The organism is Actinoplanes sp. SE50/110 (genome assembly GCF_900119315.1).
Taxonomy (GTDB): domain Bacteria; phylum Actinomycetota; class Actinomycetes; order Mycobacteriales; family Micromonosporaceae; genus Actinoplanes.
Genome location: NZ_LT827010.1, coordinates 5419246 through 5474452, shown reverse-complemented (window position 1 = coordinate 5474452; position 55207 = coordinate 5419246). Strand labels below are relative to the sequence as shown.

At 71.8% G+C, this 55207-nt stretch carries 59 protein-coding genes and 2 tRNA genes (2 of these 61 running past the window's edge); 32 read left to right on the top strand and 29 right to left on the bottom strand.

The features are described 5' to 3' along the window. Positions 1-36: the 3' end of a hypothetical protein gene (locus ACSP50_RS24615; protein ID WP_014691994.1), read on the top strand. 693 nt of this gene lie to the left of the window's left edge; 36 of the gene's 729 nt are visible here — the last part of the coding sequence; its start codon lies beyond the left edge, outside the window; the stop codon is at positions 34-36. A gap of 675 nt (positions 37-711) precedes the next feature. Here the strand turns inward: ACSP50_RS24615 and ACSP50_RS24610 are convergent. Together ACSP50_RS24610 and ACSP50_RS24605 are read right to left on the bottom strand one after the other, a co-directional pair. Next, complete coding sequence (locus ACSP50_RS24610; RefSeq protein WP_014691993.1) at positions 712-1125, bottom strand: VOC family protein; 414 nt, start codon at positions 1123-1125, stop codon at positions 712-714. A 286-nt stretch (positions 1126-1411) separates the two neighbouring features. Then, a complete protein-coding gene (locus ACSP50_RS24605) occupies positions 1412-1930 on the bottom strand; it encodes an isochorismatase family protein (RefSeq protein WP_043512101.1) in 519 nt (172 codons plus the stop codon). Between the two features lie 204 nt (positions 1931-2134). Here ACSP50_RS24605 and ACSP50_RS24600 point away from each other — a divergent pair, with 204 nt between their 5' ends. Then, positions 2135-2959, top strand: a complete 825-nt coding sequence (locus ACSP50_RS24600; protein ID WP_014691991.1) for an alpha/beta fold hydrolase — start codon at positions 2135-2137, stop codon at positions 2957-2959. 7 nt (positions 2960-2966) lie between these two features. Next, positions 2967-3989, top strand: a complete 1023-nt coding sequence (locus ACSP50_RS24595) for a hypothetical protein (RefSeq protein WP_014691990.1) — start codon at positions 2967-2969, stop codon at positions 3987-3989. A gap of 257 nt (positions 3990-4246) precedes the next feature. On the opposite strand, the gene ACSP50_RS24590 is transcribed toward ACSP50_RS24595, so the two are convergent. Together ACSP50_RS24590 and ACSP50_RS24585 are read right to left on the bottom strand one after the other, a co-directional pair. Continuing rightward, positions 4247-5620: an FAD/NAD(P)-binding protein gene (locus ACSP50_RS24590; RefSeq protein WP_014691989.1), complete on the bottom strand. Its 1374-nt coding sequence runs from the start codon at positions 5618-5620 to the stop codon at positions 4247-4249. A gap of 293 nt (positions 5621-5913) precedes the next feature. Continuing rightward, positions 5914-7149 carry a beta-ketoacyl synthase gene (locus ACSP50_RS24585; RefSeq protein ID WP_014691988.1) on the bottom strand — a complete coding sequence of 412 codons (1236 nt, stop codon included), beginning with the start codon at positions 7147-7149 and terminating at the stop codon, positions 5914-5916. 61 nt (positions 7150-7210) lie between these two features. Between ACSP50_RS24585 and ACSP50_RS24580 the strand changes: the two genes are divergently transcribed. From ACSP50_RS24580 to ACSP50_RS24575, 3 genes are all read left to right on the top strand, one after another. Next, complete coding sequence (locus tag ACSP50_RS24580; protein ID WP_014691987.1) at positions 7211-7795, top strand: TetR/AcrR family transcriptional regulator C-terminal domain-containing protein; 585 nt, start codon at positions 7211-7213, stop codon at positions 7793-7795. Between the two features lie 82 nt (positions 7796-7877). Continuing rightward, positions 7878-8138 carry a hypothetical protein gene (locus ACSP50_RS42240; protein ID WP_043512098.1) on the top strand — a complete coding sequence of 87 codons (261 nt, stop codon included), beginning with the start codon at positions 7878-7880 and terminating at the stop codon, positions 8136-8138. 1446 nt (positions 8139-9584) lie between these two features. Then, positions 9585-10718: a D-alanyl-D-alanine carboxypeptidase family protein gene (locus tag ACSP50_RS24575; RefSeq protein WP_014691986.1), complete on the top strand. Its 1134-nt coding sequence runs from the start codon at positions 9585-9587 to the stop codon at positions 10716-10718. Here the strand turns inward: ACSP50_RS24575 and ACSP50_RS24570 are convergent. After that, the gene (locus ACSP50_RS24570) at positions 10631-11608 is read right to left on the bottom strand and encodes a DMT family transporter (RefSeq protein ID WP_014691985.1); all 978 of its coding nucleotides are present in this window, start codon (positions 11606-11608) and stop codon (positions 10631-10633) included. The genes ACSP50_RS24575 and ACSP50_RS24570 overlap by 88 nt on opposite strands. On the opposite strand from ACSP50_RS24570, the gene ACSP50_RS24565 reads away from it, so the two are divergent. From ACSP50_RS24565 to ACSP50_RS24535, 7 genes are all read left to right on the top strand, one after another. After that, complete coding sequence (locus ACSP50_RS24565; protein ID WP_043512096.1) at positions 11607-12998, top strand: PLP-dependent aminotransferase family protein; 1392 nt, start codon at positions 11607-11609, stop codon at positions 12996-12998. The genes ACSP50_RS24570 and ACSP50_RS24565 overlap by 2 nt on opposite strands. A gap of 50 nt (positions 12999-13048) precedes the next feature. Continuing rightward, positions 13049-13885, top strand: a complete 837-nt coding sequence (locus ACSP50_RS24560; protein ID WP_155123614.1) for a serine/threonine-protein kinase — start codon at positions 13049-13051, stop codon at positions 13883-13885. Next, a complete protein-coding gene (locus ACSP50_RS24555) occupies positions 13845-14417 on the top strand; it encodes a hypothetical protein (protein WP_014691982.1) in 573 nt (190 codons plus the stop codon). The genes ACSP50_RS24560 and ACSP50_RS24555 overlap by 41 nt, the downstream gene beginning before the upstream one ends. A 27-nt stretch (positions 14418-14444) precedes the next feature. Continuing rightward, on the top strand, positions 14445-14936 hold the full coding sequence (locus ACSP50_RS24550) for a DUF1877 family protein (protein WP_014691981.1): 492 nt from the start codon (positions 14445-14447) through the stop codon (positions 14934-14936). A 116-nt stretch (positions 14937-15052) separates the two neighbouring features. Then, a complete protein-coding gene (locus tag ACSP50_RS24545) occupies positions 15053-16012 on the top strand; it encodes a polysaccharide lyase family 1 protein (protein WP_014691980.1) in 960 nt (319 codons plus the stop codon). Positions 16013-16095: 83 nt separating this feature from the next. Beyond that, entirely contained in the window at positions 16096-17082 is a 987-nt protein-coding gene (locus ACSP50_RS24540; RefSeq protein ID WP_014691979.1) for a pectinesterase family protein, read from the top strand. A 129-nt stretch (positions 17083-17211) separates the two neighbouring features. Beyond that, a complete protein-coding gene (locus tag ACSP50_RS24535; protein ID WP_014691978.1) occupies positions 17212-17649 on the top strand; it encodes a tyrosinase family oxidase copper chaperone in 438 nt (145 codons plus the stop codon). 478 nt (positions 17650-18127) lie between these two features. Here the strand turns inward: ACSP50_RS24535 and ACSP50_RS24530 are convergent, their stop codons facing one another. The 3 genes from ACSP50_RS24530 to ACSP50_RS24520 form a co-directional block, all read right to left on the bottom strand. Further along, positions 18128-18949 (bottom strand): tyrosinase family protein, encoded by an 822-nt coding sequence (locus ACSP50_RS24530; protein ID WP_014691977.1) that lies wholly within the window; start codon positions 18947-18949, stop codon positions 18128-18130. A 45-nt stretch (positions 18950-18994) separates the two neighbouring features. Continuing rightward, positions 18995-19471 carry a tyrosinase cofactor gene (locus ACSP50_RS24525; protein WP_014691976.1) on the bottom strand — a complete coding sequence of 159 codons (477 nt, stop codon included), beginning with the start codon at positions 19469-19471 and terminating at the stop codon, positions 18995-18997. Positions 19472-19653: 182 nt separating this feature from the next. Continuing rightward, a complete protein-coding gene (locus ACSP50_RS24520) occupies positions 19654-20049 on the bottom strand; it encodes a hypothetical protein (RefSeq protein WP_014691975.1) in 396 nt (131 codons plus the stop codon). 265 nt (positions 20050-20314) lie between these two features. Here ACSP50_RS24520 and ACSP50_RS24515 point away from each other — a divergent pair, with 265 nt between their 5' ends. After that, complete coding sequence (locus ACSP50_RS24515) at positions 20315-21190, top strand: nucleoside hydrolase (protein WP_014691974.1); 876 nt, start codon at positions 20315-20317, stop codon at positions 21188-21190. Positions 21191-21356: 166 nt separating this feature from the next. On the opposite strand, the gene ACSP50_RS24510 is transcribed toward ACSP50_RS24515, so the two are convergent. The 4 genes from ACSP50_RS24510 to ACSP50_RS45145 are packed head-to-tail and all read right to left on the bottom strand — an operon-like array spanning position 21357 to position 24055. Further along, entirely contained in the window at positions 21357-22169 is an 813-nt protein-coding gene (locus ACSP50_RS24510; protein WP_014691973.1) for an ABC transporter permease, read from the bottom strand. A gap of 34 nt (positions 22170-22203) precedes the next feature. After that, complete coding sequence (locus ACSP50_RS24505; protein ID WP_014691972.1) at positions 22204-23055, bottom strand: ABC-2 family transporter protein; 852 nt, start codon at positions 23053-23055, stop codon at positions 22204-22206. Beyond that, positions 23052-23741 carry an AAA family ATPase gene (locus tag ACSP50_RS24500; protein WP_157432797.1) on the bottom strand — a complete coding sequence of 230 codons (690 nt, stop codon included), beginning with the start codon at positions 23739-23741 and terminating at the stop codon, positions 23052-23054. Before ACSP50_RS24500 ends, ACSP50_RS24505 begins: the two co-directional genes overlap by 4 nt. Continuing rightward, positions 23699-24055 carry an ATP-binding cassette domain-containing protein gene (locus ACSP50_RS45145; RefSeq protein WP_014691970.1) on the bottom strand — a complete coding sequence of 119 codons (357 nt, stop codon included), beginning with the start codon at positions 24053-24055 and terminating at the stop codon, positions 23699-23701. Before ACSP50_RS45145 ends, ACSP50_RS24500 begins: the two co-directional genes overlap by 43 nt. 67 nt (positions 24056-24122) lie before the next feature. Here ACSP50_RS45145 and ACSP50_RS24495 point away from each other — a divergent pair, with 67 nt between their 5' ends. Then, complete coding sequence (locus tag ACSP50_RS24495) at positions 24123-24509, top strand: hypothetical protein (protein WP_043512094.1); 387 nt, start codon at positions 24123-24125, stop codon at positions 24507-24509. Between the two features lie 50 nt (positions 24510-24559). Beyond that, complete coding sequence (locus tag ACSP50_RS24490; protein WP_014691968.1) at positions 24560-25138, top strand: N-acetyltransferase; 579 nt, start codon at positions 24560-24562, stop codon at positions 25136-25138. Here the strand turns inward: ACSP50_RS24490 and ACSP50_RS24485 are convergent. Next, positions 25107-26120 carry a phosphotransferase gene (locus tag ACSP50_RS24485; RefSeq protein ID WP_043512091.1) on the bottom strand — a complete coding sequence of 338 codons (1014 nt, stop codon included), beginning with the start codon at positions 26118-26120 and terminating at the stop codon, positions 25107-25109. The genes ACSP50_RS24490 and ACSP50_RS24485 overlap by 32 nt on opposite strands. Before the next feature lie 126 nt (positions 26121-26246). Then, positions 26247-26672: a hypothetical protein gene (locus tag ACSP50_RS24480; protein ID WP_043512088.1), complete on the bottom strand. Its 426-nt coding sequence runs from the start codon at positions 26670-26672 to the stop codon at positions 26247-26249. A gap of 202 nt (positions 26673-26874) precedes the next feature. Here ACSP50_RS24480 and ACSP50_RS24475 point away from each other — a divergent pair, with 202 nt between their 5' ends. After that, positions 26875-27501: a hypothetical protein gene (locus ACSP50_RS24475; protein ID WP_014691965.1), complete on the top strand. Its 627-nt coding sequence runs from the start codon at positions 26875-26877 to the stop codon at positions 27499-27501. 67 nt (positions 27502-27568) lie between these two features. Continuing rightward, positions 27569-28990, top strand: a complete 1422-nt coding sequence (locus tag ACSP50_RS24470) for a WGR domain-containing protein (RefSeq protein WP_014691964.1) — start codon at positions 27569-27571, stop codon at positions 28988-28990. Between the two features lie 32 nt (positions 28991-29022). On the opposite strand, the gene ACSP50_RS24465 is transcribed toward ACSP50_RS24470, so the two are convergent. The 3 genes from ACSP50_RS24465 to ACSP50_RS24455 all read right to left on the bottom strand — a co-directional run bounded on the left by ACSP50_RS24465 (position 29023) and on the right by ACSP50_RS24455 (position 30246). Beyond that, a tRNA-Tyr gene (locus ACSP50_RS24465) sits at positions 29023-29104 on the bottom strand. Between the two features lie 20 nt (positions 29105-29124). Then, positions 29125-29198: transfer RNA gene (locus ACSP50_RS24460), tRNA-Leu, on the bottom strand. A gap of 409 nt (positions 29199-29607) precedes the next feature. Further along, positions 29608-30246: an AbfB domain-containing protein gene (locus ACSP50_RS24455; protein ID WP_014691963.1), complete on the bottom strand. Its 639-nt coding sequence runs from the start codon at positions 30244-30246 to the stop codon at positions 29608-29610. Positions 30247-30510: 264 nt separating this feature from the next. Here ACSP50_RS24455 and ACSP50_RS24450 point away from each other — a divergent pair, with 264 nt between their 5' ends. Then, positions 30511-31827 (top strand): sorbosone dehydrogenase family protein, encoded by a 1317-nt coding sequence (locus ACSP50_RS24450; RefSeq protein WP_014691962.1) that lies wholly within the window; start codon positions 30511-30513, stop codon positions 31825-31827. Positions 31828-31911: 84 nt separating this feature from the next. Here ACSP50_RS24450 and ACSP50_RS24445 read toward each other — a convergent pair whose 3' ends face one another. The 3 genes from ACSP50_RS24445 to ACSP50_RS24435 all read right to left on the bottom strand — a co-directional run bounded on the left by ACSP50_RS24445 (position 31912) and on the right by ACSP50_RS24435 (position 35852). Next, positions 31912-33312 (bottom strand): cellulase family glycosylhydrolase, encoded by a 1401-nt coding sequence (locus ACSP50_RS24445; protein WP_231956707.1) that lies wholly within the window; start codon positions 33310-33312, stop codon positions 31912-31914. A gap of 202 nt (positions 33313-33514) precedes the next feature. Continuing rightward, positions 33515-34822 carry a radical SAM protein gene (locus tag ACSP50_RS24440; protein WP_014691960.1) on the bottom strand — a complete coding sequence of 436 codons (1308 nt, stop codon included), beginning with the start codon at positions 34820-34822 and terminating at the stop codon, positions 33515-33517. 31 nt (positions 34823-34853) lie between these two features. Beyond that, entirely contained in the window at positions 34854-35852 is a 999-nt protein-coding gene (locus ACSP50_RS24435; RefSeq protein WP_014691959.1) for an IS481 family transposase, read from the bottom strand. Positions 35853-36032: 180 nt separating this feature from the next. On the opposite strand from ACSP50_RS24435, the gene ACSP50_RS24430 reads away from it, so the two are divergent. Continuing rightward, on the top strand, positions 36033-36380 hold the full coding sequence (locus ACSP50_RS24430; protein ID WP_014691958.1) for a MazG-like family protein: 348 nt from the start codon (positions 36033-36035) through the stop codon (positions 36378-36380). A 157-nt stretch (positions 36381-36537) separates the two neighbouring features. On the opposite strand, the gene ACSP50_RS24425 is transcribed toward ACSP50_RS24430, so the two are convergent. From ACSP50_RS24425 to ACSP50_RS24405, 5 genes are all read right to left on the bottom strand, one after another. Further along, complete coding sequence (locus ACSP50_RS24425; RefSeq protein WP_014691957.1) at positions 36538-37506, bottom strand: AraC family transcriptional regulator; 969 nt, start codon at positions 37504-37506, stop codon at positions 36538-36540. Positions 37507-37510: 4 nt separating this feature from the next. Beyond that, positions 37511-38011: a DUF1772 domain-containing protein gene (locus ACSP50_RS24420; RefSeq protein WP_014691956.1), complete on the bottom strand. Its 501-nt coding sequence runs from the start codon at positions 38009-38011 to the stop codon at positions 37511-37513. Beyond that, positions 38008-38817 (bottom strand): NAD(P)H-binding protein, encoded by an 810-nt coding sequence (locus ACSP50_RS24415; RefSeq protein ID WP_014691955.1) that lies wholly within the window; start codon positions 38815-38817, stop codon positions 38008-38010. The genes ACSP50_RS24420 and ACSP50_RS24415 overlap by 4 nt, the downstream gene beginning before the upstream one ends. 92 nt (positions 38818-38909) lie before the next feature. After that, entirely contained in the window at positions 38910-39629 is a 720-nt protein-coding gene (locus tag ACSP50_RS24410) for a hypothetical protein (RefSeq protein ID WP_155123611.1), read from the bottom strand. A gap of 191 nt (positions 39630-39820) precedes the next feature. Next, positions 39821-41212, bottom strand: a complete 1392-nt coding sequence (locus ACSP50_RS24405; protein WP_014691953.1) for an MFS transporter — start codon at positions 41210-41212, stop codon at positions 39821-39823. 182 nt (positions 41213-41394) lie between these two features. On the opposite strand from ACSP50_RS24405, the gene ACSP50_RS24400 reads away from it, so the two are divergent. The 5 genes from ACSP50_RS24400 to ACSP50_RS24380 all read left to right on the top strand — a co-directional run bounded on the left by ACSP50_RS24400 (position 41395) and on the right by ACSP50_RS24380 (position 44424). After that, on the top strand, positions 41395-42201 hold the full coding sequence (locus tag ACSP50_RS24400; protein ID WP_014691952.1) for a hypothetical protein: 807 nt from the start codon (positions 41395-41397) through the stop codon (positions 42199-42201). Next, positions 42198-42605 carry a phage holin family protein gene (locus ACSP50_RS24395; protein ID WP_014691951.1) on the top strand — a complete coding sequence of 136 codons (408 nt, stop codon included), beginning with the start codon at positions 42198-42200 and terminating at the stop codon, positions 42603-42605. Before ACSP50_RS24400 ends, ACSP50_RS24395 begins: the two co-directional genes overlap by 4 nt. Beyond that, positions 42581-43240 carry a DUF3618 domain-containing protein gene (locus tag ACSP50_RS24390; protein ID WP_014691950.1) on the top strand — a complete coding sequence of 220 codons (660 nt, stop codon included), beginning with the start codon at positions 42581-42583 and terminating at the stop codon, positions 43238-43240. Before ACSP50_RS24395 ends, ACSP50_RS24390 begins: the two co-directional genes overlap by 25 nt. 328 nt (positions 43241-43568) lie before the next feature. Continuing rightward, positions 43569-43814, top strand: coding sequence for a YihY/virulence factor BrkB family protein (locus ACSP50_RS44200; protein WP_231956705.1), 246 nt, complete (start codon positions 43569-43571; stop codon positions 43812-43814). A gap of 166 nt (positions 43815-43980) precedes the next feature. Next, complete coding sequence (locus tag ACSP50_RS24380) at positions 43981-44424, top strand: DUF2267 domain-containing protein (protein WP_014691949.1); 444 nt, start codon at positions 43981-43983, stop codon at positions 44422-44424. Between the two features lie 48 nt (positions 44425-44472). On the opposite strand, the gene ACSP50_RS24375 is transcribed toward ACSP50_RS24380, so the two are convergent. Beyond that, a complete protein-coding gene (locus ACSP50_RS24375; protein WP_043512083.1) occupies positions 44473-46575 on the bottom strand; it encodes a right-handed parallel beta-helix repeat-containing protein in 2103 nt (700 codons plus the stop codon). Between the two features lie 141 nt (positions 46576-46716). Here ACSP50_RS24375 and ACSP50_RS24370 point away from each other — a divergent pair, with 141 nt between their 5' ends. Beyond that, on the top strand, positions 46717-49293 hold the full coding sequence (locus tag ACSP50_RS24370) for a LuxR family transcriptional regulator (protein ID WP_014691947.1): 2577 nt from the start codon (positions 46717-46719) through the stop codon (positions 49291-49293). Here ACSP50_RS24370 and ACSP50_RS24365 read toward each other — a convergent pair whose 3' ends face one another. Further along, the gene (locus ACSP50_RS24365) at positions 49294-49824 is read right to left on the bottom strand and encodes a flavin reductase family protein (RefSeq protein WP_014691946.1); all 531 of its coding nucleotides are present in this window, start codon (positions 49822-49824) and stop codon (positions 49294-49296) included. 138 nt (positions 49825-49962) lie between these two features. Between ACSP50_RS24365 and ACSP50_RS24360 the strand changes: the two genes are divergently transcribed. The 6 genes from ACSP50_RS24360 to ACSP50_RS24330 all read left to right on the top strand — a co-directional run bounded on the left by ACSP50_RS24360 (position 49963) and on the right by ACSP50_RS24330 (position 54457). Beyond that, entirely contained in the window at positions 49963-50295 is a 333-nt protein-coding gene (locus ACSP50_RS24360; RefSeq protein ID WP_014691945.1) for a PadR family transcriptional regulator, read from the top strand. After that, on the top strand, positions 50283-52196 hold the full coding sequence (locus tag ACSP50_RS24355) for a hypothetical protein (protein WP_014691944.1): 1914 nt from the start codon (positions 50283-50285) through the stop codon (positions 52194-52196). Before ACSP50_RS24360 ends, ACSP50_RS24355 begins: the two co-directional genes overlap by 13 nt. A 402-nt stretch (positions 52197-52598) precedes the next feature. After that, the gene (locus ACSP50_RS24350; RefSeq protein ID WP_014691943.1) at positions 52599-53072 is read left to right on the top strand and encodes a CHAT domain-containing protein; all 474 of its coding nucleotides are present in this window, start codon (positions 52599-52601) and stop codon (positions 53070-53072) included. A 220-nt stretch (positions 53073-53292) separates the two neighbouring features. Further along, entirely contained in the window at positions 53293-53856 is a 564-nt protein-coding gene (locus ACSP50_RS24340; protein WP_014691941.1) for a hemerythrin domain-containing protein, read from the top strand. 4 nt (positions 53857-53860) lie between these two features. Next, the gene (locus ACSP50_RS24335) at positions 53861-54226 is read left to right on the top strand and encodes a hypothetical protein (RefSeq protein ID WP_014691940.1); all 366 of its coding nucleotides are present in this window, start codon (positions 53861-53863) and stop codon (positions 54224-54226) included. Between the two features lie 30 nt (positions 54227-54256). Continuing rightward, positions 54257-54457, top strand: a complete 201-nt coding sequence (locus tag ACSP50_RS24330) for a hypothetical protein (protein ID WP_014691939.1) — start codon at positions 54257-54259, stop codon at positions 54455-54457. A 52-nt stretch (positions 54458-54509) separates the two neighbouring features. On the opposite strand, the gene ACSP50_RS24325 is transcribed toward ACSP50_RS24330, so the two are convergent. Next, entirely contained in the window at positions 54510-54917 is a 408-nt protein-coding gene (locus tag ACSP50_RS24325; protein ID WP_014691938.1) for a hypothetical protein, read from the bottom strand. Next, positions 54914-55207, bottom strand: the 3' end of a protein-coding gene (locus ACSP50_RS24320) for a heavy metal-binding domain-containing protein (protein WP_014691937.1). 531 nt of this gene lie beyond the right edge of the window; 294 of the gene's 825 nt are visible here — the last part of the coding sequence; its start codon lies off the right edge, out of view — the gene reads right to left on this strand; the stop codon is at positions 54914-54916. Before ACSP50_RS24320 ends, ACSP50_RS24325 begins: the two co-directional genes overlap by 4 nt.

Here is a 55207-nt window from a genome sequence, read left to right as displayed (position 1 = left end):
CGCCAACGCCGCCCCGCCCTGCACGCCCGCCGCTGACCCGCCGCCCCGCGCTGCTGCGGCCGCCGCCCCGCTGACCCGCCGCCCCGTGCCGCTGTGGACGACGCCGGGCGCCGCTGACCCGCCGCCCGGCGCCACCGCGGCCGCCGCCCGGCGCCGCTGACTGCCGCCCGGCGCCGCTGACCCGCCGCCCGGCGCCGCTGACCCGCCGCCCGGCGCCGCTGACCCGCCGCCCGGCGCCGCCGCGGCTGCCGCCCGGCGCCGCTGTGGCCGCTGCTGGCGCGCCCGCCGGCACCCCCTCGCCCGCCCGCGTTGTGCTGCCACGCCCGCCGGGCGTTGCTGCGCCGTGTATGCATGCACGGCGCCTCGCCGTGCTGCGTGTCGGTGGCGCGCCATGCCCGTCACACTTCACAGGGTCGTGCATGCTGCTGGCGCGCGCCGTCCTGCCATGCGCGCACGCTGCTGACTCGCGTGGTCGGCGGCGCTTCCGTGGGTGCACGCCGCCGATCCTCGGGACGGCGGCGCTTCGTCGTGAGTGCACGCCGCTGACTCGCGGGGCCGGTGGCTCAGGCGGTTCAAAAGTCCGATCTGAGTCGTCTTTCGGTCACCTCCGTAGTCGGGGCCGGGTGTCAGTTGGTCTGGGCCGTTCACGCCGTCTGGTGGTCGCCCGGAACGCCGGCACGTCGGGATGCGGACGGCGCGGGAACCCCGTGTTTAGGCGGCCACGCAGAACTCGTTGCCCTCCGGATCGGCCATCGTCACATGGTGGCCGTCGAATGTGGTCACCACGCGCCCGCCGATCGCCCGGAGGTCCTCGACCTTGGCCAGGATGCGTGGCCAGGGGTCGCCGTACCTACCGACGCGGACGTCGATGTGCAGCCGGTTTTTCGCGACCTTCGGCTCGGGCACCTCCAGGAAACAGAGCCTCGGGCCGAGCCCCTCCGGATCGTGCAGCCAGGCGCCGCCGCCCGCGTCCTCCGCGGGCTCCCCGAAGGAGGCCACCCACTCCTCGCGGGTCCGAAACGGGGGCGGGGGCGGCTCGTCCGCATAGCCGAGAGCCGCCTTCCAGAACTCGGCCAACTCCTGCGCCCGCACACAGTCGAACGTCAGATCCACCCGCAGTGCCATGGTCGAACCTCCCTGTCCTCACCGACTCCGTCATCCTGCTCCGGGGGTACGACAAAAACCTGCCGGCGCCGCCCCGACGGTCGCGCGGTCCGACAGCGCCGGTGACCTGGCGGAGCTGTCTCGGCGGTGCGCCCGGGTCGGCACGGGGTCGAGCTGTCGGCAGGTGTCCGGGGTCGGGGGTGAGGCGCGGCGGTGGGCTCCGCCCGTACGCAGGCGTGGTTTTGATCGGTGGCGGTGGCGCGGCGCGTCGCCTGCCGGGACCACGTCGGGGCCGGCGTGTCGGGGGTCATCCGAGCCGGGCGAGGATTTCCGCGGTGGTACGGATCTCGCCGAAGCGGGGAAGCGTGACCGTGAGCGCGTGGTGGTGCTCCGTCTCGGTCATGCCGGACATCGCGTCGGCGGCGAAGATGAGGTCGAAGCCCAGATCGGCGGCGGTCCGGGCAGTGGATTCGACGCCCATCGTGGTGGCGATTCCGGTCAGGATGATCGTGGTGATGCGGCGGTCGCGGAGCGCTTGCTCGAGGCCGGTGCCGGGGAAGGCGCCGATGGTGCGCTTGACGATCTCGAGGTCGCCGGGGCGAGGGGTGAACTCGGGGACGAGGCCGCTGCCGGGCGGCTGTTCGGCGACGCCGGGGCGCTCGACGCGGACCGGGACGACCAGTCCGCCGGCCGCTCGTACCGCGTCGGCCAGGGCGAGCGACCGCGCGACCACGTCGGCGCCGGAGTGCGGGCCCATGTTCTGCGACACGATGCGCGGCATCAGGTCGATGGCGATCAGGGCGGTACTCGGTGCCTCGATTCTCATGCGAGGACAGTGCCACATCGCGGCATCCGCGCCGCGGAAAAGGTCTCGGCGCGCGAAGTGATGGTCCGGTGATCCACCCTGTCCGGGAAGTGTCTTCCGGGAGGGGTGTCAGAGCGGTGACGGTCGCGTGTCAGAGGCGTCGGGGAGATTCGCGGTGTGACGGGGTGACCGTCACTCCGATGATGGCGATGCGGGAGGTGCGCGATGTCCGCGACGGTGGCGAAGTGGTCCGGCATGGTGGCGGTGGACGACACGAGGCTGGCGGTGACCGACACCGGTGGCGCCGGGCGGCCGGTGGTCTATGTGAACGGGCAGTTCTCCACCCAGCCCTACTGGCGGCGGGTGGTGCGCGAGCTGGGCCCGCAGTGGCGGCACATCACCTACGACGAACGCGCCCGCGGGAGGTCGGAGCGGTCCGGGGACTACTCGTTCGCGGCATGGCTGCGGGGCCTCGACGCGGTGATGACCGCGCGCGGGGTGGCGCGGCCGCTGCTGGTGGCCTGGTCCTACGGTGCGGTGGTGGCCGCGCACTGGGCGAGTCTGCACCCGGAGCGGACGTCCGGGCTGGTACTGGTGGACGGCGCTTTTCCGTACGACTGGCTGGACGACGCGGTCGAGCAGCGGATCCGGAAGCTGTTCCGGCGGATCAACCGGTGCGCGCCGGTGCTGCGGCCGTTCGGGCTGTTGCCGCGGATGTCGGCGGAGCAGCAGGCGGAGAGCAACATCGAGCTGGGCCGGCTGTCCCGGGTCGCGGAGCTCGGTCCGGTGCTGGACGGGATCACCGTGCCGGTGCGGTATGTGGTGGCTTCCGGGACTTCACTCGGCAGCAAGGGGGACGAGCAGGAGCAGATCCGCACCAGTCTGGAGCAGGTGCTCGTGCGGAACCCGAACATCGAGGTGAGCGCCAAGGTGCCGAGCAACCACGGCGCGATCCTGCGCAGGAATGCCGCGGAGGTCGCGGCGGCGGTGCGGGAGGTCGCGGCGTCGGCGGGCACGACGGGCCGAGGCGGATCGATGTTTCCACTATGATCCGCCGATGATCCGTACCGCCCGCCTTCTCCTCCGGACCATTCGCGACGGGGCCGTGCCCGCGGTCCCCGAGTTCGACGCCGAGCGTGCCCTGCTCGACAAGGGGTTGTGGGAGACGCGGCGGGACGTGCTGCGCGGGGAGTGGGAGTCGGCGCGGGAGCTGATCGCCGCCGCCGGAGACGACTGGGAGCTGCGCGGTACGCGGATCCTGTCGCTCGGTGAACTCGCCGTGGCCGACGGGCGGTGGCTCGACGCCTGGCGGGAGGCGCACCCGGACGACCCGGCGGCCACGCTGATGCTGTCCGCCCGGATCAGGGAGCAGGCTCGGCAGGCCCGGGGATCGGCGTCGGCGGCGCACACGACGGCGCAGCAGTTCGCCGATTTCCACCGGCTGTCGGAGGAGACGGCCGAGGTCGTGCGGCGGGCGATCGACCTTGCGGCTCCCGGGGACCCGGTGCCGTGGGTGCAACTGCTCGGCACGCTGTATGCCGGTCCGCGGGGCCGGGACGGGGCGATCGACGAGGTGTTCGAGGAGGGCAGGCGGCGCGATCCGGGCAACTTCGATCTGCACCTGCACATGCTCAGCCTGCGGTGCCGGAAGTGGTACGGGTCGCACGAGAGGATGTTCGCGATCGGGCGGGAGGTGGCCGAGACGGCGCCGGACGGGACGAATGTGGTGCTGCTGCCACTGTTCGCGCACTTCGAGTACGCGATGCAGGAGTACGGGTGGGACAAGCGCTCGGCGGCGGTGCTGCGCGACTGCCGGAAGTACTTCCGCCGGACGGAGGTGCGGCAGGAAGTGGACCGGTGCATCGCCAAGTGGCGGGCCGGGACGCCCAGCATCGGGCGGCTCGGGACGTGCCGGCACTGGGTGGCGCTGTATTACACGCTGACCGGACAGAGGAAGGCGGCACGAGCCGCGTTCGCCGAGATCGGAAAGTATGTGGATCCGGCGCATGCGTGGGCGTATTTCCACCCGAACCGGGAGTACGGCTTCTTCCAAGGGTGGCGCTGGGCGAACGGACTCTGAACGCGGGTCGCGCCGGGGCGCACCAGCGGCACGCTTGCTCAGCACACCCATGGCAGCCGACCGCAGCTCGCCGAGCATCCGCCGCCCGCGAGCAGACTTTCGGCAGGCGCTGCGCCGATATCTGGATCAGGCGGATTTCAGCTCGGCGGACGACAGCAGCCGCGCAAGGCGACCGCTGTGTCGCCGTCCCCGCCCAGCTCACCGGGTCACGCCGCGACTTCGACGCCGGCCAAGCACGGCCTGGCTGGACAGCACACCTAGCGGGCGGCCGGCTGCAGAGTCAGGGCGGTGACCAGGCGGTTGATCTGGGCGCGGATCTCCGGGACGGCGGTCGCCTCCCAGGATCGGCCGCGGCGGAGCGGGCCGGCCAGCCACAAGCCGGGGCGGATCCGGCCGATCGCGTCGTACACGCGGCCGTCCGGGTCGGTGTCGACGCCCAAGCCGTGCGGGGCGGTGCGGATGCCGCCGCCCCGGAACAGGGCGGCGAGCAGCGGGTTCGCCGTGGCGGAGCCGGGCAGGCGGCCCGGTCCGGTACAGCTGATCACCGCGGCGAAGTGGCGCGGACCGGCGGTGGTGGTCACGGTCAGGCCGCCGGCCGGATCCGGGCTGATGGCGGTGACCCGGCCGGTGGTGAAACGCAGCCGGTCCCGGCGGCGCAGGTCGGCGATCTTCGCGGCCACCGGCGGGGCCATGCGGTGGCGGTGGATGTCCCAGTAGCGGACCACGTGGCGGAGGAAACGGTCCCGGTCCGCTTCGGTGAAGCTGTCCCAGATCTCGTCGGCGTGATGACGCAACTCGTCGACCACGGCGATCCAGTCGGCGCCGGCGTCAACCGTGGCGCGGACCTGGCGCAGCAACCGGCGCAGGGTGAGATCGGCGGGCAGGTCGAGGCGGACTTGGGCCGGGGCGTTCACCGGGTGGGCCTGGGGGAGCAGGCCGTGCCGGGAGATCGACTCGATCGGGCCGCGGTGGCCGGCGGCGTCCAGGGTGAGCGCCACGTCGACGGCGGTCAGACCGGAACCGATCAGCAGGATCGGTGCGTCGGAGGGCAGCTCCGGGCGCGGGGCCCACGGGTCGGTGATGAATAGCGGATGGGAGTACGCCGCGTCGTCGATCCCCGGGAGCCGGGCCGCGGGCGGATTGCCGACGGCGAGGATGACCTGGTCGGCGCGGACCGGGCCGGTATCGGTCACGATCACGTAGCCGCCGTGCTCCCGGTGCAGCGCGGTCGCGGTGGCGCGGTGGTGACGCAGCCGGCCGGCCGACTCGAGGACCGTTTCGGTGAACCGCTCGGCCAGGTAGTCGCCGTAGACCGAGCGCGGCAGGAACTCGCACGGCTGGGTGGGGCGGCCCCGCGCGGTGCACCAGCGGACCAGGTCCAGCGGGTCGTCGAAGTCGGCGGTCATCGAGCCCGCCCGGGCGTTCAGAATGTGCCACGGCTCGGCCGCGCCGTAGGCGACACCCCGCCCGGCGACCTCGTCCGGGGCGATCAGCACCACGTCCTGGTGGGTGCGGCGGATCAGGGCGCGGGCGAGCAGCGCACCGGTGGCGCCGCCGCCGACGATGGCGACGGTGCGGCCGGTGGCGGCGTCCCGCCTAGCGGGCTTGGTGACTTCGACGAGGCTCGACATTTCACTCTCCCGCAGGTCGACGGCTGAACAAGCAAACCACAAAACCCACCTGTTTTGTAGGGTAAGGCGGTGTCTGTCACGCAGTTTTAGCGGCCGGTTCACAAAACGGGTGGCTCGGGCGCGGCGACCGATTATGAACGCCGCCGCGATCCGGCCGTCAGCTGGACCGTGACGGCCGGGAATCGCATCCGGGGAAGGAAGCCCGGCCCGAAAGCCCCGGCGACGCGAAGAAGCCGGGCCCGCGGATCCCCGGCGGAGACTGAGCGACCGCGGTGTGCTCCCTGCCTGTGGTGTCAGACCGCGGTGAAGAGGACCGACACGTTCTGACCGCCGAAGCCGAAGGAGTTGCAGATGGCGGCCCGCAGGTCGGTCCGGCGCGGCTCGCCGGCGACCACGTCCAGCTTCACCTCGGGCGACTTGTTCTCCAGGTTCAGGGTGGCGGGGATGACGCCGTCCCGGATCGAGAGCAGGGTGATGATGCTCTCGACGGCGCCGGCCGCGCCGACCAGGTGGCCGAAGGCGGACTTGGGGGCGGTGAGGACCACGTCGTCGGTGAGCGCGGCCTGGATCGCCGTGGCCTCGCCGACGTCACCGACCACCGTCGAGGTGGCATGGCAGTTGACGTGGTCGATGTCGGCCGGGGTGAGGTCGGCGGTGCGCAGCGCGTTGCGGATGGCGCGGATCTGACCGCTGCCGGTCGGGTCGGGACCGGTGATGTGGTGGGCGTCCGAGGTGACGCCGTAGCCGGCGAGGCGCCCCAGGACGGTGGCGCCGCGGGCGGCCGCGAAGTCGGCCCGCTCCAGGATCAGCACGCCGGCGCCCTCGCCGAGCACGAAGCCGTCCCGGTCGGTGTCGAACGGGCGGGACGCGCGCTCCGGGTCGTCGTTGCGCCGGGACAGGGTGCGGGCCTGGGCGAACCCGGCGATCGTCAGTGGCGCGATGCACGCCTCGGCACCGCCGGCGATGACCACGTCGGCCTCGCCGGCGCGGATCAGCCGGGCGCCCAGGGCCAGGGCTTCGGCGCCGGACGCGCAGGCGGAAACCGTCGCGTACGCCCCGGCTTTCGCCCCGAACTCGATGCTCACCCAGCCGGCCGGACCGTTCGGCATCATCATCGGGACGACCAAGGGGGAAACCTTGGACGGGCCCTTCTCCTCGATCAGGTCGTCCTGGCCGAGGATGGTGCCGACGCCGCCGATGCCGCTGCCGATCACCGCGGCCAGCCGCTCGCCCTCGACCTCGGGCGCGCCGGCGTGCTGCCACGCCTCGTTGGCGGCGACCAGCGCGGCCTGCTCGCACCGGTCCAGCCGGCGGGCCTGGACGCGGGGCAGCACCCCGGCCGGGTCGACGGCCATCGGGGCGCCGATCAGGGTGGGCAGATCGGCCCAATGCCGATAGTTCTGCACCCGGTCGTCGATGCGGCGCGCGCCGGAGCGGCCCGCCAACATGCCCTCCCAGAGGGTGTCCACGTCCCCGCCCAGCGGCGTGGTGGCCCCCCATCCGGTGATCACGACGTCGATGTCACTCATCGGCTTCCCCTATCCGCTGCGGCGACTTGCCTTCCATAGTTGTATCGCATACAAATTTGGTGTGTCCACCGCAGAACCGGTCCGAGCCCGCGGACGGCAGACCCGCACGGCGATCCTGGAGAGCGCCGCGGAGCTGTTCGCCGGCCGCGGCGACCTGGCCGCGGTGAGCGTCGCGGAGATCGCCACGGCCGCCAAAGCCCACCCGAACCAGATCACCTACTACTTCGGATCCAAGGACGCGCTCTTCGTCCAGGCCGCGTTTCGCCTGCTCCTGCGCGACGCGGTGCGCCTGGAGCCGGTCGGCATGCGCCAGCGCACCCCGGCCTCGTTCCGGATCGCCCTGGCCCGCACGGCCCTGGCCCTGCCCACCGTGCCGCTCGCGGTCCAGGCGATGGCGATCAGCCGGATGCGGTCCGAACTTCATGTGCAGGCACAGCAGAGTTTGACTGTCCTCTTCCGCCAGGCCGAGGGCTACCTGCGGCGCATCCTGCACCGCCGCGACTGGATCACCGACCGCCCGCTCGACATCGAGGCGCGCACCTTCTGGATCGCCGTCTTCGGCGCCCGCCTCGTCTCGGAGAGCGGCTTCGGCGGCCAGTCCGCCGACGTCGACCTCGCCGGCGTCCTCACCGTCCGCCAGCGATGATGGACGCTGGCGGCCTGCTCCCAGGTTGCTGGGGGCGGCGCCACCGCCGGTCCACTACCACCGTGATCATGCCGGCCGGGTCTTGGCGAGCGCCCTGCCGCTGAACGCCTCGGCGGTGGCCGCCGATTACGACTATCCGACATCCGACATCGATGATGTGCCTCTCTTGCAGATCAATGGCGATGGTGTACGGGCCCGCCGCCTCGACAGTGCCGACCTGACGTCCGTCGGGCTTTCACCGTCCACCGGCTCGTCCCCGGTGGAGATCGCTTCGGCTCGGGTGGGCACCTGGTCGCCGACCCGGTCACGGTGTCGTCTCACCACGACAAGCAGCGGTTGCTGACCGCGATGGCCGGTGGGGGCTGCGTTCCGGGAAGGTCGGGGTGCCGGGGCGGGTCGTGCTGAGTGCGGGGGATTTCGCCGACTGCATCGGGCTGTCCATGCTTTCGCCTGGTCGAGGTGGGGCTGTCCGGAATTTGGGCGGGCCGGGAATACTGGTTCCGGCGTCCGGGATGGCCGGGGGCCGAAAAAGGGGGACAAGCTGATGACGCACGGGGCGGAGCCGAACGACGGGACCGGCAGGGAGACGCCGGTGCCGCCGGAGGGCGGCGGCCGCCCGGTGGCCGGGTCGGCGCGGGTTCCCGGACCACGGCCGGCCGACGACGATGTCCACACCGGTCAGTCGCCGCCGGGGCGGGCCGCGGTGCCGGCGGCGGGGCAGTCTGCCGGCCCGGCGCTTCCGCAGAGGCATCAGGGGTTTGCGGGGCAGGCGCAGTCGTACGGGCAGCCGCTTCCGCAACGGCATACGCCCGAGCAGCAGCAGTTCCCCGGGCAGTCGTTCTCGCCGGGGTCGGCGCCGGGGCAGCCGCTTCCACAGCGGCGCGTGCCCCCGGGATCGTCGCAGGGGCAGGCCTTTCCGCAAGGACAGGCGCCCGGCGAGGCGCAGGGACGGGTGTCGGGCGAGGCGCAGGGACGGGTGTCGGGCGAGGCGCACCGGTCAGGGCCGCCGCAGGGGCCGGGGTTCGCGCCGGCCCAGGGATCCGGGTCGGCGCAAGGGCCGGGACGGGCGGCTGTGCCGGGGCCGGCTCCGCAGGGTGCGCCGAATCCGTTGTTCGGGCCCGGGCCGGCGACGCCACCCGGCCGCGCGGCCGCGGCCCGCCCGCCGGCTACCCATTCCGGCGGCGGACGGGCTTCGGTGCCGTCCGGGTTTCCCGGGAGGGCCGCCGTTCCGGCACCGGGGGACGGGACCGCGCCATACGATGCAGCGGCATCCGCGTCCTCGGCTCCGCCGAGTATTCCGACATTTCGCGCACCTGTGACCCATCAGCCGCCCGTACCGCAGCAGCCCTCCGTGCCGCACCAGCCGACGCCGCCGGGGCGGGCGCCGCTGCCCGGCGCCCCGCCGGGTGCCGGCGGCCCATCGGGCGCGGGCGGGACGGGCGGCGGCGGCGGCGGTGGCGGCCGGTCGGACGGTGGCGGTCAAGGCGGCGGGCAGTCGAGCGCCGGCTGGGCGAGCGGCGGCAGCCAGTCGGGCGCAGGTCAAGGCGCAGGTCAAGGCGCAGGTCAAGGCGCAGGTCAAGGCGGGAGCCAGGACCGGAACCGAGCGGGCCTAGGCGCGGGCGGGGGCCTTCACGGCGTACCGGCAAATGGGCGGTCCGACAACCGCGTACCGGCAAATGGGCGGTCCGACAACGACGTACCGCAAGGAAAGGGCCGGCGGAAGCGGCGTCCAGCCGCCCTGCTCATCGCGGTCTTCCTGCTGATCGCGCTGGCCGGTTCCGGTGCCGCCGTGCAGCTCACCCGCGCCCTGCCGGACGCCACCCTGACCACCCGGATCGCCGAGACGATCAAGGTGCCCGGGACGCTCCCGAAGTTTCCGTGGCCGGCGCAGGGATCGGCCGAGCTGATGGTGCAGGGGTTGGGCCGGATCGGTGGCTCGGGCGGGCAGAAGGCCGAGCCGATCGGCAGCGTCGCCAAGGTGATGACCGCTTATGTCATCCTCAAGGACCATCCGCTGGACGGCACCGACGAGGGGCCGGCGCTGACCGTAACCGCTGCTGACGTGGCGGACTACAACGCCCGGATCCCGGGGGGCCAATCGCTGGTCAAGGTGGTGGCCGGGGAGAAACTGAGTGAGCGGGACGCCCTTGAGGCGCTGATGCTGCCGTCGGCGAACAACATCGCGCATCAGCTCGCGGTCTGGGACGGCGGGACCGTGAACGGCTTCCTGGAGAGGATGAACGACGCCGCCAAGGACCTCGGGATGTCCGATACCGATTACACGGATCCGAGCGGGTTCCTGCCCACCACGACCAGCACCGCGGCCGATCAGGTGAAGCTGGCGCAGGCAGTGTTGAAGTTCGATGTGTTCGCCCAGATCGTGGAGTTGCGCAGCGCGCAGATTCCGGTGGTGGGAACGATCCAGAATTACAACGCGCTGCTCGGGGTGGACGGCGTTTTCGGGATCAAGACCGGGTCGACGGATCAGGCCGGTGGGAACCTGGTGTTCGCGGCGCGGCTGCCGGTCGGATCGCGGACGCTGGTGGTGGTCGGCGCGGTCTTCAACCAGCCGGGGGCGAACACGCCGGAGCAGCTCGCGGCGGTCAACCGGGTGGTCCGCAAGCTGCTCGCCCAGGTGCGTCGGACGGTCAAGGAGTATCAGCTGCTCGCGGCGCAGGCGGTCGGCAAGGTGACGACCGCCTGGGGTGCCGAGGCGACGGTGACGCCGGCCGGCCCGCTCAAGGTGCTGGGCTGGCCCGGCCTCGCGATTCCGGTGCGGACCACGGTCACGAAACCGGGGCCGCGGGTCACTGCCGGGCAGCCGGTGGGCCAGGTTCAGGCTTCGGGCGTACGCGTCGATCTCCGGGCCGACGCGGCGACGAGTGACCCCTCGCTGTGGTGGAAGCTCACCCGGAAACCGTGACGGGTCCGCTGGGTGGCGACCACGCAGCCCAGCACGATCACGGCCGCCCCGATCGAGGTGGCGGTCACCGGCTCGCCCAGCAGCAGCGCCGACCAGATCAGGGTCAGCACCGGCTGGGCGAGCTGGATCTGCCCGACCGTGGCGATGCCGCCCCGGGCCAGGCCCGCGTACCAGGCGAAGAAGCCGAGGAACATCGACACCACGGTGAGGTAGCCGAAGGCGACCCAGCCGGCCGGGCCGGTGTGCGGCGGGTGCCGCAGAGCGGTGACCACGGTGATCGGCAGGGTGGCCGGCAGCGCGATCAGCAGCGCCCAGCAGATGGTGCGGGCACCGCCGAGGTCGCGGGCGAGTGCACCGCCTTCGGCATAGCCGAGCCCGCACAGCACGACCGCGGCCAGCAGGTACAGGTCGGCCGGGGTGAGCGCGCCGTGCACCGTGCCGGTGGTGGCCAGGAAGCCGAGGACGGCGATGAGGCCGCCACCGCTGGCCAGCCAGAACACCAGGGGTGGACGTTCCTGGGCGCGCAGCGCCGCGAAGATCGCGGTGAGTGCCGGGAGCACGGTGACCACCACCGCGCCGTGGGCCGAGGTCTGGCTGGTCAGGGCCAGTGAGGTGAACAGCGGGAAGCCGACGACGACGCCGAGCGCGACGACCGGCAGCCGCCGCCACTGGGCCGGGGTGGGTCGGGGCGCCCGGGTGACCGTCAGGTAGGCGACGGCCAGTGCGGCGGCGCCGACCGCGCGGCCGAACGCGACGAACCACGGGTCCAGGTCGTGCACGGCGAGTCGGGTGGACGGCAGCGACATGCTGAACGCCAGCACGCCCAGTGCCCCGAGGGCATACCCGGCTGTTACCGTGCCGCGGGCAGTAGCGCTACTCTCTTCTCTCATGAATGACGGTAACGCAGCGACCCGCGTTATCCAAGATCTTCGGGATCGGGCGGCGGCCGCCGCGCCCGGGACGCGGCTGCCGTCGGTGCGCGAGCTGACCGCCCGGCACGGCGCCTCCCCGGTCACCGTGGCCGAGGCGATCCGGGTCCTGACCGGTCAGGGCGTGCTCGAGACCCGGCCGGGACGGGGCACGTTCGTGGCCGAGCGGCCCCGCGCGCCGCACCCGCCCGACCTGTCCTGGCAGACGGTGGCACTCGGCCCGGCCCGCGCCGGTGAGGACGACATGCGGGCGTTACTGTCCCTGCCGCCGGCCGGCGCGATCCCGCTCACCGGCGGCTACCTGGAGGCCGAGCTGCAGCCGGTCGCCGCGCTGGGCGCCGCCCTGGCCCGGGCCGCCCGCCAGCCGGCCGCCTGGCAGCGCGGGCCGGCCGAGGGCCGCGAGGATCTGCGCGACTGGTTCGCCCGCCGGCTCGGCACCGGACTGCGCGCCCGCGACCTGGTGATCTGCCCGGGCGGCCAGGCCGCCCTGTCGTCGGCGTTGCGGGCACTGGCCGCGCCCGGGGACACGCTGCTGGTCGAGTCACCCACCTACCTCGGGGCGCTCGCGGCGGCCCGGGCCGGCGGGCTGCGGGTGGTGCCGGTCCCGGCCGACGCCGACGGGGTGCAGCCCGGCCAGCTCGCCGCGGCGTTCGCCCGCACCGGCGCCCGGCTCTTCTACTGCCAGCCGCTGTATGCGAACCCGACCGGGGCCACGCTCGGCGGGGACCGGCGGGCCGCGGTGATGGACGCGGTCCGGGACGCCGGGGCGTTCCTGATCGAGGACGACTACGCGCGGGACCTGACGATCGACGGGGACCCGCCGGCGCCGCTGGCCGCCGCCGACCCGGACGGGCACGTGGTCTACCTGCGGTCGCTGACCAAGTCGGCGGCGCCGGGGCTGCGGATCGCGGCGATCGGGGCGCGCGGGCCGGCCGGCGCCCGGCTGCGGGCGGCCCGGCTGCTCGACGACTTCTTCGTGGCGGGCCCGGTGCAGCAGGCGGCACTGGACTTCGTCACCGGCCCGGGGTGGGTGCGCCACCTCCGTACGCTCCGATCGGATCTGGAAAGCCGGCGGGCGGCGCTGGTGCGCGCCCTGGAGCGGCACCTGCCCGAGCTGGCGCCGGCCGTGCTGCCGCGCGGTGGCCTGCACCTGTGGGTTCGTCTGCCGGACGGCTGCGACGACGTCGCGGTCACTGCCGCGGCCGCCGCCGAGGGCGTCGTCGTGTTCCCCGGCCGCCCCTGGTTCCCGGCCGAGGCGCCCGCGCCGCACCTTCGGCTCACCTACGCCGCGGCCCCACCGGACCTGATGGACGCGGCCGTCCGTCGATTGGCCAGGGCGTTTCCGCGATGACACGCCGGTAGGGTGACGGACGGACCGGGACCAGCCCCTACGATGCGCGCGTGCAATCTGATTTCGGCCCCCGGGCCGGCATGCGACTGGGCGATCGGTACCGCCTGCAGGACCGGCTCGGCGCCGGCGGGATGGGCGAGGTGTGGCGCGCCCTGGACGAGTCCCTGAACCGGCTCGTCGCGATCAAGATGATGCTGCCTTCGGCAGCTCAAGACCCGGATTTCGTACGTCGTTTCGCCGCCGAGGCGATGGCCATGGCCAGGGTCAACCACCCGGCCGTGGCGACCGTCCACGACGTGCGGCAGGCGCACGGGCTGACCTTCCTGGTGATGGAGTACGTCGACGGCGAATCGCTGGCCCAGCGGCTGGCCCGCGAGGGGCGGCTCAGCCCGGCGGAGACGATGCGGATCGTCACCCGGGCCGCCGAGGGCCTGCAGGCCGTGCACGACCAGGACATCCTGCACCGCGACATCAAGCCGGCCAACATCATGCTGCGCCGCGACGGCGAAGTGCTGATCACCGACTTCGGGATCGCCCGGCATGCCGGCGCCGCCGGGCTGACCGCGACCGGGGCGGTGCTCGGCACGCCCAGCTACCTGTCGCCGGAGCAGGTGCTCGGGCAGCCGTCCGACCGGCGCAGTGACGTGTACTCACTGGGCCTGGTCGCCTACGAGTGCCTCGCCGGGGAGAAACCGTTCGCCGGCGACAACCCGTACGCGGTGGCACTGCAACGCGTCCGGCACGAGCCCCGGACGATTGGGGGCGGGCGTGCCGGGGCCGGTACTCGCCCTGGTCGAGCGCGCGCTGCAGACCGACCCGGAACGTCGCTTCCCGTCGGCGCTGTCGATGGCCGAGGCGGCCCGGCAGGTGGACACGGCGGCCGCTGACCCGCGTACCGCCAGCCGGCGGTTGTCGAACCGTGCCCTCGTCGCGGCGGCCGTGGCGGTCGTGGTCGTCGTCGCGCTCGGGGCCGCGTTCCTGCCCCGCGGTGGGCACGGGAAACCGGAGCCGGCGGCTGCCGAGCCGGCCGCCGGCGCCCTGCCGGACGGCTTCGCGGCCTGCGGCGCCGGGATCTGCCCGGCCCAGCCGATGTGCTGGAGCGGGCTGACGCAGATCGGGGCCCAGGCGTTGCCGCCGGCGGTGGCGTATTGCCCGGGCACCCACGTGTGGGAGACGTTCGCGGTGCTCCGGCTGCCGGCCGGGCCACCGGTGATGAGCGCGGACGCGCCGTTGATCGAGCAGGCCGACGTGGCGAAGGCCTGCTCGGCGGCGGAACTGGCGGCGCACAGCATCGACCCGGGCAGGACCCGGGGCTGGCGGCGCGACGCCTGGCCGGTGCAGTCGGGCACCGGGTGGCTGCTGCACTGCATGGCGCAGCCGAAGACCGGGTCGTCGGTGGGGGCCGCGTTCCGGGCGTGATGCGGGTGCCTATTTAAGATCATCGGCATGGCATGTCGCGGGGTGTGGTTCGCACTGACCGGGTCGCAGGATCGGGAGCTCGTCGAGGCTCCCGGCGACGCGGAGGTGCGGGCGCTGGTCACCGACCTGGAGGCGGCCTGGGACTGGGATTTCCTGTGCGAGGCGGACAAGGCCTGGGACGCCCTGCACCGGTGCCTGGGGGACGGGACGCTGCGGTTCGGCAAGCATGGCGGGGTACTGGCACTGACCGTGCTGGGCGGCGGGCTGCACCACGACGGGCCGGACTACATCGTGGCGCGGGTGCGGGCCGATCAGGTGCCGGCGGTCGCCGCGGCCCTGGCGGCGGTGGACGAGAGCTGGCTGCGGGAGCGGTACGACGAGATCGACCCGGAGGACTACCAGGGGGTGCTCGACGACGAGGACTTCCGGTACACCTGGCAGTACCTGCAGGACGCGCGGGAGTTCTACCGGCGGGCGGCCGACGCCGGCCGTTCGGTGATCTTCACGGTGGATCAGTGACCCGGTAATTATTGACATTCTTGGATGCGGCGACCTACTTTCGTCCGAGGAAAGCGCTTACCTGGTTGTTGGGGCCCCATCGTTGCCCATTCCGTTCCCCCGACGGAGGAATCCCCATGTCCCCATCACGTCGTACCTTCCTGGCCGCCACCACGGCCGGCGTCCTCACCGCCGGCGGCGCACTCGGCGTCAGCCCGCTCAGCGCGGCCGCCGCCGAGTCCAGCCCGGTCGGGTTCGCCAGCCTCAACGGCGGCACCGCGGGCGGCTCGTCGAGCACCGTCGTCACGGTGACCAGCGCCTCGGCGCTCAAGTCGGCGCTGAGCTCGGGCACCTCGCAGACCGTCCGGATCTCCGGGCTGATCACGATCTCCGGCATGTACCGCGTCGCCTCGCACAAGACGATCATCGGCGTCGGCGCGAGCAGCGGCGTCACCGGCGGCGGCTTCACCCTCAACGGCGTCAAGAACGTGATCATCCGCAACCTGGTGTTCAAGAACGCCGGCGACGACTCGATCAACCTGCAGGACGGCACCACCAACGTGTGGATCGACCACAACGACCTGTCCAACGGTTACGACGGCCTGATCGACATCAAACGCGGCTCGGACTTCGTCACCGTCTCCTGGAACCACCTGCACCACCACGACAAGTCGATGCTGCTCGGACACAGCGACGACAACGGCGCCCAGGACACCGGGCACCTGCGCGTCACCTACGTCCACAACTGGTTCGACGGAACCAACCAGCGGCACCCGCGGGTCCGGTTCGCCAACCCGGTGCACGTGCTGAACAACTACTACAGCAACATCGGCGCGTACGGGGTGGCCTCCACCGAGAACGCCGGAGTCTTCGTCGAACGCAACTATTTCGAGAACGTCGACCATCCCACGGTCACCCAGACCGGCGACTCGGATCCCGGCAACCTCAAGGTGCTGAACAACTACCGGGTCAACTCGGGGACCGAGGAGGTCCGCAACGGCGGCAGTGTCGCGGCCATCCCGTACCCCTACACGCCCGAGGCCAACAGCTCGGTCAAAGCCACCGTGGTGGCCGGGGCGGGCACCGGCAAGATCTGATCGCTCGTCGCATCCGACGGCGTCCGCCCCATCCCCGGGCGGGCGCCGTCGCCCTTTTCCGGTCGCTTCTCGGAGGTCTCCCCGTGTCCCACTCCCGCATCGTCGCCGGCGCCGTCGCGGTGTCCGTCGTCCTCACCCCGGTCGCCGCCCGCGCGGCGACCTCGTTCACCGTCGCCGCGGACGGATCCGGCGACTACACCACCATCCAGGCCGCGGTCGCGGCGTCGTCCGCCGGTGGAGTGATCACCATCAAGGCCGGCACCTATCAGGGGCAGGTGCAGATCCCGGCGTCGAAGTCCGGGATCACCCTGCAGGGTGCGACCGGCATCTCCGCTGATGTGATCATCACCGGGAACAAGCCGCAGTCCACCGCCGGGACGGCTGGCAGCGCCACCGTCCACAACCTCGCACCGAACAGCACGATCAAGGGCCTGACCATGCAGAACACGTACGGGGCGGGGAGCCAGGCGCTGGCGCTGTACGCTGCGGGCGACCGGCAGGTCTATCGGAACGTGCAGCTCAAGGGATACCAGGACACGTTCCTGTCGTGGGGTGGGACCGGCAGCTCACAGATACGCCAATACATCTATAAGTCTTATATTTCGGGCGCGGTGGATTTCCTTTACGGCAACGGCGCGGTTGTCATCGACAGCACCACCATCGAGTCGCTCAACATCGGCAGCAGCGCGAACAACGGATACATCACCGCGGCGGCGACCGACGACAGCAACGCCTACGGCTTCCTGATCACCCGGTCGGTGCTGAAAAGCACCGCGGCGCCGCAGACCGTGGCGCTCGGCAGATGCTGGCACGCGGGCGGGGCGGCCGACGCGATCGGACAGGTGCTGGTGCGGGACTCGAGCCTCGGCTCGCACATCCGGCAGGCCGGGGCCTGGCAGGACATGGGCGGCTTCTCGTGGAGGACGTGCCGGTTCACCGAATACGCCGACAGCGGGGCCGGGGTGAGCACCGGAACCGGCGACCGGCCGCAGCTCAGCGCGGCTTCCGCGGCGAACTGCACCGCACGGAGGTATCTCGCCGGGAGCGACGGCTGGAATCCGGTCCAGTAGTGCCGCGGCGTGCCCCGAACGGGTGAAGGATCGTGCCGCACGGCCGGTCGGGGAGTTGGGTCAAGGCCCGGCTCGTCGCCGGCCGTGTAATGTATCGGCGAACATCGATGTTCTACTGGTGGGGGGACGATGCTGAACCGACGGGTGACCAACCTGGTCCTGACCGCGACTCTGGCGGCGGCCGGACTGATGGCCGTGCCCGGGCCTGCGCCCGCGGCAACCGCGATCCCCGGGCCCGTGCCCGCCGGACCCGCGCTCGCCGCAGTGCCCGCCGCTGCGAGTCCGGTGATCGCGGCGCCGGCAGCCTTGGATTCCTCCCGGCGCGTGGGCGTCTTCGCGGAGCTTTATCGCGGCCGGCTCATCCATGGCTGGGGTGGCGCTCAACCGTGTGCCTACATCGACGGGGTGTCCCTGGGCCTGGTGAGTCACGGCGACAACCGTTACAGCAGCACGGTCAACGCCTACGAGGTCACCGTCGGGGTCCGCGAGACCACCCGCGCCGCGGTGCGCAGCCTGGCCGGCGACGAGCTGCAGCCGACCGAGCCGCCGGCCTACTGCTCGCGGTGACCGGAGTGCTCGGCCGGCGCCGGTCAGGGCCGTCCGCCCGATCATCCGCGCCGATCGAGCGGTAATCGGGCGCCTTGCCTGTTCCGGTGCTGGTGTGGCTTCCGCAAGCCGTGTGGCTTCCGCAAGCCGTGTGGCTTCCGCAAGCCGTGTGGCTTCCGCAAGCCGTGTGGCTTCCGCAAGCGGTGTGGCTTCGTCCGCGCTCGCGCCGTGCTCGGCCAGGGGCTCCGCAAGCCGTGTGGCTTCCGCAAGCGGTGCGGCTTCCGCAAGCGGTGCGGCCTCCACAAGCGGTGGCCTCCGCCAGGCGCGCGACGGCGCCTGGCGGAGGCCACGGCCTCCCCAGAAGCGGAGGGTTGTGCGTTCAGCCGCGGGGCTTCCCCGGGTGAGCGCCCGTTGACCGGTCGCCGTCGCCCGAGGTGCTGCCCTTCGATGAGTCGCGCGGCCCCCGCCAAGTCGCGCGGCCCCCGCCGCTGGTTCGCTGTCAGGCGTAGGTGTAGACGCCGCTGTGGTCGAGAACGGAGGCCGGGGTTACGCCCGTCCATGGCTGCAGGGTCTCGTCGAGGTCGACGACACCGCTGGTGCCGGCGGCCGGCAGGTAGTGGGCGGCGTCGAAGCCCCACCGGGTCTGCCACTGCGACCACAGGCGGTCGATGTTGCAGTGGTGCAGCCAGAATGCCGGGTCGTTCGGCGAATCCTGCTGACCCATGTGGCCACCGACCCACACGTGGACCGCGTTGTGCAGGTTCGGGGTGGTCCAGCCTTCCATGCGGTTGCGCATGCCGCTGGTCGAGGAACTGTTCCACGGGGCCGCGTCGTAGGTGCCGACGCCGAGGACCGAACTGACCTGGGCGGCGGTGGGCAGCGAGTTGCTGCCCATGGCGCGCCGCAGGGACGTCGCGGTGGTGCTGCTGACGGTGATCCGCCAGTTGGTCGCGCCGGCGAACGGGCCGGTGGTGACCGGGCCGTTGCCGCCGGAGCCGTTGCCGCCCAGGAAGTCGGCGGTGAACGGGGCGCCGGTGGTGCTGCGGTCCACCGTCCAGTCCCAGTAGGGCAGGGTCACCGACGGCTCGTACACCTGCAGCGCCCGCTCGAACTCGATCAGGTACTGCCGGTGCCAGGGCAGGAACGACGGCGACTGGTGGGCGTAGCGGACGCCCCCGACGGCGGCGAAATAGTTCAGGTGGGTGGTGACATACCAGTCGTAGTTACGGCCCGTGGTCTGTGCCTTCAGGCGCTTGACGGCGGAGACGAACGCCGCCTTCTCGGTGCTGGTGAGGTTGCGTGCGTTCTTGCGGACGCCCATGACAGGGGTGAGCCTTTCGATCGATCGGGAACGGGGCGGGTACGGTCAGTTCCCGTGGTTGTGGTCCGCGCCGGCCAGGGCGGTGAGCTCGCTGTCACCCAGCGCGTCGACCGCCCGCCGGGTGAGCTTGAGCAGGCCGTCCCGGTTCTTGTCGGTGTCGATCAGGACCGGCTCGTAGTGGTTGAGGGCGCTGATGAAGCCGAGCGTGACCCCGCCGCCGGCGGCCGGCAGCTCGATCTGCATGACGGCCAGCCTGCGCCCGTTGATGTGCACCTGGTGCGGCTGCCGGCTGCCCGACACGCTGCGCAGCGCGCCCGGAGTGTCGGCGCCGTGCACTCCGGTGATCCGCTTGCCGCGGTACTCCACGTCGAAGTCGCGCGGGTCGGCCGACGTCCGGGCGCCGGCCGGCGCCTGGGCGGACGAGCTGGAGGTGGACAGGGCCTGCGCCCCGGCGACGCCGCCGGTGACGACGGTGGCCGCGGCCGCGTATCGGAGAACGTCCCGACGGCTCAGGGTGGACATGGTGTCGATGCCTCTTCCGTTGGATCTCCCGGCGCCCGTGAGGGCGCCGGGAGAAATTGATCGATGCTAATTAATTGCTTTTCCGGGAGCCGGAAAAATGGCCGCGCGGCGGCCGCCCCGCTCGAAAGGCGTGGCCCGGAGAATGGCGGCTGGCGCGTCGCGCGCCGGAAAGGACGGAAAGGTCAGCGAACGTAGAGGGTGTAGCTCGGCACGAAGCCGGTCTGGCACCGGAACGACACCCACACGTGGCGGGCGACGCCGTCCGCGCCGACCTTGCGGCACTCGGCCTGCGCGTCGGCGACCTCGTTGAAGGCGGCCGTGTAGACGAGCTTTTCGCTGGCCCGCGGCGTGGTGCGCGGCGTGAACGTGACGGTCAGGTCGTCACCGGCGAAGCCGCTGCGCACGACGGGCGCGCGCCACACGCCGGCGGCCGTCCCGGCGTCACCGATCACCGCGGCGCGCCCGAAACCGTAGGTGCCGAGCAGGGCGGTGGTGGTGGCGGGCGCGGCCTGGGCCGCGGCGGGGGCGAGCAGGGCGGTCGCGGTGGCGACGAGGGCAGCGACAGAGAGCTTGCGCATTTTCTGGGTTTCCTTTGCATTCATCCCGGGGATCTTCCCGTGGCATCGCACGTGGACCGAAAGATTTTCTCCTCCGGCGCGCCGCGACCATATCACCATTCCAAAGAGGATCGATGTGGATGGCGTCACACTGTCGGAATAACTATTCCGACGTAATTAACGATTGTTAAGTCGAGGGCGTCGACGAAAAGCCAGAAAGCCGTCCCATCGGTTGAAAGCGACATTCTTGGCGGCGCTCCACGGGCCGGGACGGTAGAAAGTGAGCATGCTCATCTATCTGGACTGCGACACCGGTATCGACGACGCGCTCGCCATCGCCTATCTGCTCGGGCACCCGGACGTCACGCTGGCCGGCATCGGCACGGTCAACGGGAACACCACCGCACCCCAGGCGGCGGCGAACACGCTGGGGCTGCTGGCGCTCGCCGGCCGGGACGACATCCCGGTCGCGGTGGGCAGCGGCGCGCATCCGTACGCGGTGGCCTCGGTGCACGGCGGGAACGGGATCGGCGGAGTCCGGGTGCCCGCGGGGCGCGAGCCCGACCCGCGTACCGCCGCAACGCTTCTGATCGATCTCGCCCGGCGGCATCCCGGGCAGTTGCACCTGCTGGCGACCGGACCGTGCGGGAATCTGGCGGCAGCACTGGCCGCCGAGCCGGACCTGCCGTCGCTGATCGCCTCGGTGACCGTGATGGGCGGGGCGGTGCGGGTGCCCGGCAACCGGACACCACGCGGCGAGGCGAACATCATCCACGATCCGGCCGCGGCGGCCGCCGTGCTGGCGGCGGACTGGCCGGTGACGCTGGTGCCGCTCGACGTCACGATGGCGCACCGATGGTCGACCGGCGACGTGGCGTCGCTGCGGGCCACCGGGTCACCATTGCACGTGGCGCTCGCGGACATGCTGCCCGCCTATTTCGACGGCTACGCCGAGCAGCTCGGCGTCCGGGAGATCCCGCTGCACGACCCGCTGGCCGCGGCGATCCTGCTGGGCGAGGTGACGCCGGCCGACGCGCCACGGCTGTCGATCGCCGTCGGTCCGGACGGGCACACCGTGGAGACAGGTCCCGGCCCCGTCCGCGTCGTCCTGACCCTGACCGCCCCCGCCGCCCCGGCCCTGCTCCACCGGATAGCCGGCTGACCGCCCGCCGCCCCCGGCCCGGCTCCGCTGGTTGACCGCCCGCCGCGCCCGGCCCGGCTCCGCTGGTTGACCGCCCGCAGCCCGTCCCGGGTGTGGGCGGACTGTCGCCGGTTTTCCCGCGGCTATGCCGCGACCAGTCGCCGGTTTCCCCGTGAATTCGCCCCGATCAGTTGCCGATGCCCTGGTAGCCGCGCAGCTGCCGGCGCCAGAACCGGTACGCCAGGGTGAACAGCCCGGCGCCGACCAGCGGGGACAGGTAGCCGAGCCAGGCCGGGACGGCGAGCCCACCGGTCGAGTCGAGGATGACCCCCGCGGGGAGGAAGGCGATGAAGGCGACCGGCAGTACGTAGGTCAGCAGGCGCTGCACCCCGCCGCCGAAGACGCTCAGCGGGTACGACCCGAGGGTGTCGATCGCATCGAATACCAGCATCCGGTACGCCCAGGTGTCGAGCACCCGCACCGACAGCCCGGCGACCGTTACCACCGCCGACGCCTCCAGCAGGGCCCCGCCGAGGATCGCCAGTACCAGGAACGCCACCGAGCCGGGCGACCAGTCCACGGGGGTGACGGTGAGCGCCACCCCGAACAGCACGATCGCCATCGACAGGTCACCGAACGGCAGCACCGACCGGGTGTACGAGGCGAGCTGGACCAGCGGGTTCGCCGGGCGCAGCAGCATCCGGTCGAGCAGGCCTTCGCGGATCGCGCTGTCACACTGCCCGACCCCGTCCATGGTGATGAGCCACAGCGCGTGCGACAGCAGCCGCATGCCGTACAGGAAGGCGATCTGCCCCAGACCCCAGCCGCCCACCGTGTCGAAGGTGTGCAGCAGCGCCCACACGAACGCGAAACCGCTGCCCTGGTAGGCGGCGCCGGCCAGCAGCATCCACACCAGGTTGCCGCGGTATTGCAGGACGCCGCGCAGCGCGGCACCCCGCAACATCAGGTAGATCCGCAACTCACGGCGCAACCCGGTCACCGTTCACCACGATGTCCGGTACGGCCGGCGCGGCTCAGCCACCGTGCACCACGACCTTCCGGTATGCGCGGCGCCACACCACCGCGACGAGGACGCCCAGGACCGCGATCCAGGCCAGTGCGACGGCGAACCCGCGGAGGGCCGCCGTCCCGCCGCGGTGACCGATGTAGATGGCGGCCGGCTCGTACACGATGAATCGGAAAGGCAGCGCCTCGGCGAACGCCCGCAGCGGTCCGGGCAGGAAGGTCAGCGGCACACTGGCACCGGCCAGGAAGGCGGCGATGAAGCGGTAGAGCACCGCGATCCCCAGATTGTCGACGGTCCAGAACGCGGTCATCCCGACCACCATCGTGAGCAGCGCGTTCATCACCCAGCCGAGCAGCAGCGCCACCGGGTAGAGCAGCCCGGCGGTCACCCCGGCCGGCCGGGACAGCCCACCGAGCAGCCCGGCGACCGGTGCGGCGATCACCATCGCGGCGGTCTGGATCACCGACTGACCGGCCTGCATGGCGAGCATCTGCCCCGGATAGCCCAGTGGCCGGCCGACGTCGAAGACGACCTCCCCGGTTCGCACCCGGTTCGCCATGATCCAGGTGATCGGCGAGTTGATGATCATGGCCTGCAGGTTGGCCAGGGTCAGGTAGACGACGGTGGCCTGCAGCGTGAGCCCGGCGACCACCTCGCGCCCCCGGTACGCCGCCGACCAGACCCGGGTGACCAGCACGATCCACATCAGGGTCACCGCGATCGAGGCGAACAGCGTGCTGCGGTATTGCAGACGGATCGCGATTGCCGTCCGCACATACGCCCCGTAGGCCCGGGCGGCCCGCCGCGCATGCATCCCGTAGCCACCGGCCGCCCGTCGCACCATGGCGTTCAAGGTCATGCCTCGCGCCTCTCGCGGTACAGCTCGCGGACGACACTCTCCAGGTTGGACTCGACGACGGACAGGTCGCGGATCTGCCGCCCGTCCCCGGCCGCGGTCAGCAGCCGGTGGACCGGCTCGTCCCGGCCCACCCGGAACCGCCACCGCCCGTCATGCTCGCGCTCGCCGACGAATCCGGCCAGGACGAGCCGGTCGCCGTCGGGCTGGTCGCCGTCGAGCCGGACGAGCACATCCTGGTAGGGCGCGTACCGGGCGATCAGCCCGTCCACCGGTCCGTCGTAGAGCACCCGCCCGTGATCGATGAGCAGGATCCGCCGGCACAGCCGTTCCACGTCGGCGAGGTCATGCGTGGTCAGCAGCACGGTCGTGCGCCCGCTGCGATTCGCCTCGTTGACGAACCCGCGCACCGTCTCCTTGGCCAGCACGTCCAGCCCCACGGTCGGCTCGTCGAGGTAGAGCACCGGCGGGTCGTAGAGCAGGGCGGCGGCCAGGTCGCCCCGCATCCGCTGACCCAGGCTGAGCTGCCGGACCGGCGTCTGCAGGAACGGGTCGAGCTCCAGCAGCTCGCGCAGCCGGGCCAGGTTGCTGCGATACCGCTCGGCGGGCACGTCATACAGTGCCCCGATCAGCCGGAACGACTCGATCAGCGGCAGGTCCCACCACAACTGGCTACGCTGCCCGAACACCACGCCGATCCGGTGCGCCAGCCGCTTGCGGTCGCGCCACGGCACCACCGCCCGTCCGCCCCGGCCACCTCCACTGTCCCGCCGGTCGGCCAGAGCACCCCCGTGAGCAGTTTGATCGTGGTCGACTTGCCGGCCCCGTTGGGCCCGAGATAGCCGACGATCTCGCCCTCGTCGATGCTGAAGTCGATGTGGTCGACGGCGACCGTCCGCTCCTTCTCCCGGGTGAACAGTGTCCGCACCGCCCCGAACCGGCCCTCCACCGGTTTCGTCCGCAGGTACTCCTTGGTCAGCTGCCGGACGGTGATGAGGGCCATGCCCACCGGTCTACCGATTGGGTCGAATCCGGGTCAACCGGATTCCCGTCCGGCCATCATCGGAGGTATGAACGTGATCGACGCCGTGTGGAAGCGAGCCTGCGCCCACGAGGGTGGCGGCCCCGGCGACCGCCACCTGTCCGCACTCCTGCTGATCCACGGCCGGATGCTGACTGGCGGTGCCGCCGAGACCGCCGTCGGCTTCGAGCCGGAGGAACTCGACGCCGCCGTGGAAGCCTGCGAATACTTCGGCCTCAACGGCCTGGCCGCCCTGTTCCGCGAGATCCCGGCGGCGCTGGACTCGGCATACGACGAACGCCGCCTGAACGAGATGTTCCGCGACATGGACCCGGAGGGACTGATGGTGCCCGCCGCCTTCGAGGATCGCTACGAAGCCACCCCGGAAGATTTCGACCCGCCACCCCGCCGCCGTTTTCACCTCCCCACCCACTGAGGACGCGCTGCCCGCCCCGCCTCCCACCGGCGTCGCGCCGATTCGGCATCATGGGGCCGGTGACGACGATCCGCTCGTTCCGCCCCGCCGACGCGGCCGCTGTCGCCGCGCTGATCGCCCGTTGCCTGCGGGAGGTGAACAGCCGCGACTACCCGCCCGACCTCATCGACCGGATGTGCGCCCATTTCACCCCGGAACGCATGATCGAGCTGTCCGGCATCCGCGAGATCTTCGTGGCCACCAGCACCGCGAGGGCGGCCGAACCCCTGTCGGAGTCACCGCCGCGCCCGGACTCGCGACCGGCCCCGGAGCCGCACGCGCCGCCCGCCTCCGAGTCGGTCTTCCGGCCTGCCGCGGAGCCGGCTTCCGGAACGGTCCTGGGTACCGTGTCGCGGGACGGCAACAAGGTCTTCACGATGTTCGTTGACCCGCGGGCGCACGGGCAGGGCATCGGCCGGAAGCTGATGACGCACATCGAGGGTCTGGCTGAGGCTGACGGCTTCGATCACATGGAGACCGGTGCGAGCATCAGCGCGCACGACTTCTACCGCCGGCTCGGCTACTCCGATGTGCGTGTCAGCGAGACCGATTTCGGCCTCAACTACATCCTGCGCAAACCGCTCGCATGACCTCCTCCCAGTTCTCCGTCCACCAGCGCAGGAATCGCCCGCGCGCCGTGAAGAGCCGGTCGCAGGTGCTGTCACCGTCGTCATGATGACGCTGGAGCTGCCACGTTTCGGTAGCCAGCGTCCACCGGCGCCGCTCGGCCGCATCGATCACGGCGGCCCGGGTGAGCGGAAGACGCGCACAGTACCCACGAATCAGCGCGGTGGTGCGGTCCAGGTCCAGGGCCGTGCGTCCGCCGTCGCTGAACAGGATGGTGGCGGTGCGGACCACCTCCTGTGCGTAGGGACGGACCCCCATCCGATCCCAGTCCAGGATCCCGGTGACCCGCCCGCCCGCCATGAGCAGGTTGAAGGACTGCAGGTCCCCGTGCGTCCACCCGCACGGCCCGACCCGCCCCGGCGCGGGTCGCCGGTCGGCGATGGCGTCCAGCAGCACGAGCCGCCGGTCGATCTCCCCGGCGAGATCCTCCTGGTGCGTCATCCGCGCGGGGTGCGCCGTTCGCCGATGGAGTGCGGCGTAGTGGCGGAGGGCGGCTCGGGCCTCGTCGACCGATGCCGGGGTGTCGGCCAGGTGGGTGGGGGCCGCGGGCAGCAGGTCGCCCAGGGTGAGGTGGAGACGGGCGATCAACCCGCCCAGCCCGGCGCAGGCGTCCAGGGGCAGGGCGGCGCCCGAGGGGTGTTCCCCGGGGCGCCAGTCGCTCACCGCGTACCGGTAATTATTGATCTTGAGTAGGGCGGAGCCCTCGGGGGTGCGCCGCGCGAGCGGGACCGGGAAACCGCGCTCAGCGAGCCTCGGCAGGAGATTCTGGATGTCCTCGAACTCTTCCGGTGACCGGTCGGTGAGCCGCTTGACGGCGAACTCGCCCCTATCAGTGGTCAGGCGCCAGGTGAGATTCATGAAGCCGGTGGTCACGACACGGCACGCGACCACCCGGCCCAGCCCGAAGGCGTCGGCGATCCCGGCGGGCATCCCGGACGACTCCACTTCCGGATCCTTCCGCGGTGGGTGATGGCGACAGCCGGCGGCGGCTGCCCCGTGGAGGAGCGATCCGGGCCGCGTCGATGTCGTGGCGGGGGCGGGCCCGGAGCCATACGTTATGGAGTTGTCAAACTAGCTGCGCTGGCGCAGGTCGTGGGCGGCGATCACCCGCTCGGTCGGGTCGCCGCTGCAGGGTGTCCGCAGGCGATCGGTCAGCAGGAAGTCGGGCAGGCGGAACGTCTCCGCGTGCTGGGCCTCGGTGAGCGGAAAGGTCCCGCCGCGCCGCTCCGGTTGCCAGCCGGCGGTCAGCGCGTAGACGATCATCGCCCGGATGTCGGCCGGCCCCGGGTGCGAACCGTCCGTCGAGCACGCCGACCAGGGCGTGCCCCAGGCAACCGACAACAGGTCGGCCTGCAGCGCCTGTCCGTTCTTTCCCGCGCCCCACGCCCGGACCCGGATGCACCGGTGACAGTCCGCACTGCCGGGCACGTGGTGGATCTCCGCTCGCCAGGTGAAGATGCGCGAGCCGTGCCGAAGATGCCGAAGTCGAAGTCGCATGTGCCTCACCTCTGGCATCGATCCTGCCACAGCGCCACCTCCCCGAACACCAGGCAGACCCGGCCGGGACAGCCCGTAGGCGGTAACCGTCCACGATGAACAAAGTCGACGGATATCAATCCGGTATCGGACATGTCTGCGGGAATCCGGATTCCGGCCGTTACGCTCGGCTCGTCCAACGGCTCGGCATTCAGGGAAAACGATGTCCGGCACCGGCGTGGCCGCCATGATGGTCGCCGTCCTGCTCCTCTCCGCCTGCGCTGAACAGGCACAACGCACCGTTTCCCGCGCCTCGCCGCAGGCACCGGGATGCGGGCACGACGCGCCGGTCCCGGACGGCGTGACGCTCCTCGCCGAGGACGTCTGGGCAGGCGGCGGCACGACGGCGAGCCGGCTGCGGGTGCTGCCCGCCGAGGCGTGCTCCGGGACCGCGCGGCGCCCCGAGGAGTGCGACACGTTCCCGTGGGCACCGGAGCGCGGTCTCTACCCGCTCGGCGGCCGCGCCTGGCTCTCCGTCGGCATGGCGAAGAACGGGAACGACAAGGCCGATCCGGTACGCGAAGAGCTGCTGTTGTACGCCCCCGGCTCGCACTTCGCGCAGACGTCCGCGCAAGCCGCCCTGGACTGTGGCTTCACGGTCCTGACCGTGCTCGACGGCAAGCCGGCCACCCTGCAGCGCATCGGCGACCGGCTGACCGAGATCGTCTACATCACCCCGCGGTCGGTGATCGGGATGTCCAGCGTCGATCCGTCGGTCGGCCCGGCCGATCTGGTGTGGCTCGCGGGCGTCGCCGCCGACCGGTCCGCGGCGCTGACGTACGCCTCCTGATTTTGTCGTACCCCGTCGCTACCGTTCGGCCATCTTCTTACGGAGCACTGGGCGAAGGGTGGCTGTGATGCCTGCCGACACGACGTACCTCGAACTTTCCGAGGACACCGGGAGCGCGCACAAGTTCTACGAGGTCACCGTGGACGGCACCGACCTGACCGTCCGATACGGCCGGATCGGCGACCGCGGCCAGGTCAAGCAGTCCTCGTTCACCACCCCGGAGAAGGCGAAGGCCGAGGCCTCGAAGAAGATCGGGGAGAAGGTGCGCAAGGGCTATGCCCCGGCGGTCGCCGGCGGCCGGGCCCGACGGGCCGTCTCGCGCCGGCAGATCGTCAGCACCCGGTCCACCGCCACCCGCGCGCCGATCCTCTGGCGATATGCGTCGGGCAGCCCGGCGTTCGGCATCTTCATCGACGACGACGTGTGCATGGTCGGCAACGAGCGCGGCCTGATCACCACGCTCGGGCACGACGCGACCGTGCTGCAGCGGTTCCAGCTTCCCGACGGGGTGAAATGCATCGTCGCCGACGACGGCTGGATCTACGCGGGCTGCGACGACGGCAACGTGTACGACCTGTCCGGCAAGATCCCTCGGCTGGCGTACCGGATCGCCCCCGAGATCGACATCTACTGGCTGGACATCCACGACGGCGTGCTCGGGGTCTCCGACGCCAAGGGCGGCATCTCGGCGATCGACCACGAGGACGAGTTCCTCTGGCAGCGGCCCGGCCGCGGCTCGTCGGCCTGGATGGTCCGCTGCGACGCGACGGCCGTGCACCACGGTCACTCCGGCGGTGTGACCAGCTACGACTGGCGCACCGGGCGGGAGATGTGGCACACCAAGACCGGGCCGGTGCTGTTCGGCTGGCAGGAGCGGGACACGCTGTACGCCGGCACCGCCACCCGCCAGGTCGTCGAGCTCGGCAAGGACGGTGCGCAGCGGCAGATGTATCAGTGCGACGCGGCCGTCTACTCGTGCGCCACCGCCGAGGACGGGCGGTACGTGTTCGCCGGCGACAGCGCGTCGTCCATCTACTGCTTCGACACCAACGGCACCCGGTTGTGGAAGCTGTCGACCGGCTGCGGCTCGGCCTATTCGATGCAGTACCGCGACGAGCGCCTCTACATCGTCACCACCGACGGTTCGCTGGCCTGCATCGACGCCAGTGAGACGGCGATCCGGGCGGCGATCGGCGGCACCGTCCCGCAGGCCATCGACGTCAAGGCGCCCCCGCAGATGCCGGCGGTCGTCCCGTCCACCACGGTCGAGGTGATCCACGACGCGACCGACGGCGTGCTGGTGGAGTGCGTCGAGGCGGGCGGCCGGGTGCGGGTGCGGGTGCTGTCCTCCGGCTACCACGCCGATTGGCAGGTGCAGTTCCCGAAGGGGATCCGTGAGCCCGGCAGCCGTTTCGTGGTCACCGGGGTGCGTGAGGCCGCGCGGGGTGGCTTCTACCGGGCGTACGGCGATGTGCGCCGTCTGCTCTGAGCCGGAGTCCGTGGTGGAATTCCTGGCGATCGTGCGGGCGGCAGGATTCGAACCTGCTCAGCCGAAGCACCCGGTTTACAGCCGGGCCCGACTCTCCAACGTCGGCGCGCCCGCGTGGCGTGCCTGCCACGCGGTGCCCTCGGCGCGATTCGAACGCGCACTGCCGGCGTCCTCAACGCCGGGCCTCTGCCGATTGGGCTACGAGGGCGGGAAAGAGCTGGAGACGAGAAAGCCGCCGTCCCCGGGCGGGAACGGCGGCGCGGGAGCGCACGAGCGGCTCAGCCGCGCCACCGGTCGGGGGCGAGATAGAGGCGGGCATACAGCATGATCGTGATCTCCCTGAAAGCTCGGAACTGCCTCCAACCTAGAAGCCCGCCCCGGGCTCGGCAACGGCTTTTACCGGCGCCGGCGTGGGGCGATGCCCGCCGGAGCCCAGCCGAAGCCCGGTGCCGGACCGGATCGACCCGCGGCTGCCGGGGTTGCCCGGGCGCCCGGAGTGCGCCGGGGCGGCCGTGCCGGGCGGCCGACCGTAGCGGCCGGTCAGGCTGCACGGATCGCAGCGATCGGGCCGCGTGCACGGCCGGAGTCACCGGGTGAGGGTGGGGCGGCGGGCCGGGTCAGGAGGTGGTGGGGGTGTGCAGAGCGAAGGTGCTGTCGGCGACGAAGTCGTCGGATTCGGAGGGCTTGTCGATGTAGAGCTTGGTGCCGCGGCGGTGCAGGAAGTAATCCGGATAGTTCTTGGAGCGGACCCGGAAGGAGTTGCCCGGCTGGTCGTCCTCGGCGCAGAAGGTGGCGTCCCCGCGGAACAGGTCCGAGTCGTCTTTCGGATCGAAGCGGAGACGGTAGTTGTAGTGCCGGAGGAAGTTGCCGTCCTCGTCGCGGAAGGTGAAGCAGCTGTCGTCGGCCAGGCCTTCGACGACCGTGATCGTGGCGGCGACCTCGGACATCGCGGCGAAGTCGCCGGCCACGGTGAGGTAGGTGTCGCGGTCGTCGGCGGCGGTGACCTGCCAGGAGCCGGTGGTGAGGCCGGACGGGTCGGTCGGGCTGGGGGAGGAGGCCGGGCTGGGGGCGATGGCGGCGGCTCGGGACGGGACGGCGGCGGGCTGGGCGGTGGGGTCCGCGGGGGAGCGCATCATGAAGTAGGCGAGCGCCGCGACGATGATGATGACGGCGGTGATGACGAGGGCCAGCACGCCGGGGTGCAGGCGGCGGCGTGGGTCCCGGACGTCGACGCCGCCGGGTCCGTAGATGGTCATCGTGTGCTTCCTCCTGGTGCGGGCGCGACCGACAACGTTACGCGCTGACTGGAAGAACGACGGAGAAGCACCGTGGACCTTGGTCATTCGCGAACCGGACAACCGAACCGGACAACCGAACACGGTAACCGGAGCGGACAACTGGACGAGGCGACCGCAAAGCTCCGCGACGTCGCCTGTCCAGGCTGGACAAGCCCGTCCGCCACGGGTGACAGCGGGGCGCATCCGTGGCCCGTCCGCCCCGGGTTGGGTAGCGTTCGGCAGATGAGCGGATTCGGCGCGGCGAATCGGGCGCTGGTGGCCGGCTGCCTGGCCCTGACCTTGACCCTGGCACCGACCCTGACCGGCTGTTCCGCCGCGTCGAAACCGGACCCGGCCGGCAGCACCCCGGACGTGGGCGGGGCGGACCGCACCCCAGAGGCGGGCAGGGCCGAGAGCACCCCGGCCACGGGCACCCTGGTGACCACCACCGTGACCGGCACCGACCACCGGATCCAGGCCCCGCCCGGCTGGTCCGTCCAGCTCTGGGCGGAGCTTCCCGGCGCCCGCCTGCTGGCCTGGACCCCGGACGGCAGATTGCTCGTCTCCCGCCCGGGCGCCGGCGACGTCGTCGCGCTCACCCCCGGCCCGCCCGGCACGAAACCCCGGCAGACCACCCTGGTCGGCGGTCTCGACCAGCCACACGGCCTGGCCTTCCAGAACAACACGCTGTATGTCGCCGAGAGCGATCAGGTCGACCGGTTCACCTACCGGGCCGGCGCCGTCTCCGGTGAACGGGTCGTCATCGCCGGCCTGCCCGATGCGAAGAGTCCGGAGCTGGGCGGTGCCTACGCCCACGCGCTCAAGAGTGTCGCGATCGGCCGGGACGGCACGATCTTCGTCTCGGTCGGTTCGACCGGGAACGTGTCGGCGAATGATCGCGAGGCGCGCCCGCAGCGGGCCACCATTCTGCAGGCTCCACCCGGCGGCGGCAGGCCGACCGTTTTCGCCCGCGGCGTGCGGAACGGCACCGGCTTGGCGATCGCCCCGGACGGCTCGGTGTGGACCGCCGTGAACAACCGGGACAACATCGCCGACCCGAGTGACGGCCAGGTCAAGCAGTCCTACGTCAACGATCATCCGCTGGAACCGCTGGCCCGTCTGACGCCGGGACGGGATCTGGGATGGCCGTACTGCAATCCGGATCTTGATCGTCGGTTTGTCCGCGACTACCAGCTCAACCGCGACGGAGCGAAGCTGGACTGTGCGAAGCTGGCGCCGATCGAGCAGGGGCTGGGCGCCCATTCCGCGCCGCTCGGGCTGAGTTTCGCGACCCTGGCGGCGCCGTTCGGACAGGGCGCCCTGGTCGGGGTGCACGGCTCGTGGAACAGGACGCCGCCACGTGCGCCGGAGGTGTCGTTCTTCGCCTGGCGCAACAATGCGCTCGGGCCGCAGCAGACCCTGCTCGGCGGCTTCCAGGATGCGCGGGGCAACCGCTGGGGCCGCCCGGTGATGGCAGTGCAAGGCCCCGACCAGGCGCTCTACGTGAGCGACGACCTGGCCGGGGCCATCTATAGGGTGCAGGCGACGGCGACGTCGTAGGCGATGCCCGGGTTGTCCGCCGACTTCGGGTGCAGGCGACGGCGACGTCGTAGATGATGCCCGGATTGTCCGCCGACGCCAGGTTCAGGAGACCGCGACGTCGTCGAAGTAGACGATGCCCGAGTTGTCCGCCGACTTCAGGTGCAGCTGCACCGCGGCCGCACCGGCCGGGGCGACGGTGTCGACGACCAGCTTGGTCCAGGTGGTGTTGCCGAGCGGCAGCCGGTTCGAGGTGGTCTCGGACAGCCACTTGCCGTTCGCGTCGAACCAGCTCAGCGAGATCTCGGTGATGCCGGTGGCGTTGAATCCGCGGGCGTACGCCTCGGCGCGCCACCGGTAGTTCGGCTGCACTGGGGTGATCGGGGAGGTGCGCATCGACGGCAGACCGGAGCTGGTGCGGGTGGTGCCGGCGAACTTCAGCGAGTACCTGCCGTTGCGCGGCATGTCGGTGCTGACCGTGCCGACGCCGGCGTCGGGCTGGTTCGCCTTCCAGGTCAGCTCGTTGGCCGGCGCCTCGAAGCCCAGGTTGAGGTAGCTGTTCGGGACGGTGCCGGTGGTCCAGGCGGTGCGCACCACGGTGGCGGCGAGCTTGGCGGTGCCGTCGGCGCGGTACAGGCCGAAGGTGTACTGCGCGGGGATGGCGGAGACCTGCGACTGGGACGGGATGGCGCCGGCCGCGAAGTCGTTGAGCGTCCACGGGGCGACCGAGCCGACGCCGGCCTCGGTGGCGGCGCGGAGCACCCGGGCCAGGTATGCGGCCTGCTCGCCCTCGCTCGTGGCGCCGCTGCTGAGGCCGGTCTCACCGATCACGATCGGGGCCGGGCTGACCGCGGCCTGCGCCTTGCGGATCTCCGCGAGGGACCGCTCCGAGCTGCCGTAGAAGTGGAAGTCGTAGTAGTCCAGCGGGGTGGCGGCCAGCGCGGCCTTGATCTGCGCCATGCCGGTGGCGCCGGTGCCGCCGTCGACCGACAGGGTCAGCGGCATGGTCGGGGCGGCGGCCCGGACGGCCGGGATGACCTGCTGGACCCAGGCGATCGCGGTCGCGTCGTTCGGCTGGAACTCGTTCTTCAGCTCGACGGCGAGGACCCGCGGGTCGTCCTTGTACGGGTCGAGGATGGCCTGCGCCCAGGCGATGCTGCGGCTCGCGTCGCTGTAGCCCTCCCACCAGTCGAAGAGGGTGAGCTTGACGGTCATGCCGTACGAGTCGGCGATGCTGATGAACTTGCGCAGCTTCTCGGTGTACTCGACCTTGGGGGCCGGGTAGCCGAACGCGTCGGGGAAGACGATCGCGCGGATGTTGGTGGCGCCGAGCTGGGCCGCCTTGGCCATGTCCGCGTCGATCGCGACCGGGTCGAAGTTGGTCCACATGGCCGACCAGCCGGCGCTCGACGGGTAGTAGTTGAGCGTCTTGGCGACCTTGACCGACGCGAGCCGGCCGGCCAGCGTGGTGGCATCGGCGGCCTGCGCCGGAGTCGCGACTCCCATCAGACCGGAGCATGCCACAAGGGAGGCCAGAACAGCGGCACGAAGTCGGTTGCGCATCAGGGTGGCCTCTCGCCAAGGTTGCATTTCGGGGATGCCCGCTTCGATCGGCGGGTTTCACCCGGGTTGCAGCTCTTGACTGAGGGCAACAAGGTTGCAAAACAGGAGCCCGAAAAAAGGGGCCCGGAGGGGCCCCTTTCTTGCGCTACGCCTCTTCGGGCAGGCTGTCCATGAATGAACTGACGGAGAAGACCGCCTTGCCCGCACCGGCCGGCCCATAGCCGGGCGGACTGGACAGGCCATTTGCCTCCATCGTTGCCCGGTACACCTCCAGCAGGCGGATGTGGTACTCCAGCGGCGCCCCGTTGGGGTTCGTCCTACCGAGCGGCGTGGTCGGCTCGGGGCACCAGGTGGTGAACCGCGGGGTGATTCCCCGGGACATGAAGTATTGAAGGCCCTCAGCGGTCGACGCGATCGCCTCGTCCACCGTGGTGAATCCGAACGGCTCGGCCATCTCGACTCCGGCCACGAAGTTCGGGATGACGTTGCGCGGGCCGAACACCTCGGCTGATTCGAGGATCCGGCGGTGCCATTCCTCGCGGCCCACGTAGCGTTCCTTGCCCGGGCAGTACAGCTCGAACAGCCGCTTGTCCCACACCTCGTAGTTCGGGTGGTAGATCCGGATCCCGTAGTCGTGGAACCGCTGCACGTCGGCGCGGGGCAGGGCCTGCGCCACCACCTTGCCGATCCAGCGGCCGGGGAAGCGTTCCTCGATCGCCTGCGCGTACCGCCCGTAGAAGTCGGCTTCGGCCAGCCCGTCCACCTTGGAGGTGACGCTGCCGCCGGTCAGCGTGTACGCCTGCGACGTCTTCAGCGTGTCGTGCTTGTCGATGATCGCCAGCGCCTCGAGGACCTCGTCGACCGGCTTGACCCCGGTGTAGGGCCGCCCGGCCGCCTTGTGCTGCCGCCAGTTGTGGTTGATGTCGCAGTACTGGCACTCCTCCTTGGCGCCGAAATACTGACACACCCGGAAAACCGTGAGATAGACGAGATAACCCCACTGGATGGTCGGCGCGACCTCCATCACCTGCTTGCCGTTGGCCAGCGCGTGCCGGTAGTAGTCGGGCATCGGCGGCAGCCCGACCTCGGCGATCGCCCGCCCGTCCAGGAACAGCATCAGCCGGCCGTCGGCGTCCGGCTTCACCCGGTACGGCGAGGCCGGGTTGATCCGCACCGAGACCACGGTGCGGCGCAGGTCGTAGGGGCCGCCGGTGAGCACGATCTCCTCCGGCGGCCGGCGCAGCGCCGCCTCACCCAGCTCGGGCAGCGTCCGGTGGTCGAAGGAGAAGATGAAGTACGACTTCGGCTTGACGTCGCCGCCCTCGTTGTCGGTCAGCGCGGCGTCGTCGAACGCCAGCCCGCCACGCAGCAGGTCCTCCTTGATCACCGCTTCCCGCGGGACGTGCGGGAAGCGGCTCATCAAGTCCTCGATGAGGTCGGTGCGTGACTGCATGACTCCTCCTGCTGTTCGGTTCACCCCCAGGCTAGGTGTACTGACCCGAGAGGTTGGGGACGCGGCTGGCGGGTGGTAGGCCGTTGAGTGCGGTGTGTCCGCGGTGGTGATTGTAGGTGTGTAGCCAGGCGGGCAGGGCTTCGCGGCGTTCGGTTTCGGTGCGGTAGGCCCGGGCGTAGGCCCATTCGTCGAGCATGGTGCGGTTGAAGCGTTCGACTTTTCCGTTGGTCTGGGGCCGGTAGGGGCGGGTGCGTTTGTGGGTGATGCCGGCGGCGGCGAGTGCGTCATGCCATAGGTGGGAGCGGTAGCAGGAGCCGTTGTCGGTCAGTACCCGTTTGACGGTGATGCCCCGGCTGGTGAACCAGGCGTGGGCGCGTTGCCAGAAGGCTGTGGCTGTCTCGCGGGTCTCGTCGGGCAGGATTTCGGTGTAGGCCAGCCGGGAGTGGTCGTCAACAGCGTTGTGCAGGTAGTGGTAGCCGAGGTTGGGCCGGCCGTGGTGGGTGCGGGGACGGGCCGGGTCCCGGTGGGCCGAGCTGTGGCGGTTGCCGTCGGCCCGGCCGTGGACGCGGTGGCCGCCGCCGTCGGGGATGTTGCCGAGTTTCTTGATGTCGACATGGACCAGATCGCCTGGTGTGTCGTGTTCGTAGCGGCGGATCGGCCGGCTGGTGGCCCGGTCCAGGTGGGTGAGCCTGGCGAGCCGGTAGCGGGTCAGGACCCGGTGCACGGTGGCCGGGTTCAGGCTCAGGAAGTAGGCGATCCGGGCGGGTCCCCAACGGCGCAGGATGCGGACCTTGATGATTCGCCGCTCAGTGCGGGTCGGAGTCTGTGACGGGCTGTGGTGTGGTCGCGAGGAACGGTCGGTCATACCCGCCGGCCCGTCGGTGCGGTAGCGGTCGGCCCACCGTTTCGCTGTGGTCGTGCTGACCTGGAAACGTTCGGCGGCTCGCCGTAGCGGCCATCGGTCATCGACCACGCAGCGCGCCAGGCGCAGCCTGCCGGTCTCGGACAAGGGTGCATTACGGTGGGGCATGAGGGCCTCCGCAGGTTCGGGGTAGGACGTCGCAATCCACACCGAACCCGAAGGCCCTCACCTATTTCAAGATCTCCCCGTCACCAACGTCCGTGGTCAGTACAGCTAGGCCGCCGTTGATCGGTCCGCGAACGCCCCTGGCCGGGGGTGACGCGCAGGACAGCCCGGAGCACCGGCAAGATGGTTCGGGTGGACGACGACGACTTCATCTGGTCGCAGGCCCGCCGCTGGCGCGCCCACCTCGACCGGGTCAACGGCACCGGCGACACCGAGCTGACGCTGCGCATCCTCAAGATCACCGAAGAGGCGGGGGAGGCCGCCCAGGCGTGGATCGGTGTCCAGGGGCAGAACCCGCGCAAGGGCGTCACGCACACCGTCGACCAGGTGGTCGGCGAGCTCGCCGACGTGGTCATGACCAGCCTGGTCGCGATCGCCAGTCTCGGCGCCGACCCGCGCGCGGCGGTCGCCGCCTGCGCCGCCAAGGCCGCCGGTCATCTGCCGGCTGCCGATCCGCCGGCCACTTCCTGACCGCTGACCGTTCAGAAACCGATTGCGGCGGTACGATTTCAGCCCGCCCGTGGCCGCTCAATGCGATGATGGTCGATGTCCGTACCCGGCGGGCGTGGACCCTGGCGATACTGAGCCCGGATCGCCGCCCACCGCGACCGGCAGCGGCTCTGACCGGTTAGGCCAGGACGAGCAGCGGGGTGCTGCTCGGGGCGTAGGCGGTGAAGTGCCGGTCGGGGGACTGGCGGCGATACTCCTGCGGGCTCAGGCCGCGCTCGCGTTTGAAGGCGGCGCTCAACGCGAACGCGCTGCCGTAACCCACCTCCCGCGCCACCGCGGAGATCGTCGCGTCGGAGGTGCGCAGCCGGTCGGCGGCGAGGCTGAGCCGCCAGCCGGTCAGGTAGGCCATCGGGGGCTCGCCGACCAGATCGGTGAAGCGGCGGGCGAGCAGCGAGCGGGACACCCCGGTCCGGGCCGCCAGCCCGGCGACCGTCCACTGCTCGGCCGGGGTGTCGTGCAGCAGCCGCAGGGCCGGGCCGACGATCGGGTCGTGGCCGGCGGGGTGCCAGGCGCCGGCCGCCGGGCCGGCCAGCCAGGCCCGCAGCACCGAGATGAGCAGCAGGTCGAGCAGCCGGTCCAGGACCAGGTCCTGGCCCGGGACGGTGCGGCCCATCTCGGCGGTGAGCAGCCCGACCAGCGCGCGGTCGGTGGCCGCGGCCGGCTGCACCAGCATCCCGGGCAGCGCGGCCAGCAGGCGCCGGCTGACCTCACCGGCCAGCTGGTACGTCCCGGTGATCAGCTCGGTGCCGGCCTCGGTGGCGTCGCCCCAACTGCGCACCCCGAGATGGTCGCGGGGCAATCCGTCGACCGTGGTGCACACCTGACCCGGATGGATGATCGTCTGCCAGGGCGTGTCCGGCTCGTCGGCGACCGTGTAAGGTTCCGGGCCGCGGATCACCGCGACGTCGCCGGGATGCAGCCGGACCGGCTCGTCGCGGATCACCACGGTCGTCCCGCGCAGCACGGTGACCAGGGTGAGCGGCGCCTCGTCCTGGATCCGCAGCGCGAACGGCGGCTGCACCACGGTCCGCAGCAGGAAGGCCTCCCGCGCCCGCGCCCCGTCGAGCAGCCCGGTCAGAGTGTCCACGCTTCTACCCTGACATCCGCGCGGGGCGACGGGCCAGGCCCAGCGCCGGCGCGAGGCATGCGAGGGCCGAGGCCGTCAGGAGTGTGCGTACGTCGTTGACCGGCACCCACACGCCCTCGAAGTTCCGCCGCGCCGCCGCCGGGTCGCTCAGTGACGCCGCCGCCAGGCGGTCGTTCAGCGGCACCTCGACAGCCATCGTCAGGACCAGCGCGACCAGGTACAGGACGGCCGCGGCCGCCGCCCAGCCGGCCGCCGCCCGGTGCCCGCCGCGGGCGAGCAGCACCGCCGCCCCGGCCGGGAAGCCCAGCGCGCCCACGAACACCAGGCCGAACAGGCCGTTCTCGATCGCCGCGTTGAGGTGCCGCATCGCCTCCACGAACGTGCGGTCGTCGGCGGTGTGCAGGCCGGGCATCACCGAGGTGGTGAACGCGAAGAAGATCCCCGCCATCAGCCCCACGCAGATCAGCGCGGCGACCAGCACACCCGTGGTGAGACGCGGTTTCACGCGGCCGACCAGACACCGGTGGCCGCTGCGGCCCGGGCGTAGTCCCGGAAGTCCCGGGGCTCGCGGCCCAGCGCGTGCCGCACCCCGTACGCCAGGTAGGCGTTCCTGCCGTCGGTGACCATCTGGAAGAGATCGGCGAACTCCTCCGGGAGACCCTCGGCGCGCAGCGCCTCAAGGTAGTCCTCGCGGGTCACCGGCGTGAAGCGGATCTCGCGACCGGTGGCCGCGGTGAGCTCCGCGGCGACCTCGGCGAAGCTCAGCAGCCGCGGGCCGGTCACCTCGTAGGTGCGCCCGTCGTGTCCGCCTTCGGTCAGTGCCACCGTGGCCACCTCGGCGATGTCGTCGGCGTCCACGAACGGCTCGGGGGCGTCGCCGACCGGCAGCACGATCTCCCCGGCCACCACCGCGGGCTGGAAGAACGCCTCGCTGAAGTTCTGCGCGAAGAAGCTGGCCCGCACCACCGTCCAGGCCACCCCGGAGTCCCGGACCACCCGCTCGGCCGCCGCGCAGGCCGGCTCACCGCGCCCGGAAAGCAGCACGATCCGGCGCACCCCCTGCTTGACCGCCTGCTCCACGAATGCGCCCACCGTGTCGACGGCACCCGGGAAGGCCAGGTCCGGCTGATAGCAGAGGTACACCGCGCCGGTCCCGTCGAGTGCCTGCGCCCAGGTCGCCGGCACCGCCCAGTCGAACGCCGGTGACCCGGTCCGCGAACCCACCCGCACCGGCACGCCGCGCTCCCGCAGCAGCCGCACCACGCGCCGCCCGGTCTTGCCCGTTCCGCCGGTCACCAGAACTGTCGTCATCTCCGTCATGCCTCGAGTCCACCCGCCGCGGCGTGCAGGAGCCATGGCCGGCAATCCCGGAAACATAAGCGAGCGTCCACGCCCGCGACGGATCAGTTGTCGGGAAGCACGATCACGTCGGCCGGCGGCGGCGCCTGGATCTCCGGGAACGTGGCGCCGAACTCGCTGAACGACAGGGCCTGGAACTTCCAGGAGAGCTTGAGCGGGTACGCCGCGCCGGTCGTGGCGACGTAGAGGGTGGTGCCACCGGACTGCACGGCGATCGCGGGGACACCGTTGAGCACCTGCGTGGTGCCCTTGGTCAGGGTGGTGCCACCGGTCAGCAGACCGTCGAGGAACGTCCTGGTGACGAAATCGCCGTAGACATCCTCGTCGGGACGGAGCGTGACCCAGTGGCCGCCGAGCCCCGCCAGCAGCTTCTCCGCATCGGCGCGGCGCATCTGCTGCGCCAGGATCTCCAGGCTGGACCGCAGGTACCGTTTGCCGCCGACGACGAGCTCGTCCTGTCGGGACTGACCCTGCGCGGTCCAGCCGGCCCGGTCGGTGCCGGACAGCCGCATGTCGAGCTGCCAGAGCCGCCCTTTCCCGGCGTCGCGGCCGAAGCGGCTGCCGTCCGGGTACAGCGAGCCCCGGACCCGGAACGAGGGGGCGGCCTTCAGCGCGGCCTGCGCCCGCTGGACGATCTGCTCGGCCGGCAGGGCGGCGACGCCGTTGTCGGCCGGTGCCGAGGACACCACCGGAGCGGGTTTCACGGCGTGGGCGCAACCGCCGAGCAGCACGGCGCCGACGGCCAGCACGGCAAAGATCTTCACGATTGTCCATCCCCCGTAGAGCTCTGCGGGGATGGTACGGCATCGATCGTTGCGTCGGGTCTCGGGATTCGCGGCCGACTTCTCGGCGCCGTCCGACGCGGTGGCGGCGACCGCCCGGGCCGACGGCCTCACCCCGTTCCCGCGGCGCTGACCGATCCGGCCCGGTAGGCGGTCGAGGGCGGCGAGCACCTCTACCGCAGCGTCATCGTGTGCTCCCGGCGGCGGCCGGCCAGCACGTCGGCGCCGGCGGCGAGCAGGGCGGCCAGGATGAAGGCGATCGTTACGGTCAGGGAGGTGCGGAAGGCCAGCCCCCAGTCGCCGTTGTGGCCGGCCAGACGGTTGAAGAAGACCGAGCCGACGCCGGCGATGCCGATCGCGGCGCCGATCCGCTGACCGGTCTGCAGCACGGCGGCGGCGCTGCCGGCCCGGCGGACCGGTACCTCGCTGAGCGTCAGCGTCTGGTTGGGGCTGATCACCAGGCCGCTGCCCAGGCCGGCGACCAGCAGCGGCACGACGCTGGCCCAGCCGGCCGCGGTGCCGTCGACGACGTGCAGCACCAGAACCGTGCCGGCCAGGCCGGCAGCGACGACGGCCAGGCCGGCGACCACCAGGGTGCGCCCGGTGCGGTCGACGGCGCGGCCGCCGAGTGCCGCGGTGGCCGCCGAGCCGAGCGCGAACGGGGTGATCGCCAGGCCGGCCTGCAGCGCCGAGTAGTGCAGGCCGTTCTGCAGGAACAGCGTGTAGGTGAAGAAGATCGAGGTGAACCCGCCGAAGTAGAGGATGCCGACCAGGGCGCCCAGCGCGTACGACCGGGTCCGGAACAGCCCGAGGTCGACCACCGGGGTGGACCGCCGGGCGAAGCGGCGTTCCCAGACCCAGAAGCCGGCCAGTACCGCGGTCGCGGCGACGACCAGCAGCCACTTCGCGTTCCCGGTCCACTCGCGTTCCTGGACCAGTGGCAGCAACAGCAGGAACACGCCGGCGCCGAGCAGGAGCACGCCGACCGGGTCGAGGCTCTCGTGCTCGCGCTGCTCGGGCGGGCGGGCCGGGATCCAGCGGGCGCCCAGCACGATCGCCAGCAGGCCGATCGGCACGTTGATGTAGAAGATCCAGCGCCAGCCCTGCTCGGCACCGAACAACTGGATCAGCAGCCCGCCGAGCAGCGGCCCGACCGCGGTCGAGATCCCGATCGTGGCGCCGAGCAACCCGAACGGCTTACCCCGCTCGTGTGGCTCGAACAACTGCTGGATCAGACCGGACACCTGCGGGTTGACCACGCCCGCCGCGGCGCCCTGGACCAGCCGCGCGACGATCAGCCACAGCGCGCCGGTGGCCAGCCCGGCGGCCGCGCTGGCCAGGGTGAACACGGCCAGTCCGGCGATGAAGGCGGTGCGGCGGCCGCGGGCGTCGCCGTACCGGCCGGCCGGCACCAGCAGCAGGCCGAAGGTCAGGGCGTAGCCGGACAGCACCCACTGCAGCTCGCCGGAGCCGAGGTGTTCCTCGGCGCGGATCGAGGGCAGGGCCACGTTCACGATGCTGACGTCGAGCAGGGTCATGAAGCCGGCGACCAGGGCGACGCTCATCGCCCGCCAGCGGTTCTCAGATGTCACTGTCGGGCAGTTTCCCCCGGTGGGCGGGGGCAAACCCGTCGGATGTACCCCCGCTACCGTCTTTTATTCTGCCAGATTTTTCGCTGAAAAGGACAGGAATGAATTCCGGGGCGGTGGGCATTCGGGGTGGCGAATAACCGCTCAAGGGAGGCCAAGTGAGTGAGCTGCCGACCGGCGCATACGCGTCGGGTCAACATTCTGATCAGAATTCCTCGAAAGCCGCGCAGGTGGCCGCCGAAGGCAAGCAGGCCGCCGGCCAGGCCGTCTCCGAGGTCAAGGACACCGCGGCAGAGCAGGTGCGGCGCGTCGGCCAGGAGGCGGGCGCCCAGGCCCGCAACGTGGCCGGCGAGGTGCGCGACAAGCTGGGCGAGCACGCCCGGGCCCAGAACGACAAGCTGGTCAGCGGCATCCGCGAGACCGCCGATCACCTCGACGAGATGCGCGGCGACCGGTCCGGCACCCCCGCCGCGGCCGTCGTGTCCCGGGTCGCCGAGGGCGGCCGGCAGCTGGCCGACTACCTCGACCGCAACGGCCCCGAAGGGGTGCTCGCCGAGGTGCAGGACTTCGCCCGGCGGCGGCCCGGCGCGTTCCTGGCGACCGCTCTGGCGGCCGGGTTCGTGGTCGGCCGGCTCGGTAAGAGCGTGGCCAAGGCCGACGAGGCCACCGGCGGCAAGCCGGCCGGTGACGCCTACTCGTCGGTGACGCCGTCGACCGCGCCCACCAGCAGCTTCGCGACCACCACCAGCACCGACTACGCCAGCGCGACCGGCGCCGGCGCGGACTACGTGGGCACCGGCAACGAGTACGCCTCCACGACCGGCGCGGGCGCGGACTACGTGGGCACCGGCACCGGGTACGCCGCCACGACCGGCGCGGGCGCCGACTACCTGAGCACCGGGACCGGTACCCCCATCCCGGTGCAGGAGGAATACCCGATCGGCACCCGGGAGCCGCGGCCGTGACCGCCCCCGAGAAGTCCGACCAGGTCGCGCAGACCTCGATCGGTGAGCTGATCGGCAACATCAGCGACGACCTGTCCCAGCTGTTCCGCCAGGAGGTCGAGCTGGCCAAGGCGGAGATCAAGCAGGAGGCGACCAAGGCCGGCAAGGCGGCCGGGATGCTCGGCGGCGCCGGGTTCGCCGGCTACCTGGCCGTGCTGATGCTCAGCCTGGCCGCGGTGTTCGGCCTGGACGCCGTGATGCCGGCCGGCTGGGCCGCGCTCATCGTGGCCGCCGTCTGGGGCATCGTCGCCGCGGTGCTGTACGTGACCGGTAAGAACCGGCTGAAGACCGTGGACCCGATGCCGCGGCGGACCGTCGAGACGATCAAGGAGGACGCGCAATGGCTGAAGAACCCGACCGGCTGAGGCAGGACATCGAGCGGACCCGCGCGTCGCTGACCCGCGACGTCGACCTGCTCGCCGAGAAGACGAGCCCGAGCAAGGTCGCCAAGCGGCGGTGGAGTGCAGTGAAGGAGAAGGTCATGGGCAGCGCCGACTACACGCGGCAGGCGGTGGGCGAGTCCACGTCGACGGTGCAGGACAAGGCCTCGCACCTGGCCGACGTGGCGGGGGAGAAGGCGTCGCATCTGACCGACGTGGCCGGCGAGAAGGCGTCGCACCTCGGCGACGTCGCCGGCGAACAGGCGCACCGGGCGGCCGACGCGGTCCGTGCGGCGCCGCAGGCGGTGGCCCGGCAGACCGCCGGCAGCCCGCTCGCGGCCGGGGTGATCGCCTTCGGGCTCGGCCTGCTGGCCGGCGGCCTGATCCCGGTCACCGAGGTGGAGAAGCGGGCCGGGCGCCAGCTCAAGGAGAACAGCGGCGACCTGACCGACCGGGTCAAGGACATGGCGAGCGAGGTCAAGGACGAGCTGACCGGCACCGTCCAGCAGGCCGCCCAGGAGGTCAAGGGCACTGCTCAGGAGGCCGTGCAGACCACCAAGGAGCAGGCGCAGGACTCCGCGCACCGGGCGACCGAGCAGACCCGGCACGCCGTCTCCTGAGGTCACGGCGCCGCCCGCCCAGCGGTGTGCGGGCGGCGCCGATGTGCCGTCCCCCGGAGGTTTCCGTGGGCCGTCGACACGACGACGCCGTCGGGCCCGGGGGAGGGCCTGGACAGTCCTGCGGAATTGCGCGGCAGGGGATTGTTCGCGGCCCTGCGGCGTACCGTCAGCAATTCTCTGAAGACAATCTCGGTGACTGGGCCGCGGCGCTCACCTATTGCGGCGTGCTCTCGATCTTTCCCCGGTCTGCTGGTCATTGTTTCGCTGCTCGGAATGCTGAGCCACAACAGTCGGAAGTGGTGCAGGACGCCGCGCACCAGCCGGCCCCGTGCTCACCCAGGTCAAGGACCCCGGAACGGCGGGTTTCGCGGCGGTGGCCGGGGTGCTGGTCGCCTTCTGGTCCGCCTCCGGGTATGTCGCGGCGTTCATGCGCGCGTCCAACTCCGTGCACGACGTGCCGGAGGGCCGCCCGATCTGCCGTCACCACCCGAAGCATCGTGAAGTGGCCGGTGCTGCTGGTGCCGGTCAGCCTGATGTTCGCGCTGCGGTACGACCGCACGCTCAAAAAGCATGATTGATGACGGACCGGTTGCCGGCTTGTTAGCCCCCGCGAAGACTTCCGGTCCGGCGGTTAAAAGCTGGGTGAAGTATCCGACAGTACCGTTTGGAGGCCTTACCGTCGGGTACCCGCCGGCCCCCGGCACGCGCGCGCCGTGCGGGGAGCGCAAGGAGGCGCCACGATGAACCACGACGATCTGCTCATCCGGATCCAGCGGAGCGGGCGGCTGCACGGCCGGAACGAGAGCCGCCGGATCGCCGTGACCGTACTGGGTGTGCTGAGCGAGGTGCTGCCGGCCGCGGCGTACCGCCGCCTGACCGCGACCCTGCCGGAGGAGCTGCGGCAGCGGCTGCCCCCGGCTGAGCCGGGCCGGATCGTCGAGATCGTCGACTGCCGCCGGTTCCTGGCCCGGGTGGCCGCGCGGCTCTACGCCGATGGCGGCGACGCGGCCTTCCTGACCCGGGTGGTGCTGGCCGAGCTCAACGACGGCGCCCGCGGGGTGTCACCGGCCGAGCTGGCGCATCTGGTGCCGATGGATCTGCGGGCCCTGTTCCGGTCCCGGCCGCTGCTGCCGTGGACCGGTGCCGCCATCGAGCCGGACGTCGCCTACCAACGGGTTCTCTGACCGGCACGCCGGTGCCGGCACCCGATCGGGTGCCGGCACCGGCGTCTGCTACTTGGGCCAGGTCGGTGGCTTCGGGTTGGGGTTCGGGCCGCCGCCGCCTCCGCCCGAGACGCAGGTGGACACCCAGATGGTGACCTCCGTCGAAGCCTGCACCTTCCTGCCGGCCTGCGGCGACTGCTTCACGACGTCGCCGGGCGAGAGGCAGTCGTTGGTGTACTTGCGGACGGCGTTGAGGTACGAGCTGTCGATCCAAAGGTAGGCGGTGTACTCGTCCAGCCCGAGCAGCGCCGGCACGTGGGTGACCGCGGGCAGCCAGGTGAACGACTGGGTGCTGGTCTGACCGAGAGCGTCGGTCACCGTGTAGACGACCGTCGTGGCCGGACCGTTGGCCACCCCGGAGAGCACGCCGGTGGAGGTCGCGGTGATCCCGCTCGGCAATCCGGTCACCGACCACGTGTACGGAGCCTGGCCACCCACCGCTTTGAGGTTCGTCGTCGTCGGTATGTTGGGAAGCGTCTCCTGGTCCTGGGTCTCGAGCGCCTCCACCGGCATCGGGTCCGGCGTATGCGGGGAGTAATAGGTCTTTCCGCCCGCCTGGATGTCGCAGAACCCGTCGGCGTTGACGTCGCCCAGGGTGATCTCGGTCAGCCGCAGCCACGACTGGTTCACGAAGACCCAGCGGTCGGCGGCGCTCGACTGGTACCACCATCCGATACCGCTGGCCAGCAGCGGGTCCAGCTTCCCGTCGCCGTCGAAGTCGCAGTACTTGCGGTCGCCGACGAGGGGCGAGCTGAACACGTTGCCGCCCTTGTTGTTGAGCCCGGTCTCGTTCTGCTTCAGCGTGTCATCGGCGCTCTCGGCGAACACGTTGTTCCAGACGTCGAAGGTGATCGAGGGCGTGCCGCGCAGGTAGACGGCGGGGGCGCCGGTCGTGGTGACGGTGTTGTAGCGCAGGTCGACGTAGGCGCCCGCCGGTCCGCAGTTGTAGACGCTCCCGTCCTGCCCGCATCCGGTGCCGTGCATGTCGATCGGCCAGCCGTGCTTGCCGTTCGTGGCGGCGTAGCCCGGGCGTTCGAAGAGGTTGCGGTAGGCCAGATAGCCGGTTCCAGGGTGCCCGTCGGCCGCGATGGAGTGGCGGTTGAGGTCGAACGCGTTCCGCTCGATCAGGGCGTAGGCGCTCTCGTAGAGCACGATGCCGTAGCCGGCGCCGTGGCCGTCGTCGCCGGCCGGGTGCTGATTGTCGTGGATGGAATTGTCGTGGATCCACACCGTGTCGGCGTTGTCCAGGTTGATCCGCTGGTCGTGGTCGTAGACGGCCACGCCAAAGCCCCGCCAGCGGGCGAACTCGCTGTGGTCGATCTCGATGTGCTGGCTGGAGAAGATCGAGATCGCGGTGGCGTCGGGGGTGTCGGCCGACGCCATCGGGTCCGCGGGTTCCAGGCCGTCGAACCGGACGCCGCTGATCCGGACGTTGTCCGACGGCGCTCCGTAGACACCGATCCACAGCAGTGAGTCCGGATAGGTGGTGGTGAACACCCGCGGGCCCCGGGGGTTGACCGACCGGTCGCCGAGCACCTTGACGCCGGGGGCGACCTGCACGTGGTCGAGTCCGCTGAGGTCGAGCACGACGTCGCCGGGGATCTGGATCGTCGCCCCGGGCGTCCGGATCGCCCGGAGGAACTCGCGTCGCTCGGCGAGGTCGTTGCTGCTGATGGTCACCGCGGTACCGGCCGGCAGGGGTTCGGCGGGGTACGGGACGACGGTCGGGAAGACCGACGCCAGCGTCTTGGTGGAGCTGGTACCTATCGACAGTTCCAGCGTCCACGCCTTGTGTTCGGTGGGTGTGACGGTCATCGAGCCGGTGGCGGACAGGACCGGGCCGATCTGGCGCCGGTTGCCCTCGAACAGGCGGATCTGCGGGGTGCCGCCGTCGCAGACCTTGGTGGCGGCCAGGTTGGTGGTCCAGCTGAGCTTGGTGGATTCGCCCCACTGGACCGTGGAGTCGAAGGCCAGCGAGCCGGTGGCGGCGGCCAGACAGGCCGCGGGGTCGAGGATGTCGGCGACGGCCGGGCCGGCGACGGCCAGGCCGCCGGCCGTCATGGCCAGGGTCAGGGCGGCGGCCGCCCAGGGTCTGTGGTGAATGCGTGCCATGGCGCTGACCGTAGGATCGGCCCGGGTCCGGCCGGAGCGGTAATGGATACTCATCTCTTCGTCGGCACTACCTACGCGGCGTCGGAAGGCCGACTTCGCCGCGGCCCCGGCGTGGGTAGAGTCGCCCGCCGGAGGTCCCGGATGTACACCTGGAACGATGACGGCCGATGGCCCCTCGTCGGGCGCGAGGACGAACTGCACGCCTTCGCCGGCCTGCTGAGCGGCGCACGGCGGCAGGGCTTCGTGATCAGCGGCCCGATGGGCGTCGGCAAGTCACGGCTGGCGGTCGAGTGCCTGACCCGGGCCGGCGCGGCCGGGTTCCGCACGGCCCGGGTCAACTGCTCCGAGGCCGCCGGCACCGTGCCGCTCGGCGCCGTCGTGCACCTGCTGCCGCCCGACCTGGACCTGGCCGACCCGGTCGCGGCGTTCCGCCGGGCGGCCGAGGTGTTCGCCGTCGGGCGCGACGAGCCGGGATGGCTCCTGCTCATCGACGATCTGCACCTGCTGGACCGGGCCTCGGCGGTGCTGCTGCGGCAGCTGGTCGACGCCGGGTCGATCCGGTTCGTCGCGACCGTCCGGGCCGGTGCCCCGCAGACCGCCGCGGCCGACGCGCTGTGCCGTACGGATGCGGTGCTGCGGGTGGATCTCGGGCCGCTGCGCCGGGACGACGTGGCCGACCTGCTGCGGCGGGTGCTGGGCGGCCCGGTGGCCCAGCAGACCGTCCGCGAGTTCGGCACGGCCTCCGCGGGGAACGCCCTCTACCTGCACGAGCTGGTGGTCGACGCGCTGCGCCGCGCGGCCTTCCGGTGGGACGGGCTGGTCTGGGAGGCCGATGCGCCGGCCGGCACCACCCGGCTGCGGGAAATGGTCCGGCCGCTGCTGGCTGCGGCGGGCCGGGACCTGATCGAGCTGGTCGCGCTCTGCGAACCGGTACCGCTGGCCGAGGCCGAGCGGGTCGCGACGCCGGGCGAACTGGCCGGGATGGAGGCCGCCGGGCTGCTGCGTGCCGACCGGGACGGCCCGCACACCACAGTGAGCTTCGCGCATCCGATGTACGGCGAGGTGGCCCGGGCCGACGTGCCGCTGCTGCGCCGCCGGACGGTGCTGCTGGAGCAGGCGGAGCGGGTCGAGGGGTACGGGCTGCGGACCGTCAGCTTCCGGCTCGCGGCCACCGGCACCGCCGATCCGGAGCTGCTCCGCCGGGCCGCGACGGTGGCGCGGCACGCGCACGACTACCCGCACACCATCACGCTGCTGCGTGCCATCCCGCAGGGCGTGCGCACGGTGGCCGACGTGCTGCTGCTCGCCGACGCCCTGCTGCACCTGGGCCGCGGCGCGACGGCCGAGCGGGAGCTGGCGGCCGCGGCCGGGCATCACGCTCTCGCCGAATCCGACCGGGTCCAGCTGACCATCGCCCGCACCCGCAACCTGTACTGGCAGGACACCTCGCCGGCCCGCGCTCTGGCGATCAACCGCCGGGCCCGGGCGGCCGTGAAGAGCGCCACTCTGCATCACGTCCTCGACCTGAACGAGGGCTGCCTCCGGTTCGTCCAGGGGGAGATGACCGAAGCCGTGCGCCTACTGGATCGTCTGGAACCCGAGGTCGACGATGCCGCCGACGTGACCGTCTGGTTCCTGGCCGCGGGCCTGAAGCCGGACGCGCTCGCCGCCGCCGGCCGGACCGCCGAGGCGATCGAGTGGGCCCGGCGGGCCTACCGGGCCAACCGGCGCCATGCCGTCCGTGGCCTGCTGCCGCACGCCGCGTCGCACCTGACCTCGCTCGGTGCCGCCCAGGCCGAGGCCGGTGACCTGGCGGTCGCCCGCGAGACGCTGACCGCTGCCTTCGCCGAACTGCTCGACGCCGGTGCCGCCCGTCCCCAGGTGTGGGCCGCGATGAATCTGGGCCGGACCGAGCTGATCGCGGGCCGGCTCACCGCGGCCCGGCACTGGTACAGCGAGGCTGCGACGCTCACCCGCGCTCTCGGGTACCGGCGCGCGCACGCCATCGCCACGGCCGGTCTGGCCGCCGCCGCCGCCCAGCAGGGCGAGCCGCGGCCGGACGGGATGCCGGCGGACGGCACGGTCGACACCGATCACGAGGTCGGCCGGGCGTGGACGCTGGCCGCGGCCGGCCACCTCACCGAGGCCCGCGAGCTGCTCGGCGGCGCGGTGGGGGTGGCTCGCGCGGGTGGCCGGGTCACCGAGGAGCTGTACCTGCTCACCGAGATCTCCCGGCTGGGCGGGGCGAAGCCTGTCGCGCACCGGGTGGCCGAGCTGGCCCGGGAGTGCGACGGCCGGCTGGCCGCGGCCCGGGCCGCGTTCGTCGCCGCGCTGGCCGGGGACGACCCGGACCGGCTCCTCGGCGCGGCGGCGACGCTGCGCGGGATCGGCGCGGATCTGCTCGCCGCCGAGGCCGCCAACGCCGCGTCGCTGGCCTTCGCGGCGGCCGGCCAGGCGCGGCGCGCGGCCGCGGCCGCTACGCTCGCGGTCCGGCCCGACGGCGCCGCGACGCCGCTGCTCGCGGTCCGTGAGCCGGTGGTCCCGCTGACCGGCCGGGAGCGGGAGGTGGCCCTGCGGGCCGCCGCGGGAGCCTCCAGCCGTGACATCGCGCGCAGCCTCACGCTCTCGGTGCGGACCGTCGACAATCATCTCAACCGGGCGTACGCCAAGCTCGGCGTGACCGGCCGGCGCGACCTGCCCGGGGCGCTCGCCGGCTAGTCAGACGTCGGCGACCCGGCCGAACACCGAGCGGTGGAAGACCAGCGGCGACAGCGGGTCACCCTGGTCGGCCGGGTGGTCGACGGCGTGCAGACGGAGCAGGACGATGGTGTGGTCGCCGGCCTCCACCTCGCGGTAGACGGTGGTGTCGAAACGGGCGAGCCCGTCGTCGATGGTCACCGAGCCCTCGTCGCTGACCGACACCGGGATGCCGTCGAAGCGGTGCTCGACCGCCCCGGCCAGCTGCCGGCAGATCGCCCCGTGGTGGGCGGCCAGCACGGTCACCCCGAGGTGGTCGGCGCGGCGCAGGTCGGGCCAGGTCTTCGAGGTGTTGGCGATGGAGAAGGAGACCAGCGGCGGGTCCAGGCTGACCGAGGTGAACGAGCTGGCGGCGAGCCCGACCAGGCGCCCGTCGACGGCGGCGGCGACGGCCACCACCCCGCTCGGGAACACGCCGAACGCCCTGCGCAGCCGGATCGGATCGAGGTCCTGGTTGGTGGTGAAGGTCGCGGGGGTCTGCGAAATGGTCATGGTCTGTTCCTCACCGTGGGACGTGCGCCTGACCTGAATCTATATCGATCCTATAGGTTTTCGGAAGTATTGGTGACGTCACAATGAGCGCCGGACCCTATGTAGCGAAATGTGCTCACGCTATGTAGCGTGTGCGGGATGGCGTCACCCCTACGCATCACCGCCGCCGTCGCCGGCGTCCTGGAGGCGTTTCTCGCCGCGCCGGGCACCGAGCGGTACGGACTCGACATCATGCAGGCCACCGGGTATCCCAGCGGCACCGTGTACCCGATCCTGATGCGCCTGCAGAAGGCCGGCTGGCTCGCCGCGCACTGGGAGGAGATCGACCCGGTCGCCGCCGGCCGCCCGGCCCGCCGCTGGTATCGACTCACCCCGGACGGACTGACCACGGCCCGCACCGAACTCGCCGCCCACCGCCAGCGCAACGCGATCGGCCCGGCCGTGCGGACGAGGCCGACATGGGCCTCCTGAACACCCTGATCGCCGCCTTCCTGCGCTCCGCCGCCCGCCGCTGGCCGGCCGACATCCGCGACGAGATGGCCCGGGACTGGATCGCCGAACTCGGCGCCCTGCAGCAGCGGCCGGGCACCGCCTGGCGCCGGCTGACCTTCGCGATCAGCCTCGCCGCCACCCCGCTGGCCATCGACGAGAGCGGCGCCCCGCGCGGCCGCTGGGAGTGGATGCGCGCCGGGGTCACCCTGCGTACCGTCGTGCGCCTGATGCTGGTCGCCGGGTTCGGCCTGGGCGGTGCGTCCGCGGTCCGCCTGTTCGCCGGCGACCTGTTCCTCGACGACCTCGCCGACGACGCCGACTGGCTGGTCTTCCAGCTCACCGTCGGCCTGGTGACCACGCTGCTGATCACCGGGTACGCGGTGACCGCCGCCCGGTGGGCCGGCTCGCGGGGTGCTCCCGAGCCCGGCCCCAGCGGCAGCCTCGGCGTCGCCGCCACCGCCGTCCTGCCGATCGCCTGGATGGTGCCGTTCTTCCTGGCCGTGCACGCGGACACGGTGTTCACCATCTGCCTGGGGATCACCGCCACCTGGGCGGCGCTCACCATCGGCCTGGTGGTGGCCACCGTCCGCGCGCTCAGCGCCGGCCGCCGCGGCCGCGCCTGGCTGGTCGCCGGCCTCGGCGTCCCGCTCACCCCGATGCTGTCGGCCGCCCCCCTGCTGCTCGCCGACATCGCCGGCTACAACATCTACCTCATCCAGGCGCTCCTGGACGTGGCCCTGTTCCTGCTGCCGTGGACCATCTGTGCGGTGACCTTCGGCCGGGCGGCGGTGCGCCGCTGGTCCACCACCGGGCCCGCGACCGACGCCGTCCCGGCCCCGGAGCAGGCCGCCGTGCAGCTCGGCTGGTGGCAGCCGACCGCCGAACGCCTCCTGCTGCTGGCCCTCACCGTCACCGCGGCGACCGGCTGGGCGCTCGGGATGACCGTGCTCCAGCCGATGAGCGAGCCCACCGGCCCCGACGCCTACGGCGAGAACAACACCTACTGGGCGCGGGAACTCCGCTGGGGCGCCCTCATCGCGCTGGTTGTGATCATTCTGGTGTACGTGCGGGGCGACCGCCGGGCCACCCGGAGCGTCCTGCTGGGGGGCGTCGCCTGGCTGGCCGCCGACATCGCGCTCGACCGGATCAACCCGACCACCGTGCTGCTGCCGGTCGCCGCCGCGCTCACCGCCCTGCTCTGCTGCGCCGCCGCCGGTGGCCTGCCCCTCGTGCCGCAACCCCGCACCCTGTTCGGTGCCGCCCTGGTCGCCGCGATCGCCGCCGGCCTGGCCACCGACACCGAATCACCCACCGACGTCGAACGCGGCCTCAACCTGGGCAGCGCCGCGGCCGGCTCGCTGCTGGCGGTCGTCGCGATCGTCGCGGCGGCCCGGGTCGCCGCCACGGTCAGCCGCCGCCGGATCGCCGCCGCGATCCCGGCCGGCCTGGTCGCCGCCGCCACCCCGTGGGTGCTGCGCCTGATCTACCCGCACCCCACCGACGCCCGCAACTACGGCACGCTGGCCTTCACCGTGCTGCTCGGCTCCGCCGTGGTCGCCCTGGCCGCCCCCCGGCCGCGGACCCACCGCGACTGGCTGCGCTACCCGGCCACCGTGCTGATCACCACGGTGTCCGTCCCGCTGATGTTGTTCCCGCTGGTCATCGCGTCCATCGCACTGCCGTACGGCGCGCTGTTCACCGCCCTGGCCGGCAACCCGGAAATCAACAGCGCGGACACCGACAACGTCGCGGTGATCCTGGCCGTCCCGATCGGCATCGTGCTGGGCCGCATGCTGCGCGGCTTCGCCTTCGGCCGCCCCCGGGCCACCGTCCGGCGCACCACCGAGCCGCCACCGAAAGCCCACCCCAGCCCCGCCTGACCTCGGGACTGCCGGGCCGGCCCGCCGCGGCCGGCCCGGGCCCGCCTGACCCGGGGGTCCCGGTCGGCCCGCCGACGCCGACCGGCTTCACCGTAACGGGTGGTCCGCTCGTGCGGGCGGCTGTCACAGTGGCACCGGTGAGGCGGCATTCGGCTACCGGCGCGCCCGCGACGGCGGCCTCGACGGATACCGGCTGGTCATCCGAGGGTCGGCGGCGTTCCAGCGGCTGCACTGGGAGACTCTGCGCGACCCGGACACCGGGGTCTGTCTGGCCCTGCGCATGCCGCTCGTACGCCAGGACGCCCGGGTGCCGCTGCAGCACCGACTGCCGGCCGCGGCGCCGACCTTGAACATCCTGGTGGTCACGGCCCGGCCGTTCGGGTCCCGGGATGTCGGCTACCGGTGCCGTCGGCGCAGGTGGCGCAGCTGCTGGCCGAGCACCGGGTGGCGGTCGCGGTGCTCAACGCCTGCCAGTCCGCCATGCAGACCGGCAGCGAGGCGAGTCTCGCGCAGGACCTCGTGGCAGCCGGAGCGCCGGTCGCGATGGGGATGGCATATTCGGTCACGGTTTCCGCGGCACGACAGGCAATGCCGATTTTGTACGGTCGTCTCGCGGCCGGCGACGACCCGGTGCTGGCGGCGTGGCAGGCGCGCCGATGCCTGCACGACGACAAGTCCCGGCGCGGCTACTTCGAGCAGCACCTGGACCTGGAGGACTGGGTGCTGCCGGTGGTGTTCGCCCAGCGCGACTCGTCGCTGAGCCGGCGTCCGATGACCGCCGCGGAGCAGGAGTCGTTCTACCGCCGCCGCGAGCAGGTGGGACGCCGCCCGGGCCTTCCTCCAGGGACTGGTGGAGTGGCGCGAGTCCCGGGGTAGCTGGCCGAGCGACGTCGACGAGATCCGGAGCAGGATCGCGAAGGTGCCCGTGGGGACGCTCGGTCACCTGGTCGCGGAGATCGTTCCCGCCGGGCTGGGGGACGAATGGGAGCGGATGTTCGGTGCGGGCGCAGCAGTGGTGGACCCCGGCACGGATTGACGGGGCCGATGGTGGGTATGCGGATGCTCGTTCCGATGACCGCGACCCATGGAGGAAGCCGTGACCGACACGTCTCAGCGCGACGTGATCGACATCCTGACCGCCGACCACCGTGACGTGACCGCGTTGATCGGGGAGATCAAGCAGGTCGCCGATCCGATGATCCGGCGGGATCTGATCGACACCGCGATCAGTGAGCTGGTGCGGCACGCCGTCGCCGAGGAGATGTACGTCTATCCGGCGATGAAGAAGCACCTGCCGGACGGTGAGAAGTCCGTGGAGCATGACGTCGAGGAGCACAAGGAGCTGGAGCAGACGATGAAGCGGCTGGAGGACGTCGACGTCTCCAGCGCCGAGTTCGACGCCGTGCTGCTCGAACTGGAGACCATCCTGGCCGATCACGTGCAGGATGAGGAGACCGACCAGTTCCCGCTGCTGCGCCTGCACATCCCGCGCGAGGAGCTGATTGAGCTGGGCACCAAGGTGGAGACGGCGAAGAAGGTGGCGCCGACCCGGCCGCACCCGGGGGCGCCGAACAACGAGCTGTTCCACAAGCTGGTCGGGCCGGGTGTCGGACTGGTCGACCGGCTGCGGGACAAGCTGACCGGCCGCGCCACCAAGTAGGCCCGTGCGCCGGCTGCTGTTCCTTCTCGCCTCGGCGACGCTGGGTGCGGGACTCCTGATCCTGTTGAGTGCGGGTACCGGCGCCGGCCGGCCGTTCGGCATCGCGTTCTGCGCGCTGCTGACGGTCGGCGGCGCGGTGGGTGCCCGCCGGGGTCGCGGGCCGGTGGCCCGCGGGGTGCGCAGCCCTCAGCTGGCGGCGAACTTCGGCTGCGCCCTCGGGCTGTGCGTACTCGCCACACTGCTGTGGTGGTGGCGGCCGTCGGTCGGGACCGGAATGCCGATCGGCGCCTTCCTGGGTTGCTCCGCGGTCTCCGCGGTGCTGATGATCGTGGTCGGGCTGACCGGGCGTCGAGCAGAAACGGGCGAATGACCGGGGCACCGGGCGGGTATGGAACAGGTCATGATTTTCAACCTGATCCGCCGCTTCGTCATCACGTTGATCGCAGTGCCGCTCGCCGCGGCGGGCGCGCGCAAGCTCGGCAACACCCTGGAGGCGCGGCGCGGCCCGAACAAGACCAGCCGCCTGCTCCGGCAGGGCGCCGACACCCTGCAGGGCTTCGGCCGGCAGAAGAAGCGCAGCCGCTTCTCGTTCAGCCGCTGACCTGACCGCCGGCAAGGCGCGAAAGCGCCCGGCGGCGAGGGTGCCCGCCGCGTCAGCCGAGGAGGCGGTCGAGGGTTTCGCGAGCGGCGGCCGATCCGGCGGCCAGCTTCGACAGCACCCCGGCGAGGGCGACCAGCCAGTCGTCGACATCGACCGTGCTGCGCTTGATGGTCACCCCGCGCACGATCCGGCACACCTCGGCGTGCACCCCGTGCGCCGCCTGCCGGAGCACCAGTTGCTCGTCGGGTGTGGTCACGGTCAGCGACACGGGGGTCCCGGGCCGGCCGCCCATCCGGTCGGCCAGGGACCGCTTGCGCTCCACCTCGACCATGCCGGCCGGGAGCGCGTCGCCGAGGACGGCGGTCAACACCCGGGTGTACGACTCCACGTCCGCCCGGTCGGCCCGCAGCGCCGCCGCGATCAGGTGCAGGTCGCCCATCGGGCCGAGTCCGTCGGTCATCGGTCGGTCAGCGGGAGCACGAGCTGCGGCTTGGCGATCACGTGATCGGCGCGCAGCGGCCGGACCGCCGTGCCGATCGCGAAGAATTCGGTGGTGTGCCCGCCCCAGCGGTGCGAGTTGGACAGCATCTGCACCCCGACGATCCCTTCCGCGCCCAGTTGTTCCGCTTCGGCCTGCATCCGGCTCATCGCCAGCTCCCGAGCGTCGTACAACGCCTCGGTGTATTGCGGAATCTCCACATTCTGCCCGATGTTGCCGACCGCCTGCCAGAACCGCTGGTGCGCGATGTG

Bases quoted from the DNA above. Each gene is read 5' to 3' on its own strand.
- ACSP50_RS24585 (WP_014691988.1), bottom strand. From the start codon at position 7,149: ATGAGTGACATCGACGTCGTGATCACCGGATGGGGGGCCACCACGCCG.
- ACSP50_RS24435 (WP_014691959.1), bottom strand. From the start codon at position 35,852: ATGCCCCACCGTAATGCACCCTTGTCCGAGACCGGCAGGCTGCGCCTG.
- ACSP50_RS24525 (WP_014691976.1), bottom strand. From the start codon at position 19,471: ATGTCCACCCTGAGCCGTCGGGACGTTCTCCGATACGCGGCCGCGGCC.
- ACSP50_RS24570 (WP_014691985.1), bottom strand. From the start codon at position 11,608: ATGAGAGAAGAGAGTAGCGCTACTGCCCGCGGCACGGTAACAGCCGGG.
- ACSP50_RS24595 (WP_014691990.1), top strand. From the start codon at position 2,967: ATGATCCGTACCGCCCGCCTTCTCCTCCGGACCATTCGCGACGGGGCC.
- ACSP50_RS24360 (WP_014691945.1), top strand. From the start codon at position 49,963: ATGGCGTCACCCCTACGCATCACCGCCGCCGTCGCCGGCGTCCTGGAG.
- ACSP50_RS24610 (WP_014691993.1), bottom strand. From the start codon at position 1,125: ATGGCACTGCGGGTGGATCTGACGTTCGACTGTGTGCGGGCGCAGGAG.
- ACSP50_RS24480 (WP_043512088.1), bottom strand. From the start codon at position 26,672: ATGCGACTTCGACTTCGGCATCTTCGGCACGGCTCGCGCATCTTCACC.
- ACSP50_RS24470 (WP_014691964.1), top strand. From the start codon at position 27,569: ATGCCTGCCGACACGACGTACCTCGAACTTTCCGAGGACACCGGGAGC.
- ACSP50_RS24405 (WP_014691953.1), bottom strand. From the start codon at position 41,212: ATGAGCGTCGCCCTGGTCGCCGGCTTCATGACCCTGCTCGACGTCAGC.
- ACSP50_RS24375 (WP_043512083.1), bottom strand. From the start codon at position 46,575: ATGGCACGCATTCACCACAGACCCTGGGCGGCCGCCGCCCTGACCCTG.
- ACSP50_RS24430 (WP_014691958.1), top strand. From the start codon at position 36,033: ATGGTTCGGGTGGACGACGACGACTTCATCTGGTCGCAGGCCCGCCGC.
- ACSP50_RS24445 (WP_231956707.1), bottom strand. From the start codon at position 33,312: ATGGGAGTCGCGACTCCGGCGCAGGCCGCCGATGCCACCACGCTGGCC.
- ACSP50_RS24600 (WP_014691991.1), top strand. From the start codon at position 2,135: ATGTCCGCGACGGTGGCGAAGTGGTCCGGCATGGTGGCGGTGGACGAC.
- ACSP50_RS24505 (WP_014691972.1), bottom strand. From the start codon at position 23,055: ATGACCTTGAACGCCATGGTGCGACGGGCGGCCGGTGGCTACGGGATG.
- ACSP50_RS24555 (WP_014691982.1), top strand. From the start codon at position 13,845: ATGGCCGAGGCGGCCCGGCAGGTGGACACGGCGGCCGCTGACCCGCGT.
- ACSP50_RS24495 (WP_043512094.1), top strand. From the start codon at position 24,123: ATGAACGTGATCGACGCCGTGTGGAAGCGAGCCTGCGCCCACGAGGGT.
- ACSP50_RS24370 (WP_014691947.1), top strand. From the start codon at position 46,717: ATGTACACCTGGAACGATGACGGCCGATGGCCCCTCGTCGGGCGCGAG.
- ACSP50_RS45145 (WP_014691970.1), bottom strand. From the start codon at position 24,055: ATGGCCCTCATCACCGTCCGGCAGCTGACCAAGGAGTACCTGCGGACG.
- ACSP50_RS24415 (WP_014691955.1), bottom strand. From the start codon at position 38,817: ATGACGACAGTTCTGGTGACCGGCGGAACGGGCAAGACCGGGCGGCGC.
- ACSP50_RS24475 (WP_014691965.1), top strand. From the start codon at position 26,875: ATGTCCGGCACCGGCGTGGCCGCCATGATGGTCGCCGTCCTGCTCCTC.
- ACSP50_RS24455 (WP_014691963.1), bottom strand. From the start codon at position 30,246: ATGACCATCTACGGACCCGGCGGCGTCGACGTCCGGGACCCACGCCGC.
- ACSP50_RS24545 (WP_014691980.1), top strand. From the start codon at position 15,053: ATGTCCCCATCACGTCGTACCTTCCTGGCCGCCACCACGGCCGGCGTC.
- ACSP50_RS24325 (WP_014691938.1), bottom strand. From the start codon at position 54,917: ATGACCGACGGACTCGGCCCGATGGGCGACCTGCACCTGATCGCGGCG.
- ACSP50_RS24520 (WP_014691975.1), bottom strand. From the start codon at position 20,049: ATGCGCAAGCTCTCTGTCGCTGCCCTCGTCGCCACCGCGACCGCCCTG.
- ACSP50_RS24390 (WP_014691950.1), top strand. From the start codon at position 42,581: ATGGCTGAAGAACCCGACCGGCTGAGGCAGGACATCGAGCGGACCCGC.
- ACSP50_RS24550 (WP_014691981.1), top strand. From the start codon at position 14,445: ATGGCATGTCGCGGGGTGTGGTTCGCACTGACCGGGTCGCAGGATCGG.
- ACSP50_RS24355 (WP_014691944.1), top strand. From the start codon at position 50,283: ATGGGCCTCCTGAACACCCTGATCGCCGCCTTCCTGCGCTCCGCCGCC.
- ACSP50_RS24440 (WP_014691960.1), bottom strand. From the start codon at position 34,822: ATGCAGTCACGCACCGACCTCATCGAGGACTTGATGAGCCGCTTCCCG.
- ACSP50_RS24380 (WP_014691949.1), top strand. From the start codon at position 43,981: ATGAACCACGACGATCTGCTCATCCGGATCCAGCGGAGCGGGCGGCTG.
- ACSP50_RS24450 (WP_014691962.1), top strand. From the start codon at position 30,511: ATGAGCGGATTCGGCGCGGCGAATCGGGCGCTGGTGGCCGGCTGCCTG.
- ACSP50_RS24605 (WP_043512101.1), bottom strand. From the start codon at position 1,930: ATGAGAATCGAGGCACCGAGTACCGCCCTGATCGCCATCGACCTGATG.
- ACSP50_RS24330 (WP_014691939.1), top strand. From the start codon at position 54,257: ATGATTTTCAACCTGATCCGCCGCTTCGTCATCACGTTGATCGCAGTG.
- ACSP50_RS24490 (WP_014691968.1), top strand. From the start codon at position 24,560: ATGGGGCCGGTGACGACGATCCGCTCGTTCCGCCCCGCCGACGCGGCC.
- ACSP50_RS24590 (WP_014691989.1), bottom strand. From the start codon at position 5,620: ATGTCGAGCCTCGTCGAAGTCACCAAGCCCGCTAGGCGGGACGCCGCC.
- ACSP50_RS24515 (WP_014691974.1), top strand. From the start codon at position 20,315: ATGCTCATCTATCTGGACTGCGACACCGGTATCGACGACGCGCTCGCC.
- ACSP50_RS24530 (WP_014691977.1), bottom strand. From the start codon at position 18,949: ATGGGCGTCCGCAAGAACGCACGCAACCTCACCAGCACCGAGAAGGCG.
- ACSP50_RS24565 (WP_043512096.1), top strand. From the start codon at position 11,607: ATGAATGACGGTAACGCAGCGACCCGCGTTATCCAAGATCTTCGGGAT.
- ACSP50_RS24535 (WP_014691978.1), top strand. From the start codon at position 17,212: ATGCTGAACCGACGGGTGACCAACCTGGTCCTGACCGCGACTCTGGCG.
- ACSP50_RS24365 (WP_014691946.1), bottom strand. From the start codon at position 49,824: ATGACCATTTCGCAGACCCCCGCGACCTTCACCACCAACCAGGACCTC.